The 56,385-nt window shown below is 73.0% G+C and carries 53 protein-coding genes and 1 riboswitch (2 of these 54 cut by a window edge); of the genes, 23 read left to right on the top strand and 30 right to left on the bottom strand.

Going from position 1 to position 56,385, the window contains the following annotated elements:
• The 5 genes from BM051_RS06480 to typA all read right to left on the bottom strand — a co-directional run.
• On the bottom strand, positions 1-923 hold the 5' portion of the coding sequence (locus BM051_RS06480; RefSeq protein ID WP_092529117.1) for an ABC transporter permease. Its footprint begins 94 nt before the window's first position; only the first 923 of its 1,017 coding nucleotides appear in the window; the start codon lies at positions 921-923; the stop codon falls past the left edge of the window.
• Between the two features lie 187 nt (positions 924-1,110).
• Positions 1,111-2,886, bottom strand: a complete 1,776-nt coding sequence (locus BM051_RS06485; protein ID WP_092529118.1) for an ABC transporter family substrate-binding protein — start codon at positions 2,884-2,886, stop codon at positions 1,111-1,113.
• A 314-nt stretch (positions 2,887-3,200) separates the two neighbouring features.
• Positions 3,201-4,970 (bottom strand): ABC transporter family substrate-binding protein, encoded by a 1,770-nt coding sequence (locus tag BM051_RS06490; RefSeq protein WP_092529119.1) that lies wholly within the window; start codon positions 4,968-4,970, stop codon positions 3,201-3,203.
• A 128-nt stretch (positions 4,971-5,098) separates the two neighbouring features.
• Positions 5,099-6,838, bottom strand: coding sequence for an ABC transporter family substrate-binding protein (locus BM051_RS06495; protein ID WP_243859192.1), 1,740 nt, complete (start codon positions 6,836-6,838; stop codon positions 5,099-5,101).
• A gap of 198 nt (positions 6,839-7,036) precedes the next feature.
• Positions 7,037-8,941, bottom strand: coding sequence for a translational GTPase TypA (typA, locus tag BM051_RS06500; RefSeq protein ID WP_092529121.1), 1,905 nt, complete (start codon positions 8,939-8,941; stop codon positions 7,037-7,039).
• A gap of 203 nt (positions 8,942-9,144) precedes the next feature.
• On the opposite strand from typA, the gene BM051_RS28930 reads away from it, so the two are divergent.
• On the top strand, positions 9,145-9,318 hold the full coding sequence (locus BM051_RS28930; RefSeq protein ID WP_166677541.1) for a hypothetical protein: 174 nt from the start codon (positions 9,145-9,147) through the stop codon (positions 9,316-9,318).
• Positions 9,319-9,350: 32 nt separating this feature from the next.
• Here BM051_RS28930 and BM051_RS06505 read toward each other — a convergent pair whose 3' ends face one another.
• On the bottom strand, positions 9,351-9,650 hold the full coding sequence (locus tag BM051_RS06505; RefSeq protein ID WP_092529122.1) for a YciI family protein: 300 nt from the start codon (positions 9,648-9,650) through the stop codon (positions 9,351-9,353).
• 347 nt (positions 9,651-9,997) lie between these two features.
• Here BM051_RS06505 and trpS point away from each other — a divergent pair, with 347 nt between their 5' ends.
• Positions 9,998-10,963, top strand: coding sequence for a tryptophan--tRNA ligase (trpS, locus tag BM051_RS06510; RefSeq protein WP_092529123.1), 966 nt, complete (start codon positions 9,998-10,000; stop codon positions 10,961-10,963).
• Positions 10,964-11,089: 126 nt separating this feature from the next.
• Here trpS and BM051_RS06515 read toward each other — a convergent pair whose 3' ends face one another.
• From BM051_RS06515 to BM051_RS06525, 3 genes are all read right to left on the bottom strand, one after another.
• Complete coding sequence (locus BM051_RS06515) at positions 11,090-11,506, bottom strand: (deoxy)nucleoside triphosphate pyrophosphohydrolase (protein WP_092529124.1); 417 nt, start codon at positions 11,504-11,506, stop codon at positions 11,090-11,092.
• A 153-nt stretch (positions 11,507-11,659) separates the two neighbouring features.
• The gene (locus BM051_RS06520) at positions 11,660-12,985 is read right to left on the bottom strand and encodes a sensor histidine kinase (protein ID WP_092529125.1); all 1,326 of its coding nucleotides are present in this window, start codon (positions 12,983-12,985) and stop codon (positions 11,660-11,662) included.
• The gene (locus BM051_RS06525; RefSeq protein ID WP_092529126.1) at positions 12,982-13,668 is read right to left on the bottom strand and encodes a response regulator transcription factor; all 687 of its coding nucleotides are present in this window, start codon (positions 13,666-13,668) and stop codon (positions 12,982-12,984) included. The genes BM051_RS06520 and BM051_RS06525 overlap by 4 nt, the downstream gene beginning before the upstream one ends.
• Before the next feature lie 166 nt (positions 13,669-13,834).
• On the opposite strand from BM051_RS06525, the gene BM051_RS06530 reads away from it, so the two are divergent.
• From BM051_RS06530 to BM051_RS06540, 3 genes are read left to right on the top strand one after another with little or no spacing between them, the layout of a single operon-like run.
• Entirely contained in the window at positions 13,835-14,872 is a 1,038-nt protein-coding gene (locus BM051_RS06530; protein WP_092529127.1) for a LolA family protein, read from the top strand.
• Positions 14,869-15,879, top strand: a complete 1,011-nt coding sequence (locus BM051_RS06535; protein ID WP_092529128.1) for an ABC transporter ATP-binding protein — start codon at positions 14,869-14,871, stop codon at positions 15,877-15,879. Before BM051_RS06530 ends, BM051_RS06535 begins: the two co-directional genes overlap by 4 nt.
• The gene (locus BM051_RS06540) at positions 15,876-16,754 is read left to right on the top strand and encodes an ABC transporter permease subunit (RefSeq protein ID WP_243859193.1); all 879 of its coding nucleotides are present in this window, start codon (positions 15,876-15,878) and stop codon (positions 16,752-16,754) included. Before BM051_RS06535 ends, BM051_RS06540 begins: the two co-directional genes overlap by 4 nt.
• On the opposite strand, the gene BM051_RS06545 is transcribed toward BM051_RS06540, so the two are convergent.
• The 3 genes from BM051_RS06545 to BM051_RS06555 are packed head-to-tail and all read right to left on the bottom strand — an operon-like array spanning position 16,738 to position 20,453.
• Complete coding sequence (locus BM051_RS06545; protein WP_092529129.1) at positions 16,738-17,787, bottom strand: ABC transporter ATP-binding protein; 1,050 nt, start codon at positions 17,785-17,787, stop codon at positions 16,738-16,740. The genes BM051_RS06540 and BM051_RS06545 overlap by 17 nt on opposite strands.
• A complete protein-coding gene (locus tag BM051_RS06550; RefSeq protein WP_092529633.1) occupies positions 17,788-19,356 on the bottom strand; it encodes an ABC transporter permease in 1,569 nt (522 codons plus the stop codon).
• Positions 19,357-19,400: 44 nt separating this feature from the next.
• Positions 19,401-20,453, bottom strand: a complete 1,053-nt coding sequence (locus BM051_RS06555; RefSeq protein ID WP_092529130.1) for a thiamine ABC transporter substrate-binding protein — start codon at positions 20,451-20,453, stop codon at positions 19,401-19,403.
• Between the two features lie 20 nt (positions 20,454-20,473).
• Positions 20,474-20,585, bottom strand: a riboswitch (TPP riboswitch).
• Positions 20,586-20,617: 32 nt separating this feature from the next.
• Here BM051_RS06555 and BM051_RS06560 point away from each other — a divergent pair.
• Positions 20,618-20,908 carry a 4a-hydroxytetrahydrobiopterin dehydratase gene (locus tag BM051_RS06560; RefSeq protein ID WP_092529131.1) on the top strand — a complete coding sequence of 97 codons (291 nt, stop codon included), beginning with the start codon at positions 20,618-20,620 and terminating at the stop codon, positions 20,906-20,908.
• A 444-nt stretch (positions 20,909-21,352) separates the two neighbouring features.
• Here BM051_RS06560 and BM051_RS06565 read toward each other — a convergent pair whose 3' ends face one another.
• A complete protein-coding gene (locus BM051_RS06565) occupies positions 21,353-21,601 on the bottom strand; it encodes a hypothetical protein (RefSeq protein ID WP_092529132.1) in 249 nt (82 codons plus the stop codon).
• A gap of 208 nt (positions 21,602-21,809) precedes the next feature.
• Here BM051_RS06565 and BM051_RS06570 point away from each other — a divergent pair, with 208 nt between their 5' ends.
• Positions 21,810-22,127, top strand: a complete 318-nt coding sequence (locus BM051_RS06570) for a hypothetical protein (protein ID WP_134045860.1) — start codon at positions 21,810-21,812, stop codon at positions 22,125-22,127.
• A gap of 136 nt (positions 22,128-22,263) precedes the next feature.
• Here BM051_RS06570 and BM051_RS06575 read toward each other — a convergent pair whose 3' ends face one another.
• From BM051_RS06575 to BM051_RS06585, 3 genes are read right to left on the bottom strand one after another with little or no spacing between them, the layout of a single operon-like run.
• On the bottom strand, positions 22,264-23,100 hold the full coding sequence (locus BM051_RS06575) for a hypothetical protein (RefSeq protein WP_092529134.1): 837 nt from the start codon (positions 23,098-23,100) through the stop codon (positions 22,264-22,266).
• A 59-nt stretch (positions 23,101-23,159) separates the two neighbouring features.
• On the bottom strand, positions 23,160-24,242 hold the full coding sequence (ychF, locus tag BM051_RS06580; protein ID WP_092529135.1) for a redox-regulated ATPase YchF: 1,083 nt from the start codon (positions 24,240-24,242) through the stop codon (positions 23,160-23,162).
• Between the two features lie 36 nt (positions 24,243-24,278).
• On the bottom strand, positions 24,279-24,485 hold the full coding sequence (locus tag BM051_RS06585) for a hypothetical protein (protein WP_134045862.1): 207 nt from the start codon (positions 24,483-24,485) through the stop codon (positions 24,279-24,281).
• Between the two features lie 243 nt (positions 24,486-24,728).
• On the opposite strand from BM051_RS06585, the gene BM051_RS06590 reads away from it, so the two are divergent.
• Positions 24,729-26,258, top strand: coding sequence for an AlkA N-terminal domain-containing protein (locus BM051_RS06590; RefSeq protein WP_243859194.1), 1,530 nt, complete (start codon positions 24,729-24,731; stop codon positions 26,256-26,258).
• Positions 26,255-26,773: a methylated-DNA--[protein]-cysteine S-methyltransferase gene (locus BM051_RS06595; RefSeq protein WP_092529635.1), complete on the top strand. Its 519-nt coding sequence runs from the start codon at positions 26,255-26,257 to the stop codon at positions 26,771-26,773. The genes BM051_RS06590 and BM051_RS06595 overlap by 4 nt, the downstream gene beginning before the upstream one ends.
• Before the next feature lie 74 nt (positions 26,774-26,847).
• Here the strand turns inward: BM051_RS06595 and BM051_RS06600 are convergent, their stop codons facing one another.
• Positions 26,848-29,808, bottom strand: a complete 2,961-nt coding sequence (locus BM051_RS06600) for an AAA family ATPase (protein WP_092529137.1) — start codon at positions 29,806-29,808, stop codon at positions 26,848-26,850.
• On the bottom strand, positions 29,805-30,971 hold the full coding sequence (locus BM051_RS06605) for an exonuclease SbcCD subunit D (RefSeq protein ID WP_166677557.1): 1,167 nt from the start codon (positions 30,969-30,971) through the stop codon (positions 29,805-29,807). Before BM051_RS06605 ends, BM051_RS06600 begins: the two co-directional genes overlap by 4 nt.
• A 174-nt stretch (positions 30,972-31,145) precedes the next feature.
• Between BM051_RS06605 and rmuC the strand changes: the two genes are divergently transcribed.
• The gene (rmuC, locus tag BM051_RS06610; protein WP_092529139.1) at positions 31,146-32,063 is read left to right on the top strand and encodes a DNA recombination protein RmuC; all 918 of its coding nucleotides are present in this window, start codon (positions 31,146-31,148) and stop codon (positions 32,061-32,063) included.
• Between the two features lie 582 nt (positions 32,064-32,645).
• A complete protein-coding gene (locus tag BM051_RS06615; RefSeq protein ID WP_092529140.1) occupies positions 32,646-33,884 on the top strand; it encodes a DUF6542 domain-containing protein in 1,239 nt (412 codons plus the stop codon).
• Positions 33,885-34,433: 549 nt separating this feature from the next.
• Here BM051_RS06615 and BM051_RS06620 read toward each other — a convergent pair.
• Positions 34,434-35,465: a 4-hydroxy-3-methylbut-2-enyl diphosphate reductase gene (locus tag BM051_RS06620; protein WP_092529141.1), complete on the bottom strand. Its 1,032-nt coding sequence runs from the start codon at positions 35,463-35,465 to the stop codon at positions 34,434-34,436.
• 126 nt (positions 35,466-35,591) lie between these two features.
• Between BM051_RS06620 and BM051_RS28355 the strand changes: the two genes are divergently transcribed.
• The 6 genes from BM051_RS28355 (at position 35,592) to BM051_RS06655 (ending at position 40,543) form a co-directional block, all read left to right on the top strand.
• Entirely contained in the window at positions 35,592-36,620 is a 1,029-nt protein-coding gene (locus BM051_RS28355; protein ID WP_134045867.1) for a lipid droplet-associated protein, read from the top strand.
• Between the two features lie 128 nt (positions 36,621-36,748).
• Positions 36,749-37,951, top strand: coding sequence for an exodeoxyribonuclease VII large subunit (gene xseA, locus BM051_RS06635; protein ID WP_243859253.1), 1,203 nt, complete (start codon positions 36,749-36,751; stop codon positions 37,949-37,951).
• A 13-nt stretch (positions 37,952-37,964) separates the two neighbouring features.
• Positions 37,965-38,396, top strand: coding sequence for a hypothetical protein (locus BM051_RS06640; RefSeq protein WP_424923213.1), 432 nt, complete (start codon positions 37,965-37,967; stop codon positions 38,394-38,396).
• On the top strand, positions 38,393-38,632 hold the full coding sequence (locus BM051_RS06645; RefSeq protein ID WP_092529143.1) for an exodeoxyribonuclease VII small subunit: 240 nt from the start codon (positions 38,393-38,395) through the stop codon (positions 38,630-38,632). Before BM051_RS06640 ends, BM051_RS06645 begins: the two co-directional genes overlap by 4 nt.
• A gap of 86 nt (positions 38,633-38,718) precedes the next feature.
• On the top strand, positions 38,719-39,777 hold the full coding sequence (glpX, locus tag BM051_RS06650; protein WP_092529144.1) for a class II fructose-bisphosphatase: 1,059 nt from the start codon (positions 38,719-38,721) through the stop codon (positions 39,775-39,777).
• 4 nt (positions 39,778-39,781) lie between these two features.
• Complete coding sequence (locus tag BM051_RS06655; RefSeq protein ID WP_092529145.1) at positions 39,782-40,543, top strand: S1 family peptidase; 762 nt, start codon at positions 39,782-39,784, stop codon at positions 40,541-40,543.
• Here the strand turns inward: BM051_RS06655 and BM051_RS06660 are convergent, their stop codons facing one another.
• A complete protein-coding gene (locus BM051_RS06660; protein ID WP_092529146.1) occupies positions 40,544-41,533 on the bottom strand; it encodes an NAD(P)/FAD-dependent oxidoreductase in 990 nt (329 codons plus the stop codon).
• A 100-nt stretch (positions 41,534-41,633) separates the two neighbouring features.
• Here BM051_RS06660 and BM051_RS06665 point away from each other — a divergent pair, with 100 nt between their 5' ends.
• Positions 41,634-43,031 (top strand): class II fumarate hydratase, encoded by a 1,398-nt coding sequence (locus BM051_RS06665; RefSeq protein WP_092529147.1) that lies wholly within the window; start codon positions 41,634-41,636, stop codon positions 43,029-43,031.
• Here the strand turns inward: BM051_RS06665 and BM051_RS06670 are convergent.
• Complete coding sequence (locus BM051_RS06670; protein ID WP_092529148.1) at positions 42,970-43,908, bottom strand: DMT family transporter; 939 nt, start codon at positions 43,906-43,908, stop codon at positions 42,970-42,972. The genes BM051_RS06665 and BM051_RS06670 overlap by 62 nt on opposite strands.
• 35 nt (positions 43,909-43,943) lie before the next feature.
• Here BM051_RS06670 and BM051_RS06675 point away from each other — a divergent pair, with 35 nt between their 5' ends.
• Together BM051_RS06675 and BM051_RS06680 are read left to right on the top strand one after the other, a co-directional pair.
• Positions 43,944-44,789: an alpha/beta fold hydrolase gene (locus BM051_RS06675; RefSeq protein ID WP_092529149.1), complete on the top strand. Its 846-nt coding sequence runs from the start codon at positions 43,944-43,946 to the stop codon at positions 44,787-44,789.
• Positions 44,790-44,843: 54 nt separating this feature from the next.
• Entirely contained in the window at positions 44,844-45,584 is a 741-nt protein-coding gene (locus BM051_RS06680) for a class I SAM-dependent DNA methyltransferase (protein WP_092529150.1), read from the top strand.
• Between the two features lie 201 nt (positions 45,585-45,785).
• On the opposite strand, the gene BM051_RS06685 is transcribed toward BM051_RS06680, so the two are convergent.
• On the bottom strand, positions 45,786-46,343 hold the full coding sequence (locus BM051_RS06685) for a TetR/AcrR family transcriptional regulator (protein WP_092529637.1): 558 nt from the start codon (positions 46,341-46,343) through the stop codon (positions 45,786-45,788).
• Positions 46,344-46,512: 169 nt separating this feature from the next.
• Here BM051_RS06685 and BM051_RS06690 point away from each other — a divergent pair, with 169 nt between their 5' ends.
• Both BM051_RS06690 and BM051_RS06695 read left to right on the top strand, forming a co-directional pair.
• Positions 46,513-47,505: a DMT family transporter gene (locus BM051_RS06690; protein WP_092529151.1), complete on the top strand. Its 993-nt coding sequence runs from the start codon at positions 46,513-46,515 to the stop codon at positions 47,503-47,505.
• Positions 47,415-48,980: an ATP-dependent DNA ligase gene (locus tag BM051_RS06695; protein WP_092529152.1), complete on the top strand. Its 1,566-nt coding sequence runs from the start codon at positions 47,415-47,417 to the stop codon at positions 48,978-48,980. Before BM051_RS06690 ends, BM051_RS06695 begins: the two co-directional genes overlap by 91 nt.
• Before the next feature lie 24 nt (positions 48,981-49,004).
• Here BM051_RS06695 and BM051_RS06700 read toward each other — a convergent pair whose 3' ends face one another.
• The 6 genes from BM051_RS06700 to BM051_RS06725 all read right to left on the bottom strand — a co-directional run bounded on the left by BM051_RS06700 (position 49,005) and on the right by BM051_RS06725 (position 53,506).
• Positions 49,005-49,346, bottom strand: coding sequence for a hypothetical protein (locus BM051_RS06700; RefSeq protein ID WP_092529153.1), 342 nt, complete (start codon positions 49,344-49,346; stop codon positions 49,005-49,007).
• 26 nt (positions 49,347-49,372) lie between these two features.
• Positions 49,373-49,765 carry a hypothetical protein gene (locus BM051_RS06705; RefSeq protein WP_092529154.1) on the bottom strand — a complete coding sequence of 131 codons (393 nt, stop codon included), beginning with the start codon at positions 49,763-49,765 and terminating at the stop codon, positions 49,373-49,375.
• Positions 49,766-49,987: 222 nt separating this feature from the next.
• Positions 49,988-50,872: an NBR1-Ig-like domain-containing protein gene (locus BM051_RS06710; protein WP_243859195.1), complete on the bottom strand. Its 885-nt coding sequence runs from the start codon at positions 50,870-50,872 to the stop codon at positions 49,988-49,990.
• A 158-nt stretch (positions 50,873-51,030) separates the two neighbouring features.
• Entirely contained in the window at positions 51,031-51,282 is a 252-nt protein-coding gene (locus BM051_RS06715) for a DUF397 domain-containing protein (protein WP_092529155.1), read from the bottom strand.
• A 20-nt stretch (positions 51,283-51,302) separates the two neighbouring features.
• Entirely contained in the window at positions 51,303-52,151 is an 849-nt protein-coding gene (locus BM051_RS06720) for a helix-turn-helix domain-containing protein (RefSeq protein ID WP_243859196.1), read from the bottom strand.
• Positions 52,152-52,273: 122 nt separating this feature from the next.
• Positions 52,274-53,506, bottom strand: coding sequence for an NADH:flavin oxidoreductase/NADH oxidase family protein (locus BM051_RS06725; RefSeq protein WP_092529156.1), 1,233 nt, complete (start codon positions 53,504-53,506; stop codon positions 52,274-52,276).
• 280 nt (positions 53,507-53,786) lie between these two features.
• Here BM051_RS06725 and BM051_RS06730 point away from each other — a divergent pair, with 280 nt between their 5' ends.
• A complete protein-coding gene (locus tag BM051_RS06730; protein ID WP_243859197.1) occupies positions 53,787-54,878 on the top strand; it encodes a polysaccharide lyase family 7 protein in 1,092 nt (363 codons plus the stop codon).
• On the opposite strand, the gene BM051_RS06735 is transcribed toward BM051_RS06730, so the two are convergent.
• Positions 54,812-55,270 (bottom strand): nuclear transport factor 2 family protein, encoded by a 459-nt coding sequence (locus tag BM051_RS06735; protein WP_092529157.1) that lies wholly within the window; start codon positions 55,268-55,270, stop codon positions 54,812-54,814. The genes BM051_RS06730 and BM051_RS06735 overlap by 67 nt on opposite strands.
• A 484-nt stretch (positions 55,271-55,754) precedes the next feature.
• Positions 55,755-56,385: the 3' portion of a GAF and ANTAR domain-containing protein gene (locus tag BM051_RS06740; protein ID WP_243859198.1), read on the bottom strand. It continues 83 nt past the right edge of the window; 631 of the gene's 714 nt are visible here — the last part of the coding sequence; its start codon lies beyond the right edge, outside the window; it ends in the stop codon at positions 55,755-55,757.

Consider the following 56,385-nt stretch of genomic DNA (forward strand, 5'->3'; position numbering starts at 1 on the left):
CCCATCATCACCTGGGGGTCGTTCTTGCTCACCGCCTCGACCAGGATCGTGCCCATCCCGTTCCAGTTGAACACCCGCTCGGTGATCACCGCGCCGGTGAGCACCGCGGCGAAGTTCACCGAGAACAGGGTGGTCACCGGGATCAACGCGTTGCGGAACGCGTGCCGGAAGATGACCCGGGACGACGAGAGGCCCTTCGCCCGCGCGGTGCGCACGTAGTCCATGTTCATCGTCTCCAGCATGGACGCGCGCTGGAAGCGGCTGTACGCGGCGAAGCTGATGGCCGCGATGGCCAGCGTCGGCAGCAGGTAGGCGCCGACGTAGTTGACGACGAACTCGCCGACGCCGTCGGCACGCAGGTTCTCCGGGCTGGTGGTGCGCAGCCAGGGGTTGCCCAGCCAGTCGCTCAGCCCGAGGTCGCGCACCACGCTGTTCAGCTCGATCGCGTAGAACTTGAGCACGATCGCCACGCAGAAGATCGGCATCGAGAACAGCAGGAACGCCAGCGTCGTGGCGATGTAGTCGATGATGGAGTACTGCTTGATGGCGGCCAGCACGCCCACCGCCACGCCGAGGACGATCGCGACGATCTCGGCGCCGATGATCAGCTTGAAGGTCACCCAGTAGGCGCTCATCACCTTGGGCTGCACTTCCTGCATCGCCGAGCCCTGGGCGATCGAGATGCCCCAGTCCCCGGTCAGGAAGCCGCCCAACCAGTCGAAGTAACGCGGCACGAGCGGCTTGTCCAGCCCCAGCTCGTGCGCGGTGGCGGCGATCGCCTCCGGGCTCACCCCCGGCAGGCTGTACAGCTCCGCCAGCGGGTCACCGGCACCCGCGACCATCAGGAAGGTCAGGAAGGTGGCGATGAACAGCAGCGGAAGGAAGATCGCCACTCGGCGAAGTACGTAGAGAACCAGGTTCAACGGTTTGCTCCTCATCCGGGCTCGGGCTGGTGTGCCGCCCTCACCCGGTCGTCCACCGTAGCGGCGGTCGGCCCACGGTCAACAGCTACCTCCGGAGGGGTCCGGCGCCGGGCTGATGGCCCGGCCCGAACCCCTCCGGAAGTACGGAATTCCTCGTGTTCTGTTCGGGGGAAGGACGAGCTACGTCCTAGCTCGTCCGCTCCCACTCACCCACGTTCCACAGCGCGCCGTTGTACGACTGCATGTACACGCGGTCGATACCCCGGAACGCCCACATGGACGGGGTCTGGAACAGCGGCAGCGTCGCGTAGTTGTCCGCGATCGCCTTGTCGGCCGCCTGGTAGTGCTGGCGCGCCGCGTCCTCGTCGGTCGCCGAGACGGCCTTGTTGAACGCCTCGTCGATCCGCGGGTCGGACAGGCCCTGCCAGTTCTGGTTGCCGCCGGTGATGTAGATGGCCCGCTGCTCCGCCTTGAACGGCTGCGCCGACCAGCCGAACAGGGCGATGTCGTAGTCGCCCTTGTCGACCCGGCCCTTGAGGAAGTTCGGGTCGGTGTCGTCGAGGATCTCCATGCCCGCCCGGGTCGCCTGCGCCTGGATGATCTCCACGGTCTGGCTGCGCCGCGCGTTCTGGTTGTGCGAGATCTGCACCGAGAACCGCTGGCCGTCCTTGGCGTAGATGCCGTCCGGGCCCTTGGTCCAGCCGCCCTCCTCGAGGATCTTGGCGGCCTCCTCGGCCCCCTTGTTGACCTTGTCGCTGTAGTTGTCCTGGAAGCCGGGCTCACCGTTGAAGAACACGATGCTGTTCAGCGGCTGCGCGTCCTCCTGGACCGGCTTGAGCAGCTTGTTGACGATCTCCTCCCGGTTGACCACCGCGAAGAACGCCTTGCGGGCGGCGTCGTCGGCGAACAGCCGGTTGAAGTTCAGGTCGAGGTGCTCGAAGGTCAGCTGCTCCGCCGAACCGTAGACGACCCCCTGCGAGGCCAGGTTCTTCAGCGTCGAGGCCGCCGTCGCGTCCGGCTGGGTGGACGCCATGACGTCGATCTCGCCGTTCTGCAATGCCGTGGCCATTGCCTTGGTGTCCGGGAACGGCTTGACGATGACCTTGTTCGGGCCACCCTTGGCGCCGATCCAGTTCGGGTTCTTCTCCAGCGTCACCGTCTTGGAGTTCTCGTCGAACGCCGTGATCCGATAGGCCGCCGAGCCGGGCATGATGTCCGGCTTGAAGCCCTTCCACTGCGTGTTCCAGAACTCGCCGGCCTTGGCCAGCGCGTCGGCGTCCCCGCCCGGCTTGAGGGCCGTGATGTCGGCGATGCCGGTTTGCTCCTCCAGCACGTGCGCCGGCATGAGCATCTGGTCCATGTACATGCCCTTGTAGTCCAGGTAGGGCTCGCTGAAGGTGTTCTCGAAGGTCAGGTCGTCCTTGCAGACGGCCTGGTCGACGAGGTCGTAGCCGGTGGTCGACGCCGAGGTGAACGACTCCGCCTTGCCGCTGTGCGACAGCCAGCCGAGGTAGAAGTCGTCGCAGTCCCACGTGCCGCCGTCGGACCACTGCACGCCCGGCTTGATCTTCCACTCGACGACCTGCGGGTCCTGGGAGGTGACCGTCACCGACTCCATCACGTCGGTGTTGAGCAGCACCTTGTTGTTGCCGTCGAGCACGAACGGGGCGGCCAGCACCGCGGTGAGCACGTAGTTGTTGTACGAGCTGTGGGTGTCCGGCGTCTTGTTGTTGTACGCCGAGTAGCCCTCGTCGATGCCCACGATGGCCTGGTCGAACGACTCGGCCTCGGCGAGCTTGAAGGTGTCGCCCTCCTGGGCCTTGCCCGTCGCCATGCTTTTGACATCGGCGCTCGAGCCGGTGTTCGGGTCGCCGCCGTTGTCGCCACCGCCACCGCAGGCGCTCAGCAGGAGCGCGGAACCAGCGACGAGCGACAGGGCGGAGACAGCCTTTGATCTCCTCATGTACGTGTGCCCTCCTAGCACTGGGTCCTTGAGGTCGGACCGTGGACCCACACCGCTCCAGCAGATACGCCAGAGCCTATGACACGCCAAGTCACACTCAGTTGGCGCACTGCCGGAGGACGCTAAGAAGTCCGAGCACTCCCGGTCACTATTTGCGGGGCGATTGTGACCAAAGGGTGACTTGCGAGTGGTCAGCGAGTCAACAGCGGTTACCGAGCGAGATCAGCCGGACACTTACCGACCGACCGTTCGGCCGACGCGCCGCGGCCGCAGCACCCGGGGGGTGCCGCGGCCGCGGTGCTGCGCGAGGACCGTCAGCTGGTGCGCTCCCACTCGCCCACGTTCCACAGCGGGCCGAGGTAGGACTGCATGTACACCCGGTCGATACCGCGGAATCCCCACATCGAGGGAGTCTGGAACAGCGGCAACGACGCGTACCGCTCGGCGATCAGCCGGTCCGCCTCCTGGTAGGCCTTCACCGCCGTCGCCCGGTCGGTCGCCGAGACGGCCTTCTGGAGCGCCTCGTCGATCCGCGGGTCGGACAGTCCTTGGTAGTTCGACCCGCCACCCGTCGAGTAAATCGCTTGTGTGGCGACCTTGAACGGAGCCGACGACCAGCCGAACAGGGCGATGTCGTAGTCACCCTTGTCTAACCGGCCCTTCAGGAAGTTCGGGTCCGTGTCGTCCAGGATCTCCATGCCCGCGTTACGCGCCTGTGCCTGAATGATTTCCACCGTCTGGCTGCGCCGGGCGTTCTGGTTGTGCGAGATCCGCACCGAGAAGCGCTGGCCGTCCTTGGCGAAGATCCCGTCGGCACCCCTGGCCCAGCCGCCCTCCTCGAGCGTCCTGGCCGCGGCCTCGACGCCCTGGTTGACCTTGTCGCTGTAGTTGTCGACGAAGCCCTCCTCGCCCGGGAAGTAGATGAGGCTGTTCAGCGGCTGGGCGTCGTCCTGCACCGGCTTGATCAGCTTCTCGGCGATCTCCTGCCGGTTGACCAGCTGGAAGAACGCCCTGCGGGCGGCCTCGTCGGCGAACAGCCGGTTGAAGTTCAGGTCCAGGTGCTCGAAGGACAGCCGGGACGCCGAGCCGTAGAGGACGCCCTGCGCGGTGAGACCGCGCAGGGTGGCCGCGGCGGTGGCGTCCGGCTGCACCGAGCCGATCACGTCCACCTCGCCGTTCTGCAGGGCGGTGGCCATGGCCTTGGTGTCCGGGATGGGTCGGATGATGATCTTGTTCGGGCCGCCCTTGGCGCCGATCCAGTTCGGGTTCTTCTCCAACGTCACCGTCTTGGAGTTCTGGTCGAACGCGGTGATCCGGTAGGGGCCGGAGCCGGGCATGGTGTCCGGGTTGAAGCCCTTCCACTCCTGGGTCCAGAAGTCACCGGCCTTGGCCAGCGCCTCGGCGTCGCCGCCCGGTTTCAACGCGGTGATGTCGGCGACGCCGGTCTGCTGCTCCAGCACGTGGGCCGGCAGCACGTGGGCGGGCTCGAACATGCTGCGGTAGTCCAGGTACGGCTCCCGGAACCGCGCCTCGAAGGTCAGGTCGTCCGTGCACGACGCCTCGCCCACCAGGTCGTAACCCTGCGTCTCGGCGGCGACGAACGACTCGATCGTGCCGGTCCGGGCCAGCCAGGCCAGGTAGAAGTCGTCGCAGTCCCACGTGCCGCCGTCCGACCACGTGACGCCCGGCTTGATCTTCCACTCCACGACCTGCGGGTCCGGGGAGGTGACCGTCACCGACTCCATCACGTCGGCGTTCAGCAGCACCTTGTTGTTGCCGTCGTACATGTGCGCGCCGGCCAGCACGGACACCAGCACGAACGTGTTGTACGAGGTGTTGGTGTCCGGGGTCTCGTTGTTGTACCCGGAGTACCCCTCGTCGATCGCGACCGTGACCTGGTCGAACGAGCCAACCTCGGCCAGCCGGAACCGCTCCGCGTCCTGGGCCTTCCCGGTCGCCATGCTCTTGACGTCGGTGTTCCCACCGGTGTCCGGACCACCGCCGTCGTCCCCGCCACCGCACGCGCTCAGCGCGAGCGTCGCCGTCGCCAGCAGCGAGACCGCGGAGACCGTTGCTCTCCTCATCAGACGTGCCCTCCTGCACCTGGACCGCACGCGCCGGGGTACGCCGACGCGTTGTCGCGGACGCTATAGGGCCGGGCGTCCCGGCGGTCACATCGAAGCCGGCAATCGTGACCAAACGGTGACGACGGTCAGCGGGCCCCGCCGCGGGTCCAGTCGACGGCGGATCCGAACGGCCCGACCAGCGGCGGGCCCGGCGTGACGCCGAGGACTCCCTGCCCGATCGCCAGCGTGTCGGCGAGCTGGAACAGCGGAAGCACCACGCTCTGCCGCCACAGCTCGGGCTCCAGCTCGGCGAGCCCGTCAGCCAGCGGTCGCGCTCCGGTCAGGACGGCGTCGATGCTGGGCTGCAGGCCGCGCACGCAGAACGCGGCCGGGTTCGCCGGCGCCACCGGCCCCGACTGGCCCTCCCGCTCGACCGGGCAGCCGAAGGTCGACGCCAGGGTCGAGGCGGCGTCGCCGCCGGTGGGCAGGGGCACCACGGCGATGTCCACCCCGACGCTGCCACCGGTGCCGGGCCGCTCGTCCGCCCCGGGCGTCGCCGGCATCGCCAGCAGGTTGGCGAACAGCTCGCGCGGCTGCGGGGTCACCGTCCGCACGCCCACCCCGGCCGCGACGAGCTGCCGCTGCAACTCCTTGGCGATGCGGGCGTAGGGCTCCTGGTCGCCGGGCGCGGCCAGCACCACGGACAGCGCCTTGCCGTCCCGGCTCCACGTCCCGGCTTCCTTGGTGTAGCCGGCGGCGGTCAGCAGCTCCCGGGCCCGCTCCGGGGCGGGCGCCGCCGGCGGGCCGGAGGCGGGAATGGTCGCGGAGTATTCGGGATCCGAGGGCGGGAGCACCAGCGCGTCGGCCCGCAGCGTCGCCGAAGGCCCGCCGGCGGCGCCCTCCTCGATCAGCCGGTCCCGGTCGATCAGCGCGGCGATGCCGGCGCGCACCTGGTCGTCGGCCAGCGCGCCGCCGATCGGGCGGAGCAGGACGCTGGCCAGCCGCGGCCTGGCCAGGGTGTGCAGCTGCACCGACGGCCCGAGCCGGCCGAACAGGTCGAGGCCGGTGGCGTCGGTGCGGGCGATGGTGAACTGGACGGTGCCGCTGCGCAGCGCGCCGACCATGTTCGCCTGGTCGGAGCCACGGAGCACGATCCGCTCGATCGCGGCCGGCTTCTCCCAGTACCGCTCGTTGCGCTCCAGCACGATCTCGCCGCGGGCCAGGTCCAGCGTCTTGATGGCGAAGGGACCCCCGTAGGCGGGGAAGCTGTCGGCGAGCGCGCCACCCCAGCCGCCGGGAGCGTCCTTCAGCAGGTGGGCGGGCAGGAGATCGCCGAACAGCGTGCGCCAACCGGGGTAGGGCTTGCTGAAGGTGACCTCGACCCGTTTGCCGCCCTCGCTCGGCTGGATGCCGGAGATCAGCCGGTAGCCGGCGGGCGCGACGACGCCTGGCTCGGTCCTCATCGCCTGGGCCAGGTAGTCGAAGTCCTCCACCGCGATCGGGGCGCCGTCGGACCACGACGCGTCCGGGCGGATGGCGTAGGCGACGGTGAACGGTTCCTGCCGGACCACCTCGGCCGAGCGCATCACGGTCTCGTTCAGCACCGGCGAGCCGTCCTCACCGGGAACGAACACCGAGGGCAGCAGCAGCTGGGCCAGCGCGGAGGTGACGGTGGAGGAGTCGGCGATGGCGTGCGGGTTGTAGCCGCCGGCCACGTCGTCGACCCCGACCACGATCTGCGAGGTGTTGTCCGGCGGCGTGGTCGTGGACTCGGCCACCGGGGTGGGCGTGGTGGGGGGTGGCGGTGTGTTGCTGCACGCGGCGAGGACCAGCACCAGCACGGCCGCCAGTACCGAACCGGCTGTCCGCGCGCCTGTCCCCCGCACGTGTCGTCCTTCCTGCCCGTCCCGAGCCCACCCCTGGACCCGCCATGGTCGCACGCACCCCACCCCCAAGCCTCCGAGATTGCCAGACCGGCCGTGCCCGCCGCCTCCCGGATGGGGGAACCGCCACCCGGCGGACGTTCGGTGGGCCCTTCCGGTTCCGTCTCGGCCGCGGGTCGCCAGCGCGGGGACGGGGGCGGGTCAGGCGTTGGCGTCCCGGTTCCTGGCCCGCGACCGTGCCTTGGCCCGCTGGTTGACGTCCAGGATCACCTTGCGCACCCGAATGGCCGTGGGGCCCACCTCGACGCATTCGTCGACCGAGCAGAACTCCAGCGCCTCCTCCAGGCCGAGCTTGCGCGGCCGGGCCAGGCGCTCGAGCTCGTCGCCGGTGGACGAGCGCACGTTGGTCAGCTTCTTCTCCTTGGTGATGTTGATGTCCAGGTCCTCGGCGCGCGGGTTCTCGCCGACGACCATGCCCTCGTACACTTCGGCGCCCGGCTCGACGAAGAACGTGCCGCGGTCGGCGAGCTGGAGCATCGCGTACCCGGTGACCGGGCCGGAGCGGTCGGCGACCAGGGACCCGCTGTGCCGGGTACGGATCTCGCCGGCCCACGGGAAGTAGCCCTCGAAGACGTGGTTGGCGATGCCGGTGCCGCGGGTCTCGGTGAGGAAGTCGGTGCGGAAGCCGATCAGGCCACGCGCCGGCAGCACGTACTCGAGCTTGATCCGGCCGGTGCCGTGCCCGCCCATGTGCTCCATCTTGCCCTTGCGCGCGGCCAGCAGCTGGGTGATCGCGCCCAGGTGCTCCTCGGGGGCGTCGATGATGAGCCGCTCGTAGGGCTCGTGCAGCACGCCGTCGATGGTGCGGGTGACGACCTGTGGCTTGCCGACGGTGAGCTCGAAGCCCTCCCGGCGCATCTGCTCGACCAGGATCGCCAGCGCCAGCTCGCCGCGACCCTGCACCTCCCAGGTGTCCGGCCGGTCGGTGGGCAGCACGCGGATGCTGACGTTGCCGACCAGCTCCTGGTCGAGCCGGGCCTTGACCAGCCGGGCGGTGAGCTTGTCGCCGCCGTTGCGGCCGGCCAGCGGGGAGGTGTTGACGCCGATCGTCATCGAGATCGCCGGCTCGTCCACGGTGATCCTGGGCAGCGCCTCGGGCGCCTCGGGGTCGGCGAGGGTGTCGCCGATGGTGATGTCCGGGATGCCGGCGATGGCGACGAGGTCGCCCGCGCTGGCCTCCTGCGCCGGCACCCTGGTGAGCGCCTCGGTGACCAGCAGCTCGGACACCCGGACCTGCTGAGCACTTCCGTCGGCGCGCAGCCACGCCACGGTCTGGCCCTTGCGCAGTCGGCCGGCGGCGATGCGGATCAGCGCGATCCGGCCGAGGAAGCTGGACGCGTCGAGGTTGGTGACCAGCGCGCGCAGCGGCGCGTCGGGGTCGGCGGTCGGCGGCGGGACGTGCCGCAGCAGGGTGTCGAACAGCGGGTCGAGGTTCTCGCTGGCCGGCAGCGCGCCGTCGGCGGGACGCTCGAGGTCGGCCCTGCCGGCGCGGGCCGAGGCGTAGACCACGGGCAGGTCGAGCACGGCGTCGAGGTCGGCGTCCTCGATGTCCCCGGCGAGGTCCAGCAGCAGGTCGTGGGTCTCCTCGACCACCTCGGCGATGCGGGCGTCCGGGCGGTCCACCTTGTTCACCACGAGCAGGACCGGCAGGCCGGCCTCCAGCGTCTTGCGCAGCACGAAGCGGGTCTGCGGCAGCGGGCCCTCGCTCGCGTCGACCAGCAGCACCACCCCGTCGACCATGGCGAGGCCGCGCTCGACCTCGCCGCCGAAGTCGGCGTGGCCGGGCGTGTCGATGACGTTGATCGTGACCGGGCCGTCGGGCGTCCGCCGGCGGATGGCGGTGTTCTTCGCCAGGATGGTGATGCCCTTCTCCCGCTCCAGCTCGCCGGAGTCCATCACCCGGTCGACCAGCTCGGCACGCTCGGCGAACGCGCCGGACTGGCGCAGCATCGCGTCGACGAGGGTGGTCTTGCCGTGGTCGACGTGCGCCACGATCGCGATGTTTCGGAGGTCCGTGCGGACCTTCTCGGCAGTGGCTGTGGGCACGCGTGAGCTCCTGTGGGTGGAAACAGTCGAAGGGCGACCGGGGAACTCGGCGCGGCAGCGATGCCGGAACGGCCGAGTACGGCCTCACCCAGCATACTGGGTGTGGGGCTGTGCCGAGTGCCACACCGCGATCAAGGATAGGTTCGCCTAACCTAAAAGGTCCTGTCGTCCCTGGCCGCGGCGGCCCCGATGTGGAGTGTGGTGTGGGCAAGAAGCACGGCGGAGACCCGACGCGCGACCCCAAGGAGGTCGTGCGCAGGTTGATGAAGGCCGGCAAGGTCAAGAAGAAGTGCTGCCGGTCGAAGCCGCGATGCAAGAAGTGCCCGGTGCGCGCGTTGAAGAAGGCCCAGAAGGCCAAGGCGAAGCTCGCGGCCTGAGCGAACCCACCGGGTCGAGCACGGCCGTTCGCCTACCGCGGGATGGCCTCGTTCAGCGCACGCAGCTCCGGTGCCGTGCGGGTGGCGGAGAACTCGATCACCTCGTACTGGGCGAGGTGGCGCACCGCGAACGGGTCGGTGGCGAGGATGGCGTCCAGCTTCCCCCGGGACATCGGTCGGGCGATGATCACCCCGCCGGTGCGCGGGGTGCGCCGGCCAGACGCCAGGAAGTGGCCGCACTCGTAGTGCTTCGCCAGCCATTCCGCGTGGTCGGGCAGTGCGTAGTCGATCTCCTGCAGGGGCGCCGTGTAGTTCACCAGGACGACATGCATGGTTCAACGGTAGTCCCGCGCGAATCCGGTGAACGCTGTTCACGCCGGCGTTGATGCACAGCGTTGACCCGCGTTTCGCCCGAACGAGGACGCTCCCGGACAAAGCCCCACCCCCGGTGACCAACGCCACCAACCCCCTTGGTGGCACTGCCGCCAGGAAGGCCACCTTCATGGCGTTTCGGCTAAGGTGGGGGCGTGCGCGCTCGTCTCACCCAGTGGTGGCCGCCCTCCGGCGGCCCCGACGCTGTGCGCTGACCACGTCCACGAAGGCCGCCCGACGGGCGGCCTTCGTCGTGCGCGAGGCCTTCCGCGGGTGGCGCCACCCGCACGACGCAGGAAGGCAAGCCATGACCCGGCTCTCCGGCATCACCCCGTCCGGCCACGTCCAGCTCGGCAACTACCTCGGTGCGATCCGGCGGTGGGCGGCCGACGGGGGGCCCGACGACCTGTACTTCGTCTCCGACCTGCACGCCATGACCACGGCGCACAACCCGGCACGGCTGCGGGCGCTGGCCGCCGAGCAGCTCGCGGTGCTGGTGGCGGCCGGGGTGCCGGCGGAGTCGATCTTCGTGCAGTCCGACCTCGCCCGCGAGCTGGGCGCGCTGACGTGGGTGCTGGAGTGCACGTGCAGCTACGGCGAGGCGGCGCGGATGATCCAGTTCAAGGAGAAGGCGAAGGGCAGGGCCGGGGTCCGGTTGAGCCTGCTCACCTACCCGGTGCTGATGGCGGCGGACATCCTGCTGCAGGGCGCCACCGACGTGCCGGTCGGCGAGGACCAGCGCCAGCACGTCGAGCTGGCCAGGGCGTTGGCCCGGCGATTCAACACCACCTACGGCGAGGTCTTCGCGATGCCGCGCGCGGTGTTGCCGGTGGCCGGGGCGCGGGTGCGCGACCTGGCCGACCCGCGGCGGAAGATGTCCAAGTCGGCGGGAGACTCGGCCGGCGTGGTGTTCGTGCTGGACGAGCCGGACCAGGTCCGACGCAAGGTCCGGAGGGCGGTGACCGACACCGCGACCGAAGTGGCCTACGACCCGCAGCGCCCGGGATCGGCCAACCTCCTGGAGATCCTGGCGGCGTGTACCGGTGAGGCCCCGGAGGAGGTGGCGGCCCGGTTCGGGTCGTACGCCGAGTTGAAGGACGCGGTGGCCGAGGCGGTGGTGGAGACGCTGCGGCCGGTGCGGGAGGGGGCTCGGGAGCTGCTGGCCGACCCGGCGGAGCTGGCCAGGGTCCGCAAGGCCGGCGCCGCCCGCGCCGCCGAGCGCGGCTCCCACCGCGTGGACGCGGCCCTGCGCCTGGTCGGCGCCGGCGGGTAGGGGCACCCCGCGGATCGCGGCCAGCGGAGGGGCCAGCTCCGCGGCCCTGCCGTCAGGCTCGAGGCCGTGCCCACCCGCACACGGTAGGCACCTCGAGCGGCCGGTCCGGTGCCCTGCGGGGGCGAGTCAGCCTCGGGGATCGCCGGTGAGCAGCTCCCGCAACCACGGCACCAGCGCGCGGTCGGCGGGCAGCCAGTCCACGGCGGGCACGTCGTCCCGCCGCAGCCACCGCACCGCCCGGTGCTCCACCGCCCGCGGCTCGGGAGCGGCGCCGCCGGCGTCGTCGAGCCGGGCGGCGAACACCCGCAGCACCGCGCCACCGGGCAGGGTCACGTCGGGGCCCACCCGCGCGCCGACCCACACGGCGACACCGAGCTCCTCCCGGCACTCCCGGCGCAGCGCGTCCACTTCGGACTCGCCGGGCTCCACCCCGCCACCGGGCAGCTCCCAGCGTCCCGCGGCCTCCTCCGGGTAAGCCCGCTGCTGCGCCAGCAACGTCCCACCCCGCACCACCGCCGCCCCCACGATCACCCGAGACCCCACGACCGCCCAACCTACCCGCCGTGTCCGCGCGTTGTGCACACGTGATCGCGTCGCACGACGCGGACACGACAGGCACTGCCGTGTCCGCGCGATGCGCCCACGTGACAGCGCCCTGCGACGCGGACACGTGTGCACAGACGGCGGACACAGCGGTTAGGTGGGGGCGGTGGGCCAGATGGCCTGGAAGCGGGCGCCGCCCTCGGGGGACTCGCCGACGGTGACCCGGCCGCCCCGCCGGCGCACGGCCTCGGCGACCATCGCCAGGCCGAGGCCGGTGCCGCCGGAGATGCGCGCCCGGTCGTCGCCCACCCGGTAGAACCGGTCGAACACCCGGTCGCGGTGCTCGGGCGCGACACCGGGCCCGTCGTCGTCCACCACCACCCGCGCCGTCGACCGGGAGGCCAGCACCGACACCACGATCTGCGACCCGGCATACCGGCACGCGTTGCGCAGCAGGTTGTTCAGCACGAGCTCCACCTCGCCCTGGGTGGCCCACGCCCACGCCCGCGGCACGGCACCGCTGACCCGCGCGGCGGGCGCGTCCGCCGGCAGCCGGGCCACCGCCGCGTGTGCCTCGGTGACCAGCTCGACCGGCTCGGCCGACGGCAGCTCCCCCGCGTCCGCCCGGGCCAGCGCGAGCAGCCCGTCGAGCAGGGCGGACAGCCGCTCGGCCTCGGCCAGGATGTCGGCGAGCGTCTCCTGCGCCAGCTCGGGGTCGGGGTTGGCCACGGCGACCTCGGCCTGCACCCGGATCGACGCGACCGGCGAGCGCAGCTCGTGCGCCGCGTCACCGGTGAACCGGCGCAGCCGCCCGCTCGCCTCCTCCTGCCGCGCGAGCAGCTGGTTGAACTCCACGGCCAGCTCGCGCAGCTCGTCCCGGGAGTCGGGCAGCGGCAGCCGCCGTCCCGGCGGCAGCCCGCGCACCGAGCGGCGCATCCGGTCCACCGGGCGCAGCGCCGAGCCCACGCCCAACCAGGTCGCCAGGGCCGCGACCAGCGCGCTCACCAGCGCCACCACGAGCAGCCAGTGGAAGCCGTCGGCGGTGGCCGCGGTGAAGCCGACCATCGGCGCGCCGGCCACCACCAGCCGTTGCGCGCCGTCGGGGGCGGACACCACGGTGCCCAGCCAGCGCCACGCCGGGCCGTCGGGCCGCTCGCTGCGTACCGCCAGCCCGGCCTTGACGGCGCTGACCTCCCGCGGGCCCAACCCGGTGGCCGGGCCGCCGTCCACCGGGGTGCCGGCGGTGTCCAGCACCCGCACCAGCGGCCCCTCCGGTCGCTGCCCGGCCGCCACTCGCGCGGCCGCCGGCACCACCGCCGCGCGCAGCTCCTCGTCCACCGACTGGATCAGCAGCGGGCCGAGCTGCCGGCCGCCGACCACGGCGAGCCCCACCAGGAACGCGAGCGTGATGGTGACCGCGATGGACGTGATCCGGAACCGCAGGCTGCGGCGCGGCCACCACCGGCCGAGGCGGGTCACCCCGGCCCGACCGACGCCAGGTAGCCGTGGCCGCGGACGGTGCGCACGATGTCACCCGCACCCACCGCGTCCAGCTTCCTGCGCACGTACCCGACGTAGACCTCGACGACGTTGCGGGTGGCGGCCTGCTCGTCACCCCACACGGCGCGCAGCAGCTCGTCCTTGGTCACCACGGTGCCGGCACGGCCGACCAGCACGTCCAGCAGCGCGAACTCGCGCGGGCTGAGCGGCACCGGCTCGTCCCGCCAGTGCACGGCGCGCCGCCCGCGGTCCACCACGAGGTCGCCGACGCGCAGAGTCGTCGTGCCCCGCGCGGACTCTCCCCTGCGCAGCACGGCCCGCACCTGCGCCACCAGCACCACGAACGAGAACGGCTTCACCAGGTAGCCGTCGGCGCCGAGGTCGAGACCGTCGGCCTGGTCGATCTCGCCGTCCTTGGCGGAGACCAGCAGCACCGGCGTCGTCACGCCCTCGGCGCGCAGTTGCTGCAGCACCCGGTAACCGGACAGCCCGGGCAGCATGATGTCCAGCAGCAGGACGTCGAACGACCCGGTCTGCGCCAGCCGCAGCGCGCTCGGCCCGTCGGCGGCGGTGACGACGTCCATGCCCTCGGCCCGCAGGCCGCGCTGCAGCGCCTTGCGCACGCCGGGCTCGTCGTCGACCACCAGAACTCGCGGTTGCACGGGTCTCAATATGCCTTCCCCGGCCTCCCGCCGCCCGTGCTCTCAGCGGACTCTCAGTCGCGGCGCCGCTCTCAGCACCATCTCAGGGCCCACGGCGCAGTGTTGGTGACGCAAGCCCCCGGTGCCGAAGGACACTGGTGCCGGGCCGACGCAGGGAGGGACAGACGTGAATCCGAAGAGGAGAGCCGCCGCGGTCGCGGTGGCCGGAACCGTGCTGGGCGCGGTCGGTCTGGGGGCCATCGCGTGGCCGGCGGGTGCGAAGGACGCCCCGGAGCTGCCCGCAGTGAGCGCCGAGGAGCTGGTCGAGTCGGTGCTGCGGGCCGAGCCGCCCGCGCTCACCGGCACGGTCGAGGTGGACGACGACCTCGGCATTCCGGCCGTGCCCGGGCTGTCCGAGCTCGACATCGACTCGGCCCAGGTGTTCACCGACGGCGAGGGTCGGGGCCGGGTCGCGCTGCGCCAGGACACCGGCGAGAAGACGATCGTGCACGACGGCACGACGCTGTGGCGGTACGACTCGACGGACAACTCCGTGGTGCGGACGGCACTGCCAGCCGGCGAGAAGGGCAAGGGACACCAGGCCGCGCGGGATGCCGACCCGACCGCGCTCGCCACCGACCTGCTGGGCCAGGTGCGGGAGAGCAGCACGGTCAGCGTCGACGGCACCGCCACGGTCGCCGACCGGGCCGCCTACGAGCTGGTCCTCACCCCGAAGCCGACCGAGCGCACGATGCTGCGCGAGGTGCGGGTGGCGGTGGACGCCGAGCGGCGGGTCCCGTTGCGGCTCTCGGTGCTGACCAACGGCACCACCGAGCCGGCGTTGCGGGTCGGGTTCACCGACGTCGAGTTCGGCCCACAGCCGGCCGAGTGGTTCACCTTCACCCCGCCGCCCGGCGCGACCGTCACCGAGGAGCAGGCCAACCGCGAGCACGGCGAGCGGCCCACCGGCGTCGAGCCGCGGCTGGTCGGCGAGGGCTGGGACACCGTCCTGGTCACCGAGCTGCCCGCGGCGGTGCCCGGCGGGACCGGCGAGACGGACGTGTCCGGCCTGGTGGCCCGGGTCGGTCGACCGGTCAGCGGGGCGTTCGGCACCGGCCACGTGGTGACCACGAAGGTCGGCGCCGCGCTGCTCACCAGCGACGGCCGGATCGCCGCCGGCGCCGTCCCGGAGCAGGTGCTGATGCAGGCGCTGGAGCAGCGGTGAGCACCGCGCTCGACGCCAGTGGCGTGGCCGTTCCCGCTACGGCGGGGGCGGCCACGCCCGCCCGGCTGGCCGCGCGGACCAGGGGGTTGCGCAAGGTGTACGGGAGCACGGTGGCGGTCGACGGCGTGGACCTGGACGTCCCGGAGGGGTCCGTCCTCGGGATGCTCGGCCCCAACGGCTCGGGCAAGACCACCACGATCCGCATGCTGCTCGGGCTGGTGCGCCCCACCGAGGGGGAGGCGCAGCTGCTCGGGCACACCATGCCCGACGAGGCCGGCAGGGCGTTGCCCGATGTCGGCGCGCTGGTGGAGGGTCCCGGCTTCCACCCGTTCCTGTCCGGCCGGGAGAATTTGCTGCGGCTGGCGGCGGCCGAGCCGCGGCTGTCCCGGGCGAAGATCGCCGGCGCGGTGCGGGACGCGCTGGAGCGGGTGGGGCTGACCGGCGCGGCCGGGCGGCGCTACCGCGGGTACTCCCTGGGCATGAAGCAGCGGCTCGGGCTGGCCGCGGCGTTGCTCGTGCCGCGCCGGATGGTGGTGCTGGACGAGCCGACCAACGGGCTCGACCCGGCCGGCACCCGGGAGGTCAGGGAGATCATCGCCGAGCTGCACTCCGCCGGGGTCACCGTGCTGGTGTCCTCGCACCTGCTGGCCGAGGTGGAGGCCACCTGCACGCACGTCGCCGTGCTGCACGGCGGCACCGTGGTGGCGCAGGGCGAGCTCGCCGAGCTGCTGGACTCCGGCAATCCGGCGCTGCTGGTGTCCACACCGGACGGCGCCGCCGCGGTGAACGCGTTGCGGGAGCGGCGGATCACCAGCCGACTCACCCCGGAGGGAGTGCGGGTGGACCTCACCGCCACCACGCCACCGGAGGTGCTGGAGACGCTGGTGCGGGCCGGCGTGGCGGTCCACGAGGCGAACCGGGCGCGCACCGGGCTCGAGGACCTGTTCGCCCGGCTCACCCAACCGGAGCCGGACAGCGTGCCCGAGGACGGGGAGGCGGGGGTATGAGCGTCGCGACGATGAACCAGGTGGAGGTCGAGGTCGCGCCGTCCCGCGCGCCGCTCGGCCGGCTGCTCGGTGCCGAGCTGCGCTGGATCTTCCGCCGACCGCGGACGCTGGCCGTGCTCGGAGTGCTCGCCGTGATCCCGGTCGCGGTCGGGATCGGGCTCACCCTGGTGGACTCGCCCGGCGCGGGTGCCGGAGACGGGGGCGAGGGCGCCGCGCTGCTGGCGGCGGTCGCCGCGAACGCGTTCGTGCTGCCGATCGCCACGCTCACGCTGACCCTGGGCCTGCTGCTGCCGCTCGCGGTGGCGATGGCCGGGGGCGACGCGCTGGCCGGTGAGTCCGCGCACAGCACGCTGCGTGGGTGGCTGCTCGCGCCGGTGAGCCGGGGGCGGTTGCTGGCCGTGAAGGCGTTCGGGGTGGTGGTGTTCGCGCTGGCGGCGGTGCTGGCGGTGGCCATGTCGGCGCTGCTCACCGGCCTGGCGATCAACGGCACGGACGCCTTGTTCACCCTCTCCGGCGGCGCGCTCGACTTCGGCTCGGCGCTGGCCCGGATCGGGCTGGCGGTGCTGTGGGTGACGCTGCAACTGGCCGCGGTCGGCGCGGTGGCGCTGGCGATCTCGGCGTGCACCGACCACCCGATGGTCGTGCTGGCGTCGGTGCTCGGCGGGGTGGTCGTGTTCACCCTGCTCGGCACGCTCGACGCGCTGAGCTGGCTGCACCCGTTCCTGCTGACCGAGTCGTGGCGGGAGACGCTGGCCGACGTCCTGCGCGACCCGATGCCGACCGGGTCGCTCACCGAGGGCGCGCTGCGGGCGGCCAGCTACGTCGTGATCGCCCTGTCGCTGGCCTACGCCAGGGTGGTCACGAAGGACGGCTGATCACCGCCACTCCCCCGGGGTCGAGGACGAGGCGCACCTCGTCCCCGGGGTGCGCCGTCGTGGCCGCCGGGGCGACGGCGTCCACCGTGTCCCCTGTGTCCAGGGCGTCCACGGTGCCGGGCGGGCTGGCCAGCCGCACCCGCAGCCGGGCGTGGTCGCGCCGGTGGGCCCGCGCCACCACCTCGCCCGGCACCCCGGTGCCGGCCAGCCGGAGCGCGGCGGGCCGCAGCCCGAGCCGGACCACCCCGTCCGGCCGCCCGGGCAGCGGAACCTCGCCGAGCGCGCACCGCGCCCGACCGCCGGCCACCCGCGCCTCGAGGATCGTGGTGACGCCGAGGAACCGGGCGACCCGGTCGTCGACCGGGTGGGTCCACACCTCGTGCACCCCGCCCACCTGGCGGATCCGCCCGGCGTCCAGGACGGCCACCCGGTCGGCGAGGGTGAACGCCTCCTCCTGGTCGTGGGTCACCAGCAGGGTGGTGACCTTGGCGGCACGCAGCAGCTCGGCGAGGTCGAGGGCGAGCTGCTCGCGCAGCTCGGCGTCGAGCCCGGACAGCGGCTCGTCGAGCAGCAGCAGGCGGGGGCGCGGGGCGAGCGCGCGGGCCAGTGCGACCCGCTGCGCCTCGCCGCCGGAGAGCTCGGTGACCCCGCGGTGCTCGTAGCCGCGCAGGCCCACGAGGTCGAGCAGCTCGGCGACCCTGGCCGCGCGGGCCTCCCGCGGGACGCCGTGCATCCGCGGCCCGAACGCGATGTTGCCGGCGACGTCGCGGTGCGGGAAGAGCTGGCCGTCCTGGAACACGAGGCCGAAGCCGCGCCGGTGCACGGGCACGCCGGAGAGGTCGGCGCCGTCCCAGCGCACCGCGCCCTCCGCGCCGGGCTCGAGGCCGGTGATCGCCCTGAGCAGGGTGGACTTGCCGGAGCCGGACGGGCCGAGCAGCGCGAGCACCTCCCCGTCGGCGATCTCCAACCGGGCGTCGGCCACGGCGGTGACCCGGCCGTAGCGGACGGTGAGCCCGTCGACGAGCAGCGCCATCTAGAACTCCCCCACCGAGCGCGCGCCGCGCAACCACTCGATGGCGACCACCACCAGCCCGGTGACCAGCATCAGCAGCACGCACGCGGCGTAGGCGAGCTGGGTGTTCAGCACGCCGGGCCGGCCGATCAGGGTCGCGATGGCCACCGGCAGGGTCGGCGCGTCCGGCCGGGCGAGGAAGCTGGTGGCGCCGAACTCGCCGAGCGCGACGACGTAGCCGAACGCGCCGGCCGCGACCAGCGAGCGCGCGGTGAGCGGCAGGTCGACCTCCCGCCACACCCGAAGCGGCCGGGCGCCGAGCGTCGCGGCGGCCTGGCGGAGCCGCTCGTCCACCGAGCGCAGCACGGGCAGCACGATCCGCACCACCAGCGGGATGATGACCAGCGCCTGGGCGAACGGGACCAGCAGCGGCGAGGTGCGCAGGTCGCCGGGCAGCGCGTCGAGGGTGACGAGGTAGCCGAAGCCGACGGTGACCGCGGAGACGCCGAGCGGCAGCATCAGCACGGCGTCCATCGTCTCGCCCATGCCGTGGGCGGCCCGGCCGGGCGCGCGGCGCAGCGCCACCAGCACCACCGCGGCGAGCACGCCGACGGTCATCGCCAGCAGGGTCGCGTCGGTGGCGGTGCGCAGCGAGGTGAGCACGGCGTCCCACCCGGACACCGCGAGCGTGCCGTCGTGGCCGTGGCCGGCCAGCGCCCGGAAGCCGGCGAGGCTCCACCCGTCCGGGGTGGACAGCGACCGGTGGACCAGCGCCAGGATCGGGGTGAGCAGCAGGGCGAGCACGGCGAACGCGGCGCCCACCACCCACCACTCGGGGCCCTCGGGGCGGCGTGCGGTCTCGGTGCCGGCCCGCAGCCGGAGCACGCCCTCCCGGCGGCGGCGGGCCACCGCGCCGGCGGCGAGCGCGGCGACCACGGCGGTGAGTTGCACCAGCGACAGGGCCGCCGCGCCGGGGAGGTCGAGCAGCTGCACCGTGCGCAGGTAGATCTCGGTCTCCAGGGTGCGGTAGCGGGCGCCGCCGAGCATCAGCACCACGCCGAAGCTGGTGGCGCAGAACAGGAACACCACGGCGGCCGACGAGGCGATCGCCGGGGCCAGCGCGGGCAGGGTGACCGCGCGGAAGGCCCGCCACCGGGACGCGCCGAGCGCCCTGGCGGCGTCCTCGAGGCGGCGGTCGAGGTGGGTCCACAACCCGCCGACCGTACGCGCCACCACGGCGACGTTGAAGAAGGCGTTGGCCAGCACGATCGAGGCCACGCCACCGCCCGGCCACAGCGCGCGGAAGGCGAGGCCGACCACCACCGTCGGCAGCACGAACGGCAGCAGGACGAACACCCGGATCGCGGCGAGGCCGGGGAGTCTCGCCCTGGCCAGCAGGAACGCCACCGGCAGGCCGGCCAGCAGGGCCACCGTGGTGGCCGCGGCGGCCTGGCCGACGGTGAAGGCGGCGAGCTGCCAGGTCCGCGCCTCGGCGAGCGTCTCGGCGACGCCGCCGGCGGAGAAGCCGAGGCCGAGGATCGCCAGCACCGGCCAGGCGAAGAAGACGGCGACGAAGCCCAGCGGCAGCAGGGCCAGCAACGCCGGGACGGTGGCCCCGCCGGCCGGCGCGGCGCTCAGCCGAGCAGGGCGCGCCACTGATCGATCCACCGCTCCCGGTTGGCCTGGACCTGCTCGCTCGGCAGCGACCTCGGGTCCTCTGGCAGCGGGGCGACCTCGGCCCAGCCGGCGGGCAGCTCGACGCCCTGCCGGGTCGGGTAGACGTACATGTTCGGCGCGACGGTGGCCTGGAACTCCTGGGAGAGCAGGAAGTCGACGACCCTGCCGGCGGCGTCCTGGCGAGGGCCGCCGGCGAGCACGCCGGCGTACTCGACCTGGCGGTAGCAGGTGTCGAGCAGGGCCTCGGTGCGCGGGGTGCCGTCCTGGCCGAGCTCGGCGGCCGGGGAGGAGGCGTAGGAGACCACGATCGGGCGCGGGCCCTCGCCGGAGGAGCCGGAGAACTCCTGGGTGTAGGCCTCCTCCCAGCCGCTGACCACCTCGACGCCGTTGTCCTTCAACCGGGTCCAGTAGTCCTGCCAGCCGTCCTCGCCGAACTCGGCGACGGTGCCGAGGAGGAAGGCGAGGCCGGGTGAGGAGGTGGCGGGGTGCTGCACCACGAGGAGGTCGCGGTAGGTGGGGTCGGCGAGGTCGGCGTAGGTCCGCGGCTCGGGGACGTTCCGCTCGGCGAACCAGGTCAGGTCGATGTTGACGCAGACGTCGCCGACGTCCACCGCGGACAGGCGGTGCTGCGGGTCGATGGCGTAGCGCTGGGGGCCGCGGTCGGCCTCGGGGCTGGTGTAGGGGACGAAGACGCCCTCGGCGAGGGCGCGGGAGGCGAAAGTGGAGTCGACGCCGTAGGCGACGTCGGCGATGGGGTTGGCCTTGGTGAGGACCAGCTTGTTGGTCAGCTCGCCGGCGTCGCCCTCCTTGCGGACCTCGATGCGGATGCCGGAGCGCTGGGCGAAGGCGTCGAGCACCTCCTGCGGGGCGACCCAGGAGTTGTGGGTGGCCAGAGTGACCGTGGTCGGGCCGCCCTCGCCGCGGTCGTCGCCGGCGAAGAGGGTGCAGGCGGTGCTGAGGGCGGCGGCGGTGCCCAGTGCGGCGGCCGCGCGGAGACCCCTGTGCTTCATGACGCTCCTTGTTCCCGCCGGAAGGGAGGTCACGGCCTCCCTGCGCCGGCATGATCCGGATCAGGTGCGAACGGTCGCGGGCCGGCTGCCCGCCTCTCAGCCCGGCCGGGCCGGACTCCCGTGGCAGGGCTGCAGCGTACCGGCTGCCGTACGACCATGGTGGTATGGCGGAACTACTCAACGACGAAGAGATCGGCAAGGCGCTCGGCCACCTGCCGGAGTGGCGGCGAGTCGACGGGGCGCTGGAGCGGGCGGTCGAGCTGCCCGACTTCCCCACGGCGATCCAGGTGGTGAACCGCGTGGCGGAGATCGCGGAGAGCGAGAACCACCATCCGGACATCGACATCCGCTGGCGCACGCTGACGTTCCGGCTGAGCACCCACTCGGCGGGCGGCATCACCGCGAAGGACGTGTCACTGGCCACCGAGATCAACGGGGTGGTCGCCGCGGTGTGAGGGAGGGTGCGAGCGAACCCTTCGGCACAGTCCTGGCCAACCCCGCCGAGGAGGGGGAGTACCGCGGGCGCTCTCACCCTTCCGGTGTGATCTCGGCGACGGCGGCAACGTTCGGCCGGTGCTCGTGCGTTCCTCGAGCGGAGTCGTTCGAGGGAGGGAGCGCACCATGAGCCTTGCCGCCGGTGTTCCGGAGTCGGGTGTTCGGGACTCCAGGTCCGGAGCCGTTCCCCCACCCGCACCCGTGTCGGGATCGGGGCCGGGGACGTCGCCTGCACCATCATGGCCCATGTCGTGCGAGCGCCCGCGTCCGGCCGGCAGGCCTTCCGGGCTCCCCGCCCGCGGCGCCGCCACCGTCTCGGGCACGACGAGTTCCGGCCCGGGCACGCCCGCGTCCGCACCCCGGCTGCCCAGCTCGTTCCGCCACCCCCACCCGACCGGCATGCCCTACGGGCCACCCACCCACCGCACCATCACGGGCATGGAGGACACCGGCCCGGGCGCGCGGGCGTCCGCATCCCGGCCGGCCAGCTCGTTCCACCATCCCCGCTCGGCCGGCGGGGTGCACGGAGCACCACTCGCCCGCCACGCCACTCCCCAACCGGCGCCCGGCACCGTCCAGGTCAGCCGCACTCTGCCGGCCGGGTGGGACGGCAGTTCCCGCTGGCCGTCCAGCGCCAAGCCCGTGTCACCCACATGGGCAGGTTTCTCCGCTGTCCCCCTCGAGCCCCTCACGCCCCTCACGCCCCTCAGGCCCCTCACGCCCAGTGGCGCGCGGCTTCTCGGCGGTTCACCCGCGCCCGCCGGCCCGCCTGTCGCCGCCGGCTCGCGGGCGTCGTCGGGTTCCACCTACCTCACCGGGCTGGTCCCGCGCGCACGTCAGTGGCTTCAGGGGCTTCGGTCCGTGCTGCCGCGCCGTGGCCGGCCCGGTTTGGTGGTCGCGTTGCTGTCCGCGCTCGGGGTGGTGGTCGCCGTCCTGCTCGGCGTGGGGGTGATGTCGGCCGCCACCGCACCGGACCCGGCCGCCGCCGCGGTGCACGCGGGAGAGGTGGCGGCCGCCGCGGAGTCGGTGGGCGAGCCCCAGCGGCGCGCCGCACCGGCCGGTACCGGCGAGCTCCAGGCCGTGCTGGTCGGCGCCGTCGCGTTCCTGATGATGGTCGGCATCGCCGGCGGGGTGCTCTGGTTCACCGCCCGCAACCGCGACCTCCTCGGCGACGGCTGACCCCGCGCCTCCCGCCCCCATCCGGCACGCGCTCCGCGCGAGGAGCGAGGTCGTGTCGCGTTCCACGGGCTGCTCGCCGAGCAGGGCTCACCGCGGGACGGCCTCGGGCGCGCCGAACACGCGAACCGGAACTCCGTCAGCGGCCGTACGGATCGGGGCCGAAGAGGACGGCGGCGAGGGTCTTGTCGTCGTGGCGCTTGGGACGGGGCAGGGCCTGCCCGGTGGGGTCGCCGTGGGCTTCCCAGGTGTCGCACTGACGCAGGGCGTCCGCGAGGTCGGTGGCGTCGGCGTGGGCGAGCACGGTCCAGTCGTCCAGGCCCAGGTAGTCCATCGTGTTGTAGGCGCCGTCGGTCGCGAGGACGGCCCACGGGGCCTCCCGCACGGGGCGGCGGGTCAGGATGGCGTGCTCGGCGGCGGCGGGATCGGCTTCGGCGATCCAGTAGCCGCCGGGCCGGTTGCGGCGCTCGGCCTGCTGGACCTGCTGCTCGCGGACCGTGGCCTGGTGCTCCTCGTCGTAGCCGTGGCCGTCCGCGAGACGCTCCCGGTACCTCCGCCGGGGCGGGAGGTCGAGCTGGTCCATCCGGTCGTCGGTGAGGACCTCGTCGGGCAGGACGACCAGGTTGTCACCGAGGATGAGGACGTCCACGTCGTCGTCGCGCTGCCGGACGATGGTCACCGTGCTGGAGGGCGAGTCGCCCGGGGACAGGCCCAGCACGGTGGCGGTGTGGGCGATGCCGTCGGCGAGCACGTCGCGGAGCCCGCGGTCGGGACCGGCGTTGAGCAGGTCGCGCAACCGCTTCCCGAGCACGTCGGCGTAGGTGGCCGCGGGGACCGGCACGGGCAGGAACGCGGACGCGCCGTCCAGCACGATCACCGCGTCGCCGGTGGTGAACACCCTGTCGTCGCTGTCGTCGCTGTCGTCGCCGCCGTCGCCGCCGTCGCCGCCGGGAAGCTGCGCGGTGGCCACTCGCATCGCATCACCAAACGCTCGGGGCGGCAGCGACCGCCGCGATCAGGTCGAACGAGCCAGGGTCACACGTTGAAGCGGAACTCGACCACGTCGCCGTCGGCCATGACGTAGTCCTTGCCCTCCATCCGCACCTTGCCGGCGGCCCTGGCGGCGGCCATCGAGCCGGCCTCGACCAGATCGTCGAAGGAGACCACCTCGGCCTTGATGAAGCCGCGCTCGAAGTCGCTGTGGATGACGCCGGCGGCCTGGGGCGCGGTGGCACCCTTCGGGATGGTCCAGGCCCTGGCCTCCTTCGGCCCCGCGGTGAGGTAGGTCTGCAGCCCGAGGGTGTGGAACCCGGCGCGGGTCAGCGCGTAGAGGCCGGGCTCCTCCTGCCCGACCGACTCCAGCAGCTCCCGCACCGACTCCTCGTCGTCCAGCTCGAGCAGCTCGGCCTCGACCTTCGCGTCGAGGAACACCGCGTCGGCCGGGGCGACCAGCTCGGTCAGCTCCGCGCGCCGGTCCTTGTCGGTGAGCACGCCCTCGTCCGCGTTGAACACGTACAGGAACGGCTTGGTGGTGAGCAGGTTCAGCTCCCGCAGCGCCGGCAGGTCGACCTCGCCCTGCGCGGCGAACAGGGTCCGGCCGGAGTCCAAAATCGCCTTGGCGTGCTGCGCGTTCTCCAGCGCGGGCCGGTGCTCCTTCCTGGTCCGCGCCTCCTTCTCCAGCCGAGGCAGCGCCTTCTCCAACGTCTGCAGGTCGGCGAGGATCAGCTCGGTGTTGATCGTCTCGATGTCGGACAGGGGGTCGATCTTGCCCTCGACGTGCACCACGTCCGGATCGTCGAACACCCGGATCACCTGGCAGATCGCGTTCGCCTCGCGGATGTTGGCGAGGAACTTGTTCCCGAGGCCCGCCCCCTCGGAGGCACCCTTCACGATCCCCGCGATGTCCACGAAGGACACCACGGCGGGCACGACCTTCGCCGAGTCGAAGATCTCGGCGAGCTTGCCCAGCCGCGGGTCGGGCAGCGGTACCACCCCGACGTTCGGCTCGATGGTCGCGAACGGGTAGTTCGCGGCGAGCGCGTCGTTACGGGTCAGTGCGTTGAACAGGGTGGACTTGCCGACGTTGGGCAGGCCGACGATGCCGAGGGTGAGACTCACGGACCGGCAGTCTACGTGCCGGGCACTCGCCCCCGGTCAGCCGCCGTAGCCGCCGTCGCCCCCGTCACCGCCGTCCTCGTTGTCGCCGCCGTCCTGCTGGTTGCCGTCCTCCTGCTGGGTTCCGCCGTCCTCGCCACCACCGGGCGAGGTGTCGTCGCAGGCTCCGGTGAACCCGAGCACACCGGCCGCCGCGACGGTGGCCGCGAGCACCCGCAGGGAACGCTTCCGCACCGAGGTCCTCATGCCCCGAGACACTACCGGTGGCACTCGCGGCCCGCAGCGTGAACCGGCCGGCCACCGTGGCCCACGCTCGTGTCGGATTTCCGCCAGTCGGGTGGTGTCGCCGCTGGCAGGATGGGCCCCATGGCGATGAGCCCCACTGCCCGACCCACCACCGTTCGCCCGAGTGCGACGGCCCACCGGATCGTCGGAGCGACCGAACGGCACGGCGTCTGGCGCGACACCGAGCGCTGCTACCGGGCCGTCATGTCCCGGGACTCGCGCTTCGACGGCCAGTTCATCACGGCCGTGCGCACCACCGGCATCTACTGCCGGCCGTCCTGCCCCGCCTTGACCCCGAAGGCGGAGAACGTGCGGTTCTTCCCCACCTCGGCCGCCGCGCAGGCGTCCGGTTACCGCGCGTGTCGGCGCTGCCTCCCCGACGCCGTGCCGGGGTCTCCGGAGTGGAACGTACGCGCCGACCTGGCCGCCAGGGCGATGCGGCTGATCTCCGACGGCGTCGTGGAGCGCGAGGGCGTGCCCGGGCTGGCCCAGCGGCTCGGCTACTCGGAGCGACAGCTGGGCCGGGTACTCACCGCGGAGCTCGGCGCCGGACCGCTCGCGCTGGCCCGCGCGCACCGGGCGCATTCGGCCAGGCTGCTCATCGAGATGTCCGAGCTGCCGCTCACCGACGTCGCGTTCGCCGCTGGCTTCTCCAGCGTCCGCCAGTTCAACGACACGATCCGCGAGGTCTTCGCCACCACGCCGTCGCGGCTGCGCGCCGCCGCGACGGCCGCGCGCCGGCGCGCTGGACCGCCGGCCGCCGCGGCCAGCACCGGCACCCGGCTCACCCTGCGGCTCCCGTTCCGCGCGCCGTTCGACGCCGCCGGCGCCCTCCGGTTCCTGGCCGAGCGAGCGGTGCCCGGGGTCGAGCACGTCTCGGCCCAGAGCGACACGGCTGAGGGCACCACAGCTCACGGCACCGCGCCTCCCGACACCGCGTCTCTCGACACCGCGGTGAGCTACGCACGCACTCTCCGGCTGCCGCACGGCACCGGCGTCGTGCGACTCACCCCCGCGGACGGCCACGTGCGCTGCGACCTGCGGCTGCACGACGTGCGTGACCTGGGCAGCGCCGTCGCCAGGGTGCGCCGGCTGCTCGACCTCGACGCCGACCCGGTCGCGATCATCGCGACGCTGCGCACCGACCCGGCCCTCGCGCCACTCGTGACGACCACCCCGGGCATCCGGGTACCCGGCGCCGTGGACGGTCCCGAGCTGGTGTTGCGGGCGATGCTCGGCCAGCAGGTGTCGGTGGCGGCCGCCCGGACCGCGATCGCCCGGCTCGCCGCCGAGCTGGGCGAGCGGCTGCCGCCCGGCGACGAGGACGATCCCGACCTCCTGTTCCCCACCCCGGCGGCGGTCGCCGAGCACGCCGGCGAGCTGCTCCGCGGTCCACGACGCAGGGTCGAGGCGATCCGCGCCGTCGCGGGGCTGCTCGCCGGGGGCGAGCTCGACGTGCACGTCGGCCGGGACGCCGACGAGCTGCGGGCGGAGCTGCTCGCGGCGCCGGGCATCGGCCCGTGGACCGCCGACTACGTGCTCATGCGGGTGCTCGGCGCGCCGGACGTGCTGCTGGCCGGCGACCTGGCACTGCGCCGTGGTGCGGCGGCAGTGGGCATCACCTCCGATCAACTCGGCCCGCGAGCGCAGGCCTGGCGGCCGTGGCGCTCCTATGCGGGCAGGTACCTCTGGTGCGCGAGCGCCGGAGCCGACTCGACGGGAAGAACAGCATGAACCTCGTACACTGGTCCACGATGGACACTCCGATCGGCCCGTTCACCGCCGTGCTGGCCGGAGACGGCGCCGTGCTGGCGTCCGGTTGGACGGCGGAGCTCGACCAGCTCACTCCCCAGATCGCGCCGTCGCTGGCGGCGACGACGTACCGCCGGGTGGGCGACCTCGGCCCGGTGAGCGTCGCGGTGCGCCGGTACCACGCCGGTGAGCTCGACGCGGTCGACGACGTCCCGGTCCGTCAACGCTCCGGAGAGTTCCTCCAGCGGGCGTGGGAGGTGCTCCGGACGGTCCCCGCGGGCGAGCCGGTGACCTACACGTCCTTCGCCGAGCTGGCCGGTCGCCCGGCGGCGGTGCGTGCCGCGGCCGCGGCCTGCGCGCGCAACGCGGCCGCGCTGTTCGTGCCCTGTCATCGCGTCGTGCGGGTGGGCGGGGCGCTGGGCGGCTTCCGCTGGGGTCTGGACGTCAAGCGCTGGTTGCTCGACCACGAGGCTCGGTCGACCGGAGCGGCGGCGTGAGCGGAGCGATCCAGGCCCCCGGCACGTCGGAACGCACCGGTTCCGGGGGGGCGGGCCGCGGGCCGTCCGGACGGTCATGCCGTCACCGCCAGGGTGGAGCCGGTACGCGACTTGCGCACCCGCAGTCGGGTCGGGATGCGCTGCCGCAGCTCCTCGACGTGCGAGACCAGCCCGACGATCCGGCCCCCGGCGCGCAGTTCGTCGAGCACGTTCATCACGGTGTCCAGCGTCTCGGCGTCGAGCGTGCCGAACCCCTCGTCGATGAACAGCGTGTCCAGCAGCGTCCCGCCGGTCTCCGCGGCCACGACGTCGGCGAGCCCGAGCGCCAGCGCGAGCGAGGCGAGGAACGACTCGCCGCCGGAGAGGGTCTTGGCGGGGCGGACCGCGCCCGAGTAGTCGTCCAGGACGTCGAGGCCGAGCCCACCGCGGGTGCCGCGGGCTCCCGCCGCGTCGGAGTGCACGAAGGAGTACCGACCCATGCTCATCGTGCGCAGCCGGGCCGTGGCGGCGACCGCCACCTCCTCCAACCGTGCCGCGAGCACGTACGAGCGCAGTGACATCCGCCGGCTGTTCTGGCCTCGCCCGTTGACCACGTCGGTGAGTGCGTCGAGCTCGGCGAACTCCTCCTCGGCCGGCCGTAGCTCGGCCACGGCCGCGGTGAACCGCTCGGCCAGCTCGCCCAGGTCCCGCTCCCGGCGGGCGGCGGCGTGCAGCGTGGCCACCGCGGCCTCGGCCTCGGCGCGCAGCCGCGCGTGCTCCTGCCGCGCCGACTCGACGTCCACCCCGGTGTCCGGCGAGACCTCGGCCAGGTCCGGCTCGGCCAGGGTGGCCCGAGCGGCGGCCTCGGCGGCGTTGGCGTCGGCGAGGGCCCGCTCCAACTCGGCGGCGGCGGTGGCGTCGAGCGCGGCGGCCCGCGCGGACTCCACCTCGGAGAAGCCAGCCCGGTCGAGGGCCTCGGTCACGGCGGCCCGGCACTCGGCGAGCCGGTCCTCGGCGGCGGCGCGCGCGGTGCGTGCCTCGGCGAGCTCCTCCAGCGCCCGAACCACGGCGAGCAGGTGGTCGCGACGCTCGGCGACGTCAGCGTGCTCGCCGCGGGCGGCGTCCAGCCGGCGTGCCCGGTCCTCGACCCGCTCGGCCAGCGCGGTGCGCTCGGCCTCGGCGGAGGCGACGGCGCGCTCGGCGTCGGCCCGTTGCGCGGTCAGCTCCTCGACCTCCGCCTCGGCCGCGCGCAGCGACTGGTCGAGTCGCGCCCTCCGCTCCGCGCGTTCGGCCAGCCGGTCGATCTCCGCCCGCAGCTCGGCTGCGGTCTCGGCGAGCTCATCGGGGGTTCGGCCGCCCAGGCGTTCCCGCAGGGTGGCGAGCGCGGCGTCGGCCCGGTGCCGGGCGGCGACGGCCTGCTGCCGCCGCTCGTCCGCGGCCCGCTCGCGCTCCGCGACCGCGCGCTCCTCCGCCTCCCCGACCGAGCCGGACGCGGCGGTGGCGGGGGCAGGGTGCTCGGCGCCGCCGCACACCGGGCACGGGGTGCCCGGGCTCAGCCGCGCGGCCAGCTCGGCGGCCATCCCGGCGAGCCGCCGCTCGCGGAGGTCGAGCAGCCGTTCCCGGGCGAGCTGGTGTGCCTCGACCGCCGCCCGCTCGGCGTCGGCGGCCCGGTCGGCGGCGAGTCGCAGCTCGGGCTCCGTGCGCGAGTCGGCCAGCAGCGCGGCCGTCTCCCGTTCCCGGGTGCGCAGGGGCTCCAGTCGCGCCGCGGCGTCGGCGGTCTCGTCCCGCTCGGTTCGCAGGTGGCGAATCCGTTCGGGGATGCCACGCAGCTTCTCCCCCAGCGCCTCCGCCTCGGTGGTGGCGTAGGTGGCACTCTCCGCGAGTCGCTCCAGCCGGACGCGGTCCCGCCGCTGTTGCTCGGCCTCCGCGACCAGCCCGGCCAGCGCGCCGGCCTCCTCCCGCAGCTCGCCCGCGCGCGCCCGCAGGTCCACGGCGAGTGCGTCGACCTCGGACACGCCGGCCGCGACCGCGGCGCGGCGGCATTTCGTCTCGATGGCCAGGGCCTGGCGTACCCGATCGGCCTGCCGGTCGGCCTCGGCCGCCACGCCGGTGACGGTCTCGGCGCGGCGCCCCGCGGCCAGCCGGGCGGCCCACTCGCCCCGCGCTTCGGCCTGCTCGGCGAGCGTGGCGAGTTGGGCGTGCGCGGCGCGGACCCGTCGCACCCGCTCGGCCAGGGTGCGGCGCCGCTCCAGCTCCCGCTCGGCGTGCTCGGCCGCGGTGCGGGCTCGACGCTCGTCCTCCCGAGCCTCGGCGACGGCGCTGGCGGCCCCTCTCCGGAGCTCGGCCACCCACTCGGTGCCGGCGTCCTCGGGTAATTCCTCCCCGGCCGCCTGGGCCAGCCGAGCCCGCCACTCGCGGACCGCCTGCCGCGCCTGGTCCAGCTCGCGGCCGCGGGCCGTGCGCCGTTCCCGGAACCAGCGCTCGACATCGGCGAACCGCCGGGTGCCGAACAGCCGTTCCAGCAATTGCTCCCGTTCGGTGGTCTCGGCGCGCAGGAAGCGGGCGAACTCGCCCTGGGGCAGCAGCACCACCTGGAAGAACTGGTCGGCGCTCATCCCGACGAGCCGCTGCACGGTGCGGGACACCTCGTCGACGCGGGTGAGGCCGTCGGCCGCGGTGCCGTGCGGCGCGGGCCCCAGCCAGCTCAGCGACGCCTTGGCCGGCTGCGTCGTGGTGCCCTCGCCGCGGCGCTTCGGCCGCTGGTACTCCGGGCTGCGCACGACCCGCAGCCGGTGGCCCTGCACGGTGAGCTCGAGCGCGACCTCGGTGGCGACGTGGGCCTCGGCCAGGTCGCAGCGCAGGCGCTTCACCTGGCCGCGCGCCCCCGGCACCGCCCCGAACAGCGCGAACGCCACCGCGTCGAGCAGCGTCGTCTTGCCCGCGCCGGTGTCACCGTGCATCAGGAACAGCCCGTCCGCGCCGAGCAGGTCGAAGTCCACGACCTCGCGCCCCGCGTACGGACCGAACGCCTGGACCTCGAGCCGGTGCAGCCTCATCTCAGCTCCCTGTCCTGCTCGGGATCGGCCTTGCCGGCTGCCGTGAGCGCCGCCGCCAGCAACGCCTCCTCCCTCCGGTTCGGCGCCGCGCCCCGGCAGTCGGCGAGGAAGCTCGCCGCGATCTCCGCGTCCGAGCGCCCGCGGACAGCCTCGGCGTAGCGCAGCACGGTCGGCGTGCCGCCCTCCGGCTGCCAGTCGAGGTGCACGGTGTGCGGGAAGCGTTCGCGCAGCCGCCGCATCGCGTCCACCGGGCGCACCCGGTCGGTGAGGGTGACCGACAGGTAGCAGTCGGCGAGGTCGTCGTGCTCGGGCGAGGTCAGCAGGTTCGCGAGGGCCCCGCTGACGGTGGCCAGGCGCCGGGGCACGGGCAGTTCGTGCCGCCGGACGTCGGCCAGCCCGGTGTCGTCGAGGTCGACCAACCACACGGACTTGCGGTGCACCGCCTCCGCGAAGGAGTACGCCAACGGGCTGCCGGCGTAGCGGAGGTGGTCGGCGAGCCGCTGCGGGCCGTGCAGGTGGCCGAGCGCGACATAGTCGACTCCGTCGAACACGCTGCCGGGCACCTGTTCGACGCCGCCGACGGAGATGGTGCGTTCGGAGTCGCTGGGTGTGCCTCCGGTGACGAAGGCGTGGGCGAGCACCACCGACCGCGTTCCCCGGGGCTGGTCGGCGAGGTCGGCGCGGATCCTGCGCATGGCCTCGGTGAGCACACCGGTGTGCCCTCTCGCGTCGGGCGCGCCGAGCGCGTGTCGGGCGGGATCCGGCTCCAGGTAGGGAATGCCGTAGACGGCCACGGGCCCGTGCCGGTCGGCGAGCAGCACGGGGTCGGCCAGCCGGGCCACCGACGTGCGCAGGTGGAGGCCGCCGGCGGCGGCGAAGTCGGCGAACGCGCCCAGTCGGGCGGCCGAGTCGTGGTTGCCGGAGGTGATGACGAGCGTGGCGCCGGCGGCCCGGAGCGCGGCCAGCGCGTCGGTGGCCACCCGGACGGCCTCGGCTGAGGGCACCGCGCGGTCGTAGATGTCACCGGAGACGAGCACGACGTCCACCGCCTCGTCGACCACCAGGTCGGCGAGGTGCGCCAGCACGGACGCCTGCTCGGCCAGCAGGTCCGTGCCGTGGAACGTCCGTCCGACGTGCCAGTCGGAGGTGTGCAGGAGCCTCACGCGGCCCAAGGTAGGGCCGGATCCCGACAGGACACCGCAGACACACCGACACTTTCACTCGAACGTGTGTTCGACGTTCCCGCCAGCGGCTTTCTGTCGGACGGCTCGGCCATCATGGCCCTACCGAAGCGGCAAACCGGCCAGTGAGGGACAACGAGAGAAGGGAGCGAACGGGTGGGTTCGACGGTGCTCGGCACGGCGGCGGTCGTCGTCGCGCTGTTGCTGGGAGTCGCGGTGTTCCTGCTGTGGCGTCTCTATACGGACAGCATGCGCAGGGCGGACGCGGCGGCCCGGCAGGTCGCCGTCGAGCGCGCCAGGGTGGACCAACAACAGGCGGCGCTGCGGCGGTACGAGGTGGCGTTCGCGTCGATCAGCGGGCGCGGCGAGCTCGGCGAGCAGGTGCTGGTCGAGACGGCCCGCGCGCTCGGCCTGCGTGAGGGGCTGCACTTCACCGTGCAGACCGACCTCGCCGGCGGGGGCGCGGCGAAGCCGGACCTGGTGCTGCGGGTCGGTGGCGACCGCACCGTTCCGGTCGACGCCAAGGCGAGCATGGCGTGCTGGGCCGAGGCGGTGGAGACCGACGATCCGGAGGAACGGTTGGACGCGTTGCGCGTGCACGTCCGCCATCTCCGGTCCCGCGCGGCGGAGCTCGCCGCGAAGGGCTACGAGCGGTGGGCGGACGCGATCTACGGCACGGTGATGTTCGTGCCGTCGGACGCGGCCGTGGTGGCGGCGCTCGACACCGACCCCGAGCTGCTGCGTTGGATGCTCGACCGGCGGGTGTTCCTCTGCGGGCCCACCGGGTTCGCGGTGATCGCCTCGGCCGCGTTGTTCGCCGCCAGCGAGCGGGCACTGGTGGAGGACGTGGAGAACGTGCGCGGGCGGGCGGCGATGGCGCACCGGGCGGCCGGCAACGCGGTCGACGCGCTGAACCTGTCGAGCACCCACCTCCAGCGGTTCCTGTCCGCGCGGCGGCGCGAGCTGGACGCGCTGGAGAGCTTCCGCAGCGCCGTCACGCCGCTCACCGAGGTGTCGGCGAGCCCGACGCCGATCGCGCCGATCCGAAAGGGGGACGAGATGGCGGCAAGCTGAGCCCTGGCCGAATCGCCGTGCCCGATCCCGGGCACGCTCGTGAGAAGCGGCATGTCGGTGGCCGTTCGCCCAGGCGCGAGCAGGACGAGTCGGAGAGGCGCCTTCGACGCGGGCGGTGAGGGCGCGAACTCCGAGCGCTCGCGCTGCGGACCCGCGGGGTGGAGGTGCGCTGATGTCCGCGCGGGCCGGGCGCGGGATACTCGCCTCACGGCCGTCGCGGCGACCAGCGCTCGGAATGGAGCGTGACTCGAGAAGGGGGCCGCTGCGCGGAGAGGGGTTCACCTCGCCTTGGCCGCCCCAGCGGCGGAGCTGAACGCGCTCACGGACTGGTCCACGGCTCAGCGGCACAGCCTCTGGTCTGCTGTTTTCCGTCAGCGGTGGCCTGGTAGTGGGCGGCCGACCGGTCAGCGAGGCACACCCCACACGGCCCGTCGCCTGTGCATGGCAGAAGTCACACCGGCGAGTGGCAATCCGAGTACGTTACGGAGTGGTGCCCGTTGGTGCCCGGTTACCGGATACGGTGGCCGCTATGTGCACGTCCGTTAGCCGCTGTCGCGCCTTGCCCGGTCACGAGGTCCGCTCGTGACCGCGGTTCGCGATCACGAGCGCGACCCGGAGGCCACCGACGGTCCGGTGCCGTGGGACCAGCGCCTCATCGCGGGTGACCGCCGCGGGTTGCCGTGGTGGGGCGCGGTGCTTCTCGCCTTCGGCCTCGCGGTGCTCGGCGCCGTGGTGGGCCAGCAGTTCGGCAACCCCCACGGGTTGTTGTTCCAGGTCTGCTACTTCCTGGGTGCCGTGGCCGCGGTCGCGGCGGTCCGCCGGCGCAACCTGTTCGGGCCGATGGTGCAGCCGCCGCTGGTCATGGCGGTCACCGTGCCGGGGATGGTCCTCCTCGGGCCCGGGCTGCCGGCCAACAGCGACACGCTCGCGAAGGTGCTCGCCATCGGGCGGCCGCTCATCAACGGGTTCCCGGCGATGGCGATCACGACGGCGGTGACGGTCGGCATCGGCGTGTACCGGATGTTCCGTGAGCGTGACCCGAACGCGCCGGTGAAGGTCCGGGACTCGGCCGGCAAGCGGGTGGCCAAGCCGCAGTCCAAGGGCGCGAAGGGCCCGGTGGGGCGGAGTCCGGCCGGCGCGGACGACCGCGACCGCGGCGACGTGGGCCGGCGTGACCGGCCCGGAGGGCCGCGGGACGCGGAGGTTCTCGGTGCCGATGGGCGCCGTGCCGAAGGACGGCGTCCCGACGGTCGGCGGGACGAAGGGCGCCGCGGCGGTCGCTTCCGCGGGGGGCGCGGTGACGGTGACGGCGTCGACGAGCGCGACGGTGCCGGTCGGGGCGGGAGCCGCCGCACCGGGCCGCACGGCCGGGTGGCCCCGGCGGAGCGCTCGGACGGTCGCGGGCGGCCGGCCGTGCCCGGCAGGGGTGCGGCGGAGGGCACCGCGGGCTCGGCCGGGGCGCGCCGACCACGCGCGGACGACGGTGAGCGCCGAGGTCGAGGGGCCGCGAATCGCGACGCCGGCGCGCCGGGTGGCACCCGTGGCGAGGCACCGGGGGGTGCGGGCGGCGCGGCGGGTGGCCGCGCTGTGCGGGACCAGTCCGGGCGAGCGCCACGTCAGCGGCGGAGCCCGCGGGCCGAGGGCGCGGACCCCCGGCGGGGGTCCGAGGGCTGGGCGGACCCGCCTCCGGAGGGACGGCGCCCCCGCCGGCCGGCGCGCGCGGACGACCCCGCGGCGGGGGACCCTGGCACACCACGCCGGCGACCCCGCGGTGGCGGACCGGTCCGTGGCCGCCCCTGGGACGAGGAGCCGCGCGGCTGAGCGGGCTGGCGGCAGACCAGCCTGGAAGCGCTTTCAGCCCGGTTCGAACCCTGTCAATCCCCTTCCGGACCTGCCGCTCCCTGGATTCGACGGCTCGACTGGCGACGTAGCCCGACCGCTTCCGCTCCTCCGCCCGGTGCGCGCTCGGCTGCTCGACGCTCGACCGAGCACCGCCCAGCCCTCCCGGACGTCCAGTGCGGGAGGGGCGGCACGGGTGGGACCCCCCAGCATCACCCGGCACAGGGGCCGCCGTCATTCTCTCCCCGTCCCCATCGTCCTTGCCGGTCGGACACTGCCGCCCTGAGAAGGGGATGCGCGGAAGGGTGCACCCGAAGATCAACGGAAGCGGCCCACACATCGGCGAGTGCGGTGTGACCGGCACTTACCCTCCAGCGGGGCCAGCCGCCAGCGGGAGGCGACGCGCGCGCACTCCCGTTAGCAGTCCGACCGGCACCACTCGGCGGGACCGCGCACCGAGCACTCAGCAGGGCAAGCACCCGCCGAAGGCGGAGCACCCGGAGACGCCCGTCGAACACCGAGGCAGGAGGGTCAACGGACGCTGCTGCGCGCCCCCTCGCCGGTGCCGCGCAGCTCCCGCGGCAGCGCGAACGCGATCTTCTCGTTCGCGGTGGTGACCTCCTGCACGTCACCCCAGCCGCGCTCGCCGAGCCACTCCAGCAGCTCCATCACCAGCACGTCGGGCACCGAAGCGCCACTGGTCACACCGACGGTCTCGACGCCCTCCAGCCACGCCTGGTCGACCTCGTGCGCGTAGTCGACCAGCCGCGCCGCTCGCGCCCCGGCCTGCAGCGCGACCTCCACCAGCCGCTTCGAGTTCGACGAGTTGCGCGACCCCACCACCAGCACCAGGTCGCACTCGGCCGCCATCGCCTTGACCGCCACCTGCCGGTTCGACGTGGCGTAACAGATGTCGTCGCTCGGCGGGTCGGCGATCTCGGGGAACCGCTCGCGCAGTTGGTCCACCCGCTCCATCGTCTCGTCCACGCTCAGCGTGGTCTGCGACAGCCACACCACCTTCGACGGGTCACGCACCGTCACCTTCCGCACGTCCTCGGCGGTGTCCACCAGCTGCACGCGGTCGGGCGCCTCGCCGGAGGTCCCCTCGACCTCCTCGTGGCCCTCGTGCCCGATGAGCAGGATGTCGTAGTCCTCCCCGGCGAACCGGCGCACCTCCCGGTGCACCTTGGTCACCAGCGGGCACGTCGCGTCGATCGTGCGCAGGTCGCGCGCCTTCGCCTCCTCGTGCACCGCCGGCGACACCCCGTGCGCGGAGAACACCACCAGCGCCCCCTCGGGCACCTCGGACGTCTCCTCGACGAAGATGACCCCGCGCTGACGCAGCGTGTCCACCACATGCCGGTTGTGCACGATCTCCTTGCGCACGTACACCGGCGGCCCGTACAGCTCGAGCGCCTTCTCCACGGCCACCACGGCCCGGTCGACACCGGCGCAGTACCCGCGCGGCTTGGCCAGCAACACCCGCTTTCCTCCTCCGGAGGTGGGCCGCGCCGGAACGGTCACGGAGGCGGCGGGCTCGGTCCCGGGACTCGCTGCACTCATGCCTCCAGGGTACGGGCACATGCTCGAACGCCAATGGGCTCAGGGTGTGTGCGCCGGGTCACGGCACGACTCGCGAGTAGCCCGTTCGGTTGGGCAGGACGGGGTACGTACGGCAGGCTAAGGGACATGAAGCCACTCCCGTTCCCGTTGCGGGTCGCCGCCGGACTGGCCGTCACCACCGCCGAGCGGGTTCGTGACCTGCCCCGGCAGCTGATCGGACTCCCGGTGACCGTCGCCAGCCAGGTCCTGCAGGCTTCGATGCGCGTCCAGCAGCAGATCACCGAGCTGGCCATCAAGGGTGACGACGCGCTGGCCGCGCTCCGCTCCGTGGAGGAGACGCCGAGCTGGGCGACGTTCGACGAGGACCTCGACGACCTCGCTCCCTCCGACGACGACGCGCAGCGAGGTCCGTCGAGCGGCGCGACCCGACCGGACAGCGGCACCGCGCCCGGCGCCGGCCCCGTCGCGGAAGGCGGGGCGGGCGAGAAGGGCGAGAAGGGTGAGAAGGGGGAGGAGGGCACGGTGCCCGGCGCCACCTCGCCGGCCGACGCGACCCTCGAGGAGACCGCCAAGGAGGCGGCCGCGCTCGACGCCGAGGTCCCGCTGCCCCGCGTCGAGGACGAGGCGCACGACCACCTCGGGAACAACGGCCACCGGCACGAGACGCCGGTCGTCGAGGCGCCGGAGCCGCCCGACCTCCCGGTGGACCCGTGGGCGGACGAGGAGCGCGCTCTCGCCGAGGAGCACCGCGACGGCGAGTTCGACAGCGCCGAGCGGAACACCACCGACCCCGCCGTCGCTCGCGGTCAGCGCGGCGACACACCGGGCGAGCACGCCGACGCGGCCGGCAAACACAGCGGCGCGAGCGGCAAACGCGCCCACGCGAGCGGCCAACACGGCGACGCGGCCGGCGAACACGGCGACGCAAGCGGCCAACACGATGTTGGTGAGGTGGTTGGGCCGGCGGGGTTGCCGAACTACGACGAGCTGTCCCTGCCACAGGTGCGGGCCCGGCTGCGGCGGTTCTCCCTCGACCAACTCGAGGAGCTGCTCGCCCACGAGCGCGCCCACCTGAACCGGCCGTCGTTCGTGGGCATGCTGAGCCGCCGCATCAACAACGTGCGCAGGGCGGCAGAGGACCCGAACGCCCAGTGACCACCCCACCCCACGCGAACCGCACCACGAGCGACGCCTCCCGCGGGAACAACAGCGGGAACAACAGCGGGAACGAAACCGGTAGCCAGCCGCCCCGCGAGGGATCCACCGCCGAGCACCCGTGGCCGGTGCGCACCGTCGCGCGCAAGATCGCCGACTGGATCCACCGGCTGGGCTCGGTGTGGGTGGAGGGCCAGGTCACCCAGATCTCCGCCCGCCCCGGCACCGGGACGGCGTTCCTCACCCTGCGCGACCCCGCCGCCGACGTCTCGATGACCGTCACCTGCCCCGCGCCGCTGCTGCGCGAGATCGAGCCGCCGCTGCGCGAGGGCGCCCGCATCGTCGTGTTCGCCAAGCCGACCTTCTACCTCGGCCGCGGCACGCTGAGCCTGCGGGCCAGCGACATCCGCCCGGTCGGCATCGGCGAGCTGCTCGCCCGCATCGAACGGCTCCGCCGGCTGCTCGCCGCCGAGGGGCTCTTCGCCCCCGAGCGCAAGCGCCGGCTCCCCTTCCTGCCCAAGGGCATCGGCCTGATCACCGGCCGGGCCTCGGCGGCGGAACGCGATGTGCTGGCCAACGCCAGGGCCCGCTGGCCGGCGGTCTGCTTCCAGGTCGTCAACACCGCGGTCCAGGGCGTGCAGGCGGTCCCGCAGATCTGCCGCGCGCTGTCCACACTGGACAAGGACCCTGCCATCGACGTCATCGTGATCGCCCGTGGCGGCGGGAGCGTCGAGGACCTGCTGCCGTTCTCCGACGAGGCGCTCTGCCGCGCCGTGGCGGCCGCTCGCACCCCGGTGGTCAGCGCGATCGGCCACGAGCCCGACAGCCCGCTGCTCGACCACGTCGCCGACCTGCGCTGCTCCACCCCGACCGACGCGGGCAAGCGCGTCGTGCCGGACGTCAGGGAGGAGACCGAGCGGGTCCACCAGCTCCGCGACCGCGCCCGCCGCGCCCTGCACGGCTGGGTGGACACCCAGTGCCGGCTGCTCGACCAGCTGCGCAGCCGGCCCGTGCTGGCCGACCCGCTCGGCCCGATCCAGCGGCGCGCCGACGAGGTCGCCGTCCAGGTCGAGCGCGGCCGGCGCGCCGTGCTGGCCACGCTCACCCGCGAACAGACCGCGCTCGCCGCCGCCCGCGCCCGGCTGACCGCGCTCGGCCCCACCGCCACCCTCGCCCGCGGCTACTCGGTCGTGCAGTTCCGCGACCCGGCAGGCAACCTCCGGGTACTGCGATCGGTCTCCGAGATAGCGGAGGGTGCTCCGCTGCGGATCCGCGTCGCCGACGGTGTCGCGCACGCGACCGCCGAGCGAACCGACGGAGACGACCGGTAGCGAAGGGAGAGCCGTGCACGGCACCACGTTCCTCCCGTTGACCACGGACGCGGCGGTCCGGCTGGCCCGCGCCGAGCACGGCGAGCCGGGCCGCTGCCGGGTGCTGGTGCTGCGGCACCGCGCCGAGGAGGCGGACACGGCGGCCACCCACTGCTGGACGGCGCTGCTGGCCGGTTGCGACACCGCCGGCCGCTGGGCGCTCGGCCCGCGGCTGCGCCAGCTGTCCGAGGCGACCTCGCTCTACGTCGGCACTCGCTGGTGGTTCACCGACGGCGCGACCTACCGACGCCGGGTGGCCCAGTCACAGCGGCACATCGAGGACGCGATCGCCGACGGTGACGGCCAGGAGTTCGCCCGCGCCTTCGTCGGATACGACCACGCGATGGCCAGCGCGGTAGTGTGCGGGGTCGGACGCCACCACGACACCCGGAGCGCGACACCGTGAGCGAAACCCCCGAGCTCGGCTACGAACAGGCCCGCGACCAGCTCGTCGAGGTGGTGCGCGAGCTGGAGGCGGGCGGGCTGTCGCTGGAGGAGTCGCTGGCCCTGTGGGAGAAGGGCGAGCAGCTCGCCAAGCTGTGCGAGCGGCACCTGGAGGGCGCCAGGGAGCGCATCGAGACCGCGCTCGCCTCCGTGAAGGAAACAACGGACACCGCCGAGGACGGGGAAGAACGAGCGTGACCACCGCCATGTCGCGCGTGAGCTGCGGCTGACCGCCGATCTGGGAGAATGCTTGCCAGCGACCGCGAGCTGAGAGGCAACCGACGATGACGACCGCTGTCCAGTCCACCGGCCCGTCCCGCCGCCGTGAGGCGCCGGATCGCAACCTCGCGATGGAGCTGGTGCGGGTCACGGAAGCGGCCGCCATGGCGGCGGGCCGCTGGGTCGGCAAGGGTGACAAGAACGGTGGCGACGGCGCGGCGGTGGACGCCATGCGCCAGCTGATCGGCACCGTGTCGATGCGGGGCGTCGTGGTGATCGGCGAGGGCGAGAAGGACGAGGCGCCCATGCTGTACAACGGCGAGGAGGTCGGCAACGGCGACGGGCCGGACTGCGACGTCGCGGTCGACCCGATCGACGGCACCACGCTGATGTCCAAGGGCATGCCCAACGCGCTCGCGGTGCTCGCGGTGGCCGAGCGCGGCGCGATGTTCGACCCGTCCGCGGTGTTCTACATGGAGAAGCTCGCCGTGGGCCCGGAGGCGGCCGGCACGGTGGACCTGTCCGCGCCGGTGGCGGAGAACATCCGCAGGGTCGCGCGGGCCAAGCACAGCAGCGTCTCCGACGTCACCGTGTGCATCCTCGACCGGCCCCGGCACGACCGGCTGGTCAAGGAGGTGCGCGAGGCGGGCGCCCGCATCCGGTTCATCTCGGACGGCGACGTCGCCGGCGCGATCGCCGCCGCCCGCCCCACCACCGGCGTCGACCTGTTGCTGGGCATCGGCGGCACCCCGGAGGGCATCATCGCCGCCTGCGCGATGAAGTGCCTCGGTGGTGAGCTGCAGGGCCGGCTGTGGCCGAAGGACGACGCCGAGCGGGAGAAGGCGCTGGCCGCCGGCCACGACCTCGACCGCGTCCTCACCACCGACGACCTCGTGCGCGGCGACAACGTCTTCTTCTGCGCCACCGGCGTCACCGACGGCGACCTGCTGCGCGGCGTGCACTACCGCGCCGGCGGGGCCACCACGCAGTCGATCGTGATGCGGTCGAAGTCCGGCACCGTGCGGTTGATCGACGGCTACCACCGGTTGGAGAAGCTGCGTGCCTACGCGTCGGTCGACTTCGACGGCCAACTCGACGACGACGTCGTGCCACCCCTTCCCTGAGCCCATGCGCAGGTCCCCCCTGGTCGCGGTGCTGGTCATCGCCGCAGCACTGCTCGTCACGCCGCCGGCGAGCGCGGTCCGGCCGCTCATCATCGGCGGGGTGGACGCCGACCAGGAGTACCCGTTCATGGTGTCGTTGCAGTTCAGCACGCAACGGCACATCTGCGGCGGCTCGCTGCTGACCCCGGAATGGTTCGTCACGGCCGCGCACTGCGTCGGGCAGCGGCAGCCGGACACGTTCCGCGCCAGGGTCGGCAGCACCAACCGCACCCAGGGCGGCGAGCTGCGCACGCCGGCGGAGATCGTCCGGCACCCGCGGTACACCCCGGAGGGCACGGGCTACGACCTGGCGCTGGTGCGGCTGGCCGAGCCGGTGTCGGCGGCGCCGGTGCCGCTCGGCACGGCCACCGACGTCGGCACCCCGACCCGGCTGCTCGGCTGGGGCCAGACCTGCCCGACCGAGGGTTGCGGCAGCAGCCCGGAGAAGCTGCGGCAGCTGGACACCGAGCTGGTGGCCCCGGAGCGGTGCACGGACGCCTTCGACCCGACGCTCGAACTGTGCACCGACAACCCCGGTGGTGACAGCGGCTCCTGCTACGGCGACTCCGGCGGGCCGCAGCTCGCGCACGTCGACGGCCGGTGGGAGCTGCTCGGCGTCGCCAGCCGCCCCGGCAACGGCGACCGCACCTGCGCGACCGCGCCGTCGATCGCCACCTCGGCCGTCGCCCACACGGACTGGATCGACGAGACCATCACCCCGGCCTGATCACTCGACATTGCTCGAGTGGCCGGGGAACAGGTGCGCCGAGGGGTCGAGCAGCACGGCGATGTTGTTCACCGCCGTCGCCGCCTCGCCGAACCCGGTGGCGATCAGCTTCACCTTGCCCGGGTAGCCGGCCACGTCGCCGGCGGCGAACACCCGCTCCCGGCCGGTCGCCATGGTCGAGTCCACGGCGATGGCGCGGTGGTCGATCCGCAGCCCCCAGTCCTCGATCGGTCCCAGGTCGGCGGTGAAGCCCAGCGCGGCCACCACCGACTGCGCCGGCAGCGTCCGCCGCTGCCCGTCCTTGAGCGCCACCTCCACCTCAACCAGCCGGCCGCGGCCGTTCCCGCGCAGCTCGGTGACCTCGGCGTCGGTGATGATCGTGACGCCCAGGTCGCGGGCCTCCCGGACGATCGACTCGGCCGCGCGGAACCGGGCCCTGCGGTGCACGAGGGTGACGCTGGACGCGATCGGGCGCAGCGCGAGCGCCCAGTCGAACGCCGAGTCACCGCCGCCGACGACCACCACGTCGTGGCCCTGGTGCGCGGCCAGCTCGGGCACGAAGTGCACCACGCCGTGGCCGAGCCAGCCCTCACCGGCGGGCAGCGGCCGCGGGGTGAACTCGCCGATGCCGGCGGTGATCAGCACCGCGCCGGCGTGCACGGTCTGGCCGCCGTCGAGGGTGAGCGCCAACCCGTCGTCGACGGTCTCCAGCCCCTCCGCCTTGCGGCCGAGCAGGTAGCTGGGCTTCCACTGGTCGGCCTGCTCGACCAGGTTCCGGACCAGGTCGCGGCCGCGGATCGCCGGGAACCCGGCCACGTCGTAGATCAGCTTCTCCGGGTACATCGCGGTGACCTGACCGCCCGCCTCGGGCAGCGAGTCGATCACCGCCATCCGTAGCCCGCGGAAGCCGGCGTAGTAGGCGGCGAACAGGCCGGTGGGCCCCGCGCCGATGATCGCGATGTCGACCTGGAGATCGTCCGGCCCGCTCATGGGGTTGTCCTTCCGCCAGTGTGGTGGGTGGCAGTCGTACCGCGAGCCTAGTGGCCCACACCACCGGGCGGGGGCGGCTCGCCTGCGCGAGACTGGCGCCATGGCTGAACAGGAGTACCGCATCGAACACGACACGATGGGCGAGGTGCGGGTGCCCGCCGACGCGCTGTACCGGGCGCAGACCCAGCGCGCGGTGGAGAACTTCCCGATCTCCGGCCGCGGCCTGGAGCGCGCGCAGATCCGCGCGCTCGGCCTGCTCAAGGCCGCGTGCGCGCGGGTCAACGCGCGACTGGGCGTGCTCGACGGTGAGCTGGCGGCGGCGATCGCCGGCGCCGCCGACGAGGTGGCCGAGGGACGGCACGACGCGCACTTCCCGATCGACGTGTTCCAGACCGGGTCCGGCACGTCGTCGAACATGAACGCCAACGAGGTGATCGCGACGCTGGCCAGTCGCACGCTCGGCCGTGATGTGCACCCGAACGACCACGTCAACGCCTCGCAGTCGTCCAACGACACGTTTCCGACGACGATCCACATCGCCGCGACCGAGGCGGTGCTGCGCGACGTCATCCCCGCGCTGGACCACCTGGCGAGCACCATCGAGGGCCGCGCGGCGGAGTGGACGGACGTGGTGAAGTCCGGCCGTACCCACCTGATGGACGCCGTGCCGATCACCCTCGGCCAGGAGGCCAGGGCGTGGGCGGCGCAGGTGCGGTTCGGCATCGAGCGACTGAGCTCGGGGCTCGGCCGGCTCGGGGAGCTGCCGATCGGCGGCACCGCGGTGGGCTCCGGGTTGAACGCGCCGGAGGGCTTCGGCGCGGCGGTGGCCGCGGAGCTGGCGAAGGTGACCGACCTGCCGCTCACCGAGGCGCGGGACCACTTCGAGGCGCAGGCGGCACAGGACAGCGTCGTGGAGACCTCCGGGCACCTGCGCACCGTGGCGGTGTCCCTGTTCAAGATCGCCAACGACGTGCGGTGGCTGGGCTCGGGGCCGCGCACCGGATTGGCCGAGCTGGCGCTGCCGGACCTGCAGCCGGGGTCGTCGATCATGCCGGGCAAGGTGAACCCGGTGATCCCGGAGGCCACGCTGCAGGTGGTGGCGCAGGTGGTCGGCAACGACGCCGCGGTGGCGTTCGCCGGCAGCCAGGGCAACTTCCAGCTCAACGTGAACCTGCCGGTGATCGCGCGCAACGTGCTGGAGTCGGCGCGGCTGCTGGCGGCGGTGTCCCGGCTGCTGGCCGACAAGGTGTTCGCCGGGGTGAGCGCCAACGTCGAGCGGATGCGGGAGTACGCCGAGGGCTCGCCGTCGATCGTCACGCCGCTCAACGCCTACCTGGGCTACGAGGAGGCGGCCGCGGTGGCGAAGCAGGCGCTGGCCGAGCGGAGGACGATTCGCGAGGTGGTGCTGGACCGTGGCCACGTCGCCGCCGGCACGATCACCGAGGAGCAGCTCGACGAGGCACTGGACGTGCTGCGGATGGCCCGCGGCGGTCGCTGACCCGCGTGCCATGAAGGCCACCTTCATTGCGTTGGCGGCCATGAAGGTGGCCTTCATGGCGCTTCGCGCGTAGGCCGAGCGCGACGCCGGCGCCGACCAGGAGCGCGCCCACGACGTCGAGCGCCGCCAGCGCCTGCGCGCCGAGCAGCACCGCCACCGCCAGCCCGGCGACCGGCATGACCCCGATGAGCAGCCCGGCGCGGTCGGCGCCGAGAACGCCCACCGCGAAGTACCAGCCGACGAACGCCACCGCGGTGACCAGCACGCCGAGCACCACGATCGCGGCGAGCTCGCGCCCCTCTGGCAGCCGCCACACCGCGGCGCCGCCGGTGAGGGCGGCGACCAGGGCACCGCCGACCGCCGCGGTGAGGCAGCTCCACGTCGCCGTCGCCAGCGGGCCGATCCGGGCGACCAGCCCGACGGCGAACAGCGTGAACGACGCCTCGCACAGCATCGCCAGCACGGCCAGCGCCAGGCCGGTGCCGCTGCCGGCGCCACCACCGGAGATCACCGCCACCCCGCCGACGGCCAGCGCCGCGCCGAGCACGGGCGCCGCGGCCGGGCGGCGCCGCGCGGCGAGTGGCCCGGCGACGGCGAGCACCAGCGGGCTGACGCCGAGCACCGCGGCGATCAGGCCGGGCTCGGCGTGGCGCTGGGCGTGGAGCAGGCACGCCTGGAAGCCGATCATCCCGGCGGCGGCCGGCGCGACCAGTGCGGGCAGGTCGACGAGGCGCGGTGGCGGCAGTGGCCGGCCGCGCAGCCGGGCCCAGGCGAGCAGCAGCAGGCCGCCGAGGGCGTAACGCAATGCCTGGCCCGCGATGACCGGGTAGCCACCGAGCAGGCCGGTGACCGGGACCGAGCCGCCACCAGCGCCCATCGACCGGGTGCACGGGTGCCCGTAGGTTGGGCGCCATGGCCGAGACGATGGTGCGCACCAACGGGGCCGACCTGTGCGTCGAGACCTTCGGCGACCCGGGCGATGCCGCGGTCCTGCTCATCTCCGGTGCTACTTGCTCGATGGACTGGTGGGACACCGAGTTCTGTCAGCGGCTGGCCGAGAACGGCCGGTTCGTCGTCCGCTACGACCACCGCGACACCGGCCGCTCGGTCTGCTACCCGCCGGGGGCGCCCGGCTACACGGGGCACGATCTCGTCGGTGACGCGGCCGGGCTGGTCGACGCCCTCACCGGTGGCCGTGCCCACCTGGTGGGGATCTCGATGGGTGGCGGCATCGCGCAGCAGCATGTGGTCGACCATCCCGACCAGGTCGCGACGTTGACGCTGATGTCGACCAGCCCCATTGACGCGGGCAACGATCTGCCCCCGATGGCCGACCGGCTCGAGTCGGTGTTCGCCGACCCGGCGCCCGAACCGAACTGGACCGATCGGGACGCGGTCGTCGAGTACCTCGTCGAGGGCGAGCGGCCGTTCGCCGGCCCGGGCTCGTTCGACGAGGCGCACGTGCGCGAGGTGGCCCGCCGGGTGGTCGAGCGCTCCCTGAGCCCGGAGAGCGCGAAGAACCACTGGCTCCTCGACGGCGGCGACGAGCCGCCACCCCGGCTCGACGGGGTGACCGCGCCAACGCTCGTCATCCACGGCACCGAGGACCCGCTCTTCCCACCCGAGCACGCGGTCGCGCTGACCGGCAAGTTCGCCGGCGCCGCGTTGCTCCTGCTCGACGGCGTCGGTCACCAGATGCCACCCCGCTCGGCGTGGGACCTCGTCGTGCCCGCCATCCTGCGGCACACCGAGCCCTGACCTCGGCCCGAAAACCGCGCGCGGCGGCGGGGCCGGGAGCGCTACGGTCCGGGAATGCGCGAGGGAGACGGCTACTTCGGCGAGGACGTCGCGGCCACCTACGACGAGTCGGCGGCGGAGGAGTTCCGGCCGGACGTGGTGGAGCCGGCGGTCGACGTGCTCGCCGAGCTCGCCGGTGACGGCCGGGCGCTCGAACTCGGCGTCGGCACCGGCCGGATCGCGCTGCCGCTGGCCCGCCGCGGGGTGCCGGTGCACGGCATCGACCTGTCGCGGGCCATGGTGGCCCGGCTGCGCGCCAAGCCGGGCGGCGACGCCGTCGGCGTGACGATCGGCGACTTCGCGACGACGCGGGTGCCGGGGACCTTCGCGGTCGCCTACCTCGTCTTCAACACCATCAACAATCTGACCACACAGGACGCCCAGGTGGCCTGCTTCCACAACGCCGCCGCCCATCTGCGGCCGGGTGGCTGCTTCGTCATCGAGGTGGGGGTGCCCGCCCTGCGCCGGCTGCCGCCGGGGCAGAACGCCGTGCCGTTCCACATCAGCCCCACGCGGTGGGCGTTCGACACCTACGACGTCGCCACCCAGGCGATGAGCTCGAACTACGTCACGATCGTCGGCGGGCGCGCCGAACACCGGTCCATCCCGTTCCGCTACGTGTGGCCCGCCGAGCTGGACCTGATGGCGCGACTCGCCGGGCTGCGACCGCGCGACCGGTGGGAGGGGTGGACCCGGACGCCGTTCACCAGCGAGAGCCACCGCCACGTCTCGATCTGGGAGAAGCCCGCCGGTTGACCGCGCCGACCGGACAGGAGAAGTAGCAGGCGGCCAACCTCTTCGACGGCGGCATCAACGGCGCTCCGCCCGAGGAAACGGAGTGGACGGACTCGCCGCACCGCGCGGCCGGTACTCCCCACATTTCGTGTCCGCGGTTCCCGTACGCGTGTCCGCGTCGCACGGCGCGGTCACGTGATCACAGATCGCGGACACATGCGCTCAGGGCTGGGTGATGAGGTGGCGGGCGATGTCCTTGGCGTTGCCGATCGCGCCGGGGACGACGCCGAACGACGCGGTGACCGTGGCACCTTCGAGCAGCACCAGCAGCGACGTCGCGATCCGGCGCGGGTTGCGCAGCCCGGCGGCCCGCGCGAGGGTGCGCAGGTAGTCGAGCATCCACTGCTTCTGCTCGCGGATCACCTCGCGCCCGGGGTGCCCGGCGTCGGTCAGCTCCGCCTGGGCGTTGACGAACGCGCAGCCCCGCGGGTTCTCGGTGTTGATCCACTCCTCGAGCGCGTCGAACACCAGCAGCAGCCGCCGTGCGGGCGCCACCCGGCTGCCCCGCTCCACGTAGCTCACCACGTGGTCGCGCCACCGCTCGTCCCGCCGCGCCAGGTAGTGCCCGACCAGCGTGTCCTTCGACCCGAACCGGTCGTACAGCGTCTTCTTGGTGACCCCGGCCTCGCTGGCGATGGTGTCCACACCCACGGCGTGGATGCCGTTCTCGTAGAACAGCCGCCCGGCGACCTCGAGCACCCGCTCGGCGGCCGGGGTCATGGTGAGCTCGTCCAATCCGACCCTCCTTCGGCCAACGCCCCGGGGAAAGCCTAGCCCGCCACCCCACGAGGGCTCCGACCAGCACCGGCAACCACTTGACAGTATACCGACCTGTCTAGTCTAGTAAATATACCGGTCCGTTTACCGAGGAGACCAGGAAGGGAGTGACATGCGCGGCAACACCATGGCGGGCGCGGGATTCGTGCTGATGTGGAGCTCCGGGTTCGTCGGCGCGACCCTCGGCACCGCCACCGCACCCGCGGCCACCCTGCTCATGTGGCGCTTCCTGGCCGCCACGCTGCTGATCGGCGGGTGGTGGTGGCTCACCCGGCGTCACCGGCTCACCGCCCGGCAGATCGGCGCGCACGCCGGCATCGGCCTGCTCGCCCAGGGCGGCTTCCTGGTCGGCGTGGTCTACTCCGCGGAGCTGGGCGTGCCGGCCGGCATCGCCGCGCTGGTGGCGGCGCTGCAACCGATCGTCGCCGCGGCACTGGGCGGGCCCCTGCTCGGAGAACGCTCCACCTCGGTCCAGTGGATCGGCCTGGTCGTCGGGCTGGCCGGGGTGGCACTGGTCGTCGGCGGCGACCTCACCGGCGGCACCGCCCCACCGCTGGCCTACGCGCTGCCGTTCGGCGCGATGCTCTCCCTGGTCGTCGCCACGTTCGCCGAGCGGAGGACGCGCGCCGAGCTGCCCCTCGGCGACTCGCTGATGGTCCAGTGCGCCACCAGCGCCGTGCTGTTCACCGCGATCGCGCTGGCCACCGGCACCGTCGCGCCCCCGGTGAACGGCACGTTCTGGTTCGCCGTCGCGTGGGTGGTGGTGTTGTCCACGTTCGGCGGTTACGGCTGCTACTGGCTGGTGGCGCAGCGGTCGGGCGTCACCCGGGTGTCCACCCTGCTCTACCTCACCCCGCCCACCACGATGCTGCTGGCCTGGCTGATGTTCGGCCAGGGGCTGACCATGTTCGGCCTGCTCGGGCTGGTCGTGTGCCTCGGCGCGGTGCTGCTCGTGCTCAGGCGACCCCGAAGCGTTCCCCGGCGAGTGTCGGCGCCCCGGGAGATGATGGCGGCATGCTCCTCGCCGACGTCGTCGCCGCGTCCGCCGACCTCACCGCGACCCGGTCGCGCAAGGCCAAGGTCGCCGTCCTCGCCGAGCTGCTGAGGGCGGCCTCGCCGGACGAGCTGGCCCCGGCGGTCGCGTTCCTCACCGGCGCGCCCACCCAGGGCCGGATCGGCGCCGGCTGGCGCACGCTCGTCTCACTGGACGTTCCCCCGGCGCCGCGACCCGAGCTGCACGTCCGCGAGGTCGACGCCGCGCTCGGCGAGGTCGCCGCGGCCAGCGGCACGGGATCGGCGAAACGCCGCACGGAGACGCTCACCACGCTGTTCGGCCGCGCCACCGCCGACGAGCAGCACTTCCTCGTCCGGCTGCTCACCGGCGAGCTTCGGCAGGGCGCGCTGGAAGGGGTGATGCTCGACGGGATCGCCGCGGCCGCCGGCGTGCCGGCCGAGGCCGTTCGCCGGGCGTTCATGCTGTCCGGCCGGCTGCCGGCCACCGCCCGCGCGGCGATGTCCGGCGGCAGCGCCGCGCTGGCCGAGTTCCGGCTCCAGCTCGGCCGGCCGGTCCGGCCCATGCTCGCCTCCCCCGCCGAGTCGCTGGCCGACGCGCTCGCCGAGCACGGCGCGGTGGCGGTCGAGTACAAGATGGACGGTGCCAGGATCCAGGTGCACCGTGACGGCGACGAGGTGCACGTCTACACCAGGACGCTGCGCGAGGTCACCGAGCACGTCACCGAGCTGGTGGAGCTGGTCCGGGCGCTGCCGTGCTGCTCGGTGGTGCTCGACGGTGAGACGCTCGCGCTCACCGACGACGGCCGGCCCCGCCCGTTCCAGGAGACGATGTCGCGGTTCGGCAGCACCCGGGAGGAGCAGGTGCGGGCGCTGCTGCTGCGGCCGTACTTCTTCGACTGCCTGCACCTCGACGGCGCCGACCTGCTCGACGCGCCGCTGCGGGAGCGCAACGCCGCGCTGCGGCGGGTGGCCGGCGAGCACCTGATCCCCGGCGAGGTCGAGCCGGCCGACCCCGAGGCCCTGCTCGCCGGCGCGCTGGACGCCGGGCACGAGGGGGTGATGGTGAAGGCGCTGGACTCGGTGTACTCGGCGGGCCGGCGGGGCCGGGCGTGGCTGAAGGTCAAGCCGGTGCACACGCTGGACCTGGTGGTGCTGGCCGCCGAGTGGGGGCACGGCCGGCGCCGCGGCTACCTGTCGAACCTGCACCTCGGCGCGCGTGACCCGGACGGCGGCCCGCCGATCATGGTCGGCAAGACGTTCAAGGGACTCACCGACGAGCTGCTGACCTGGCAGACCGAGCGCTTCCCGGAGCTGGCCACCCGCCGCGACGACGGGGCGGTGTACCTGCGGCCGGAGCTGGTGGTGGAGATCGAGCTGGACGGCGTGCAGACCAGCACCCGCTACCCGGGCGGGGTCGCGCTGCGGTTCGCCAGGGTGCTGCGCTACCGGCCGGACAAGGACACGGCCGACGCCGACACCATCGACGCCGTCCACGCCCTCCTCCCCGCTCCCCCGTCCCCACACCACCAAGGCCCCCTTGGTGGCGAGCACCCCGGCGCACGGTGAAGGTGGCCTTCATGGCATGGGTGGTTACCGGGTGGCGACGGTCTTCACCAGGCCGCCGTACTTGGGGAAGTTCACCCCGGCGCCGCAGTAGAACTTCGTGCCGTCCTTGAAGTAGACGGTCACCTTGCCGGCGCACTCGAAGATCTCGAAGCCGCCCCAGGTGCGGGTGCCGGGGCGCAGGCACAGCGCGTCCTTGCCGGGCCGGCGGATGTAGCCGACGTAGTTGGTGTTCTTCCCGCAGTGCTTGGTCACCAGGTCGACCGGCGCGGCGGCGGCCTGTGGCTGCGCGCTCGCGGCGGTCACCGGGAGCACCCCGGCGGCCAGCGCGACGCCGGCGGTGACGACGATCTTGGCGAATGTCCGCATGTCGATATTCCTCCGGTTCGCGCTGGTCAGTAGCACTTGATCGACGAGATCGCGTAGGTGTAGTTGTTCGACAGGTTGGACGTGACGTCGAACGCGATCTTGTAGCCGATCGGCGGCTCACCGAAGACCGACGTGCTGACCTTCTTGTCCTTGCCGGGCGCGACGACGCCCTTCCACAGCGTCTTCTTCCACTTCACGTCGCGGATGGACAGCGCCAGCCCGCGGTAGTCGTGGTTGTGCACCTTGATCGTGATCTTCTGGTCGGCGAGCGTGCTCACCGTGGTGGTCTTGCCCCCCATGAGCGGCCCGCCGGCGCACACCTTCTGCGCGGCGGACGCCTGCGGCGCGAGCGCCAGCGGCAGCGCCACGGCCAGCGCCAGCACCGAGCCGGCACGGGTGGTCAGTCGTCGAGATCCCATTCGGTTCTCCCCTTCTCGGACGTGTCGGAATCGACCCTGGCGACGCTAGGGAGTCCGATCCGGATCGGGAAGACGATCAACGGCCGGGGACTTGTCCATGCCCGATAGCCAAAGTTTCCGCAGGTCAGCGCTTTGGCCATCGGCTCGGCCAGCACCGGGCCGGTGCTCCGGGGCGGGCGACGGGGGTGGACGACGGGGTGGGTGACGGGGGTGGGTGACGGGTCAGTCGACGACCTCGACCAGGTAGTAGACGCCGCGGTTGCCGGGCAGCAGCAGGCGGTCCTTGGCGTCGACCATCTTCCAGTAGACCTGGCAGTACCCTGGCTCGTCGGGCGCGCGCACCTCGACCGAGATCGCCACGGTCTCGCCCGGCCGGGTGGGCGGGATCGGCACCCGCTCGGCGGAGACGCAGCCGCCGGGGCCGCCGTAGGAGCGCAGGTAGCGGTCGACCCACGGCACGGTGCCGGCGTTGCGCAGCTCCCAGGTCTTCACGAAGTGGGCGCCGGTGGGCACCTCGGTGCCGTCGGGGATGGTGACGTCGCGGACGAACGCCGACGCGTCGCCCGGAACGGCCGGCCCGGCTGGACCGTCCGGGCGCTTCGATTCGGGAAGCGCCGCCGCCGGCTCGCCGGTGCCGGCGAGGTCCAGGTAGCGCAGGGCGACCAGGGCGCCGACGGTCAGCACGCACACCGCGACCACCGCCGCGGCGAGCCACCGCCGCCGCACGGACGGCCCGCCCCCGGAACCGCGAGATCCACCTTCGGGACCGCGAGATCCACCTTCGGGACCGCGAGATCCACCTTCAGGACCGCGAGTTTCGCGTTCGGGACCGCGAGTGGCGTGTTCGGGCTGCGGGGTGGGTTCGGGGAGGGCGGTGTCGGTGGCCGGGGGTGCGGGTTCGGTGGCGGGGGGCTGCTCGATGAGGTCGCGGGCGCGTTCCCAACGGGCCCGCCACTCCCGACGCACCGCGTCGGCGTCCCCGCCGAGCAGGCCGACCGCGAGCACCCGGACGAACTCCCACGTCGTGTCCCACGACGGCAGGTACCGCCCGCGCGCCGCCGCGGACAGCGCGGACTTCGAGGCCAGCGCGCCCAGCTCGGCACGCATCCGGTCGTAGGAGGGGTCGCCGGCGGACTGCTTGAGCTCCCAGAGCTGGTGGGCGAACTCGGCGGCCGGACCCGCGCTCGGATCCGGGCACGCCGCGACGCGCCCCCGCCGCCCTCGACCGGAGGCGGGGCCGGGATCCTCGGTGGATTCAGTGCCGGTCAGGACACCCGCTCCAGGAACGCCCGCCAGCTCGCCGCCGGCAGGACCAGCGCCCCGCCCCGCGGGTTCTTCGAGTCCCGCACACCGACCGCCGGCCCGCTGAACGCCACCTCCACGCAGTCCGGCTGGTCCGTGCTGTGGCTGCTCTTGCGCCACGCCGCCCTGGTGAACGCCACCTCCACGCACTCTGAGGTAGTCGTACTGTGGCTACTCTTGCGCCAACTAGCACTGCACAGGTCCACGGTCGGCATGGGCGCTCCTCACATGTCGATCACCCGGCCTCGTCCAGGAGGGTGACAATCAGCTCCCGCGTTGCATCGGGGGCAAGGGCCATCGACAGGATATTGCTCAAGGCGAGCTTGTACGACCCGACGTCTTCCGGCTCCTCCAGGTAGAGGTGAGTGCCCTGGGCTTCCAGGTAGACGAGTGGCGGCGCCTCCTGGAACTCCATCAGGACGAAAGATCCTCGCAGGCCCGCATGTGCGCCGGCTGACTGCGGCACCACTCGCAGCAAGACGTTCGGCCGATCCGACATGTCAAGTAGGTGGCGAAGTTGCTGAACCATCACCTGCCGGTCGCCGACCGGTCGGCGCAGCACGCTCTCATCGAGGACCGCAACGTAGGACGGCCCGAATGGCTTGGTCAGGAGCCACTGTCGAGCCATTCGAGCTCCTACACGGGCTTCTACCTCTGTCTCCGAGAGGGTGGGATCCATCTGAGTAATCACTTCTCGGCTGTATTCCGCTGTCTGGAGCAACCCAGGCACGACCAGCGGTTGGAAAGTTTGAATTCGACTGGTCCTGGTTTCAAAGTCCATCAGGCTGGCCCACGGCTCTGGAACGCCCTGGAGCCGTTCCCACCAGTTCTTCTCCTGGCTCTTGCGGACGAGGTCCAGTAGACGCTCCCGCTCCGCGGCTTCCACCTTGTACAGGCCCAGCAGCGTGGCCACCTCGTCCACGAACAAGGTGGCGCAGCCGGTCTCCATGCGGCTGATCTTGCTGATCGAGACACCGAGGAGGTCGGCGGCATCGTTGAGGGTCATGCCGGTGCCCTCGCGAATGTCCCTCAACCTCCCGGCGACGTGGCGGCAGCGAATGGTGACGTGTTTGGGATTGCTCATACTGGAATCATCGACCATCGCCGGCTCGGCCGTTATACCCACAATGGGATGAGGGTTTGCGCGTCGCACAAGAACGGCATAATCGCGGAGAGAAATCTCCGGAGCAATCCTGCGCGGACTGCTCAGCCGCGCACTCGGCGAAAGGCGTTCACCGGGTCGTTGATCCCGGCCACCACGAGCGCCCGCAGCGCGCTGCGCCGGCGGTCGACCGGCTTGCCGGCGGCCACCCGGTGCATCTGCTGGGTGTGCCACTGGATCTCCAGCAGGCTGTCGGCGAGCCGGATGCCGGTGCGCGGGCACAGCCGCTCGGCGCGGACGTCCTCGCCGCGGAGCAGCCGGGCGGGCAGGTCCGGGGTGACGGTGAACGGTCGGCCGAGGCCGATCACGTCGACGGCGCCGGAGCGCAGCGCCTCGGCCATGCCCTCGGCGGTGGCGAACCCACCGGTGACCATGAGCGCGACGTCGCTGACCTGGCGGGCCTTGCGGGCGTAGTCGAGGAAGTAGGCCTCGCGGCTGGCGGTGCTGGCGCGGGTTCTGGTCACGCCCATCATCGCCGCCTTCTCGTAGGTGCCGCCGGACACTTCCAGCAGGTCGACGCCGGCGGCGCCCAGCTCGCGCACCACGTCGAGGGACTCCTCCTCGGTGAAGCCGCCGCGCTGGAAGTCGGCGCTGTTGAGCTTCACCGACAGCGGCACGGCGTCGCCGATCTCGGCGCGCACCCGGCCGACGACCTCCAGCAGGAACCGGCGACGGCGCACGGGGTCGCCGCCCCAGGCGTCGGTGCGCCGGTTGGTGTGCGGGGAGAGGAACTGGGAGATCAGGTAGCCGTGCGCGCCGTGCAGTTGGACGCCGGCGAACCCGGCGGCGACGAGCGTGCGCGCGGCGACGGCGAAGCGGTCGATGATGGCCTCGATCTCGGCGCCGGTGAGGGCGCGCGGCGCGGCGAACACCGAGCGGATGCCGCGGTTGTCGAACGGCACGGCCGAGGGTGCGACCGGCTGGCGGGAGAGGAAGCGCGGGCTCTGCCGGCCGGGGTGGTTGAGTTGGGCCCAGAGCTGGGCGTCGGTGCCGGCGACGGACCGCGCCCAGTCGCGGAAGGTCGCCGGGTCGGGGTCGGCCGGGACGGCGACGTTGCGTGGTTCGCCGAGAGCGGTGGGGTCGACCATGACGTTGCCGGTGACCAGCAGGCCGGCGCCGCCGCGGGCCCAGGTGCGGTAGAGCTCGACGAGCTCGCGGGACGGGCGGTTGCGGCGGTCGCCGAGCTGCTCGCTCAGCGCGGCCTTGGCCAGGCGGTGCGGCAGCGCCGCTCCGCACGCCAGCTTCAGCGGCTCGCCCAGCACGTCCGCGACACCCATCGCCACCTCCGCGAGAACCGACTCGGCAGTAACTTACTTCAGAGTAGGATACCGACGGTATTTTTGAAACCCTCGGTTTGAGAGAGCTCGACGGCGGATGCCGGCACGGGAGCCACGGCAGGGCCGGCCCGAGGTCGGGCACGCGCGGCGCGGCCGGCACCGCACCGCCGGACCGCCCATGGCGGAGCCGCGACGCTGGCAGGAAGCGGACATTCCGTGTCAGGTATCCGGTGGGCGGTCACACTGGCTGCTCGGCGCCTTTCCATCAGGTGCCTGGTCCGTGGGAGTTCGAGCAGAGGGAGCGAGTGATGGGGCCGTCGAGGCCGCGGGACAGAACCTGTCCACCCGGTGGTCCGCCGAGGGCGACGGGGTGTGGATCCGGTACGATCTCGGCTCGTCCCGGACCGTCGGCTCGGTGTCGATCGCGTGGCACAAGGGCGACACCAGGACGGCGACGTTCGACGTGCAGTTGTCCGACGACGGTTCGTCGTGGTCGACGGTCGCCGCGCGGAGGACCAGCGGCGGGAGCACCACCCGGCTGGAGAACCACGACTTCGCCGACCGCTCCGGGCGGTACCTGCGGATCGTCAACCACGGCAACACGTCGAACGAGTGGACCAGCATCACCGAGACGACCGTCCACGGCGCCGACGGCGGGGGCGACACCTGTCACTATCCGGCCGACGTGCTGAACCTGACGAACTGGTACGTCGGGCTGCCCATCGGGGAGAACGAACGCCCCAAGAACGTCGAGCAACCGGAGCTGGCCACCTACTCGATCGACCCGTGGTTCGTCGCCACCCCGTCATGCGACGCGGTGCGGTTCCGCGCCGCCGTCAACGGGGTGACCACGAGCGGTTCCAGCTATCCACGCTCGGAGCTGCGTGAGATGACGAACTCGGGGACGAAGAAGGCCAGTTGGTCCTCGACCTCGGGAACGCACACCATGGTGATCGAACAAGCCATCACCGCCCTGCCCAAGGACAAGCCTCATGTCGTCGCCGGGCAGATCCACGACGCCGACGACGATGTCTCCGTGTTTCGGCTGGAAGGCAGCAAGCTCTACGTCACCAACGGCGACACGTCCCACCACAAGCTGGTGACGGACAACTACGTGCTGGGCACGAAGTTCCGGGCGAAGTTCGTGGTCAGTGGCGGCAAGGTCAGGGCGTACTACAACGGCGCGCCGCAGACCACGATCTCGACGAGCTTCACCGGCGGCTACTTCAAGGCGGGCGCCTACACGCAGGCCAACTGCGGCAGGTCGTCGCCGTGCTCCGACGGCAACTACGGTGAGGTGCGGACCTACGACCTGAGCGTCACGCACGACGGCCAGGCGGCCGGCGCGGCGACCGCCTCCGCGACGGCGTAGCTGTCCTCGTAGACGTGGTAGCGCGTGACCAGGCCGTCCCGGACCGTCGTGACCAGGCCGTCCCGGACCGTGAGGTGCACGGCGAACGGGATGGTGAACGCCCGCCCGTTCGACCGGACGGTCTGGCTGACCCGCCCGGTGACCACCGCGTGTTCACCGTCCACCAGGAAGTGCCCCGGCTCGACCGACCGCTCCTCCGGTACCAGGTAGGTCGCCATCTCGCGGAAGAACTCGGCCACCTCGGCGCGCGTCCGGCGGGGCCGCAGCCACGACACGGCGGGCGAGCCGGCGGCCAGCCAGTCGACCGTGGGGGCGAACAGCTCGGCGATGTGCTCGGGCGTGCCGCCGTCCATCCGGGCCAGCAGCTCCTCGGCGACGTCTCGGGTGGTCATGGTGTCCCTCCGGCTCGGTGCGGGTCGGCCTGGTGTGGCTTTCGTGCCGCCCACACTGCCGAACTCACCGCGGCACCGCGATTACCCGCGAGGTCATGCCGACACCCCGCGCCACTCGAACCCCCGCAACGACAGGCCAGCGCGCCACTCACCACACAGGACAGAGCAGGCGGGTTCCGCGACACCGAGGAAGTAGAATCACACCAGGTGACTTGACATTCGCGGCCCCCACCCCGAGTGATCCCCCGCCCACTCCAGGGGGCCGGCCCCGCTTCCAGTTTACCGGGGCAGCGGCCGCGTGGAGGGCGTCGCGGAAATCTGTGGATCACCAACGGGTGATGTGGACAACTGCCCCGGCCGCACCCGTACTGGCTCGGTCGCGTAGTCAGCTGTCGCGGATCGTCACGGCCGCGGCGCCGCGGAGGAGAAGCCTGGCCAAGCCCGCGGATGGCTCCAACGCGGTGTCGCGGGAACCCTCGATGGCCTACTGGTTGTCGATGTGCGGGATGTAGCCGGTGGTGGTGATGCCGCGGGCGAGGTCCCGGATCTTGGTGTTGTGGTGTTGGGAGATCCGGCGGAGCAGATCGAACGCGGCGTGCTCGTCGATCTTGTAACGTTCCATCATGATGCCGAGGGCCTCGCCGATATCGGTGCGGGTGGCCAGCGCGTCGTGCAGATTGGCGTCGGTGCGGGCACTGGACAGTGCGACCGCGGCGTGTGCGGCCAGTATCCAGCCGGGTCGTTCGGACCGGTCGGTGAACGCGTTCGGGCGGGACGAGTACATGTTCAGGGCGCCGAGGTTGTCGGTGCCGTTGGTGAACAGCAGGAAGCCCATCATGCTGCCAATGCCGAGTGCGTGGGCTCTGGGGGCGTACCGTGGCCACCGCTGTTCGGAGGAGGTCATGTCGCCGATCCGGTAGAGCTCGTGCCTGTTCACCGTGGCGTCGAAACAGGGGCCTTCGTGGAGTTCGACCTGGGCGCGATCGGAGGCGTGGACCACGTTGTCGGTGGCCGCGAGCGTCGACCAGTCCTTCTTGCGCACGACCAGGATCCCGGCGAACTCACAGCCCTCGACCAAACCGACCGCGTGAGTCACGATGCGGTCGAGGGTCTTC

The organism is Amycolatopsis arida, from assembly GCF_900115565.1.
Lineage (GTDB): Bacteria > Actinomycetota > Actinomycetes > Mycobacteriales > Pseudonocardiaceae > Yuhushiella > Yuhushiella arida.

Excerpts from the sequence above, each read along its gene's own strand:
- BM051_RS06620 (WP_092529141.1), bottom strand. The coding sequence starts at position 35,465 with ATGAGTGCAGCGAGTCCCGGGACCGAGCCCGCCGCCTCCGTGACCGTT.
- BM051_RS06555 (WP_092529130.1), bottom strand. The coding sequence starts at position 20,453 with ATGAAGCACAGGGGTCTCCGCGCGGCCGCCGCACTGGGCACCGCCGCC.
- BM051_RS06695 (WP_092529152.1), top strand. The coding sequence starts at position 47,415 with ATGCTCCTCGCCGACGTCGTCGCCGCGTCCGCCGACCTCACCGCGACC.
- BM051_RS06485 (WP_092529118.1), bottom strand. The coding sequence starts at position 2,886 with ATGAGGAGATCAAAGGCTGTCTCCGCCCTGTCGCTCGTCGCTGGTTCC.
- BM051_RS06725 (WP_092529156.1), bottom strand. The coding sequence starts at position 53,506 with ATGGGTGTCGCGGACGTGCTGGGCGAGCCGCTGAAGCTGGCGTGCGGA.
- BM051_RS06720 (WP_243859196.1), bottom strand. The coding sequence starts at position 52,151 with ATGAGCAATCCCAAACACGTCACCATTCGCTGCCGCCACGTCGCCGGG.
- BM051_RS06545 (WP_092529129.1), bottom strand. The coding sequence starts at position 17,787 with ATGGCGCTGCTCGTCGACGGGCTCACCGTCCGCTACGGCCGGGTCACC.
- BM051_RS06655 (WP_092529145.1), top strand. The coding sequence starts at position 39,782 with ATGCGCAGGTCCCCCCTGGTCGCGGTGCTGGTCATCGCCGCAGCACTG.
- BM051_RS06540 (WP_243859193.1), top strand. The coding sequence starts at position 15,876 with ATGAGCGTCGCGACGATGAACCAGGTGGAGGTCGAGGTCGCGCCGTCC.
- BM051_RS06665 (WP_092529147.1), top strand. The coding sequence starts at position 41,634 with ATGGCTGAACAGGAGTACCGCATCGAACACGACACGATGGGCGAGGTG.
- glpX (WP_092529144.1), top strand. The coding sequence starts at position 38,719 with ATGACGACCGCTGTCCAGTCCACCGGCCCGTCCCGCCGCCGTGAGGCG.
- BM051_RS06685 (WP_092529637.1), bottom strand. The coding sequence starts at position 46,343 with ATGACCCCGGCCGCCGAGCGGGTGCTCGAGGTCGCCGGGCGGCTGTTC.
- BM051_RS06505 (WP_092529122.1), bottom strand. The coding sequence starts at position 9,650 with ATGCATGTCGTCCTGGTGAACTACACGGCGCCCCTGCAGGAGATCGAC.
- BM051_RS06595 (WP_092529635.1), top strand. The coding sequence starts at position 26,255 with ATGAACCTCGTACACTGGTCCACGATGGACACTCCGATCGGCCCGTTC.
- BM051_RS06680 (WP_092529150.1), top strand. The coding sequence starts at position 44,844 with ATGCGCGAGGGAGACGGCTACTTCGGCGAGGACGTCGCGGCCACCTAC.
- BM051_RS06690 (WP_092529151.1), top strand. The coding sequence starts at position 46,513 with ATGCGCGGCAACACCATGGCGGGCGCGGGATTCGTGCTGATGTGGAGC.
- BM051_RS06660 (WP_092529146.1), bottom strand. The coding sequence starts at position 41,533 with ATGAGCGGGCCGGACGATCTCCAGGTCGACATCGCGATCATCGGCGCG.
- BM051_RS28355 (WP_134045867.1), top strand. The coding sequence starts at position 35,592 with ATGAAGCCACTCCCGTTCCCGTTGCGGGTCGCCGCCGGACTGGCCGTC.
- BM051_RS06700 (WP_092529153.1), bottom strand. The coding sequence starts at position 49,346 with ATGCGGACATTCGCCAAGATCGTCGTCACCGCCGGCGTCGCGCTGGCC.
- BM051_RS06490 (WP_092529119.1), bottom strand. The coding sequence starts at position 4,970 with ATGAGGAGAGCAACGGTCTCCGCGGTCTCGCTGCTGGCGACGGCGACG.
- BM051_RS06590 (WP_243859194.1), top strand. The coding sequence starts at position 24,729 with ATGTCCCGGGACTCGCGCTTCGACGGCCAGTTCATCACGGCCGTGCGC.
- BM051_RS06675 (WP_092529149.1), top strand. The coding sequence starts at position 43,944 with ATGGCCGAGACGATGGTGCGCACCAACGGGGCCGACCTGTGCGTCGAG.
- BM051_RS06670 (WP_092529148.1), bottom strand. The coding sequence starts at position 43,908 with ATGGGCGCTGGTGGCGGCTCGGTCCCGGTCACCGGCCTGCTCGGTGGC.
- BM051_RS06560 (WP_092529131.1), top strand. The coding sequence starts at position 20,618 with ATGGCGGAACTACTCAACGACGAAGAGATCGGCAAGGCGCTCGGCCAC.
- BM051_RS06710 (WP_243859195.1), bottom strand. The coding sequence starts at position 50,872 with ATGCGTGCCGAGCTGGGCGCGCTGGCCTCGAAGTCCGCGCTGTCCGCG.
- BM051_RS06715 (WP_092529155.1), bottom strand. The coding sequence starts at position 51,282 with ATGCCGACCGTGGACCTGTGCAGTGCTAGTTGGCGCAAGAGTAGCCAC.
- BM051_RS06575 (WP_092529134.1), bottom strand. The coding sequence starts at position 23,100 with ATGCGAGTGGCCACCGCGCAGCTTCCCGGCGGCGACGGCGGCGACGGC.
- BM051_RS06705 (WP_092529154.1), bottom strand. The coding sequence starts at position 49,765 with ATGGGATCTCGACGACTGACCACCCGTGCCGGCTCGGTGCTGGCGCTG.
- trpS (WP_092529123.1), top strand. The coding sequence starts at position 9,998 with ATGACCCGGCTCTCCGGCATCACCCCGTCCGGCCACGTCCAGCTCGGC.
- BM051_RS06600 (WP_092529137.1), bottom strand. The coding sequence starts at position 29,808 with ATGAGGCTGCACCGGCTCGAGGTCCAGGCGTTCGGTCCGTACGCGGGG.
- BM051_RS06585 (WP_134045862.1), bottom strand. The coding sequence starts at position 24,485 with ATGAGGACCTCGGTGCGGAAGCGTTCCCTGCGGGTGCTCGCGGCCACC.
- BM051_RS06735 (WP_092529157.1), bottom strand. The coding sequence starts at position 55,270 with ATGACCACCCGAGACGTCGCCGAGGAGCTGCTGGCCCGGATGGACGGC.